This window comes from Aminobacter sp. MDW-2 (assembly GCF_014250155.1).
Lineage (GTDB): Bacteria > Pseudomonadota > Alphaproteobacteria > Rhizobiales > Rhizobiaceae > Aminobacter > Aminobacter ciceronei.
In genome coordinates this window covers 4,429,051-4,485,176 of sequence record NZ_CP060197.1, presented here as the reverse complement: position 1 = coordinate 4,485,176, position 56,126 = coordinate 4,429,051, and the positions used below count along the sequence as shown (strand labels likewise).

The 56,126-nt window shown below is 64.6% G+C and carries 52 protein-coding genes (2 of these 52 only partly in view); 32 read left to right on the top strand and 20 right to left on the bottom strand.

The window, feature by feature from the left end:
* Both H5P29_RS22065 and H5P29_RS22060 read left to right on the top strand, forming a co-directional pair.
* Positions 1 to 1,254 carry the 3' portion of a sensor histidine kinase gene (locus tag H5P29_RS22065; protein ID WP_154385485.1) on the top strand. It extends 210 nt beyond the left edge of the window, so only the last 1,254 of its 1,464 coding nucleotides appear in the window; its start codon lies off the left edge, out of view; it ends in the stop codon at positions 1,252 to 1,254.
* Entirely contained in the window at positions 1,232 to 2,566 is a 1,335-nt protein-coding gene (locus H5P29_RS22060) for a sigma-54 dependent transcriptional regulator (RefSeq protein WP_154385484.1), read from the top strand. Before H5P29_RS22065 ends, H5P29_RS22060 begins: the two co-directional genes overlap by 23 nt.
* Positions 2,567 to 2,633: 67 nt before the next feature.
* Here H5P29_RS22060 and H5P29_RS22055 read toward each other — a convergent pair whose 3' ends face one another.
* From H5P29_RS22055 to H5P29_RS22040, 4 genes are all read right to left on the bottom strand, one after another.
* The gene (locus tag H5P29_RS22055; RefSeq protein WP_154385483.1) at positions 2,634 to 2,837 is read right to left on the bottom strand and encodes a hypothetical protein; all 204 of its coding nucleotides are present in this window, start codon (positions 2,835 to 2,837) and stop codon (positions 2,634 to 2,636) included.
* A gap of 115 nt (positions 2,838 to 2,952) precedes the next feature.
* A complete protein-coding gene (locus H5P29_RS22050) occupies positions 2,953 to 3,648 on the bottom strand; it encodes an outer membrane protein (protein WP_154385482.1) in 696 nt (231 codons plus the stop codon).
* A 313-nt stretch (positions 3,649 to 3,961) separates the two neighbouring features.
* Entirely contained in the window at positions 3,962 to 4,492 is a 531-nt protein-coding gene (locus H5P29_RS22045) for a cupin domain-containing protein (RefSeq protein ID WP_154385481.1), read from the bottom strand.
* 135 nt (positions 4,493 to 4,627) lie between these two features.
* Positions 4,628 to 5,803 carry a cystathionine beta-lyase gene (locus H5P29_RS22040; protein ID WP_067963445.1) on the bottom strand — a complete coding sequence of 392 codons (1,176 nt, stop codon included), beginning with the start codon at positions 5,801 to 5,803 and terminating at the stop codon, positions 4,628 to 4,630.
* Positions 5,804 to 5,855: 52 nt separating this feature from the next.
* Between H5P29_RS22040 and H5P29_RS22035 the strand changes: the two genes are divergently transcribed.
* The 6 genes from H5P29_RS22035 (at position 5,856) to H5P29_RS22010 (ending at position 12,123) form a co-directional block, all read left to right on the top strand.
* Positions 5,856 to 6,683 (top strand): phosphatase PAP2 family protein, encoded by an 828-nt coding sequence (locus H5P29_RS22035; RefSeq protein WP_185910163.1) that lies wholly within the window; start codon positions 5,856 to 5,858, stop codon positions 6,681 to 6,683.
* Between the two features lie 260 nt (positions 6,684 to 6,943).
* Positions 6,944 to 7,972: an amino acid ABC transporter substrate-binding protein gene (locus tag H5P29_RS22030; protein ID WP_067963441.1), complete on the top strand. Its 1,029-nt coding sequence runs from the start codon at positions 6,944 to 6,946 to the stop codon at positions 7,970 to 7,972.
* Positions 7,973 to 8,035: 63 nt separating this feature from the next.
* Entirely contained in the window at positions 8,036 to 9,226 is a 1,191-nt protein-coding gene (locus tag H5P29_RS22025; protein ID WP_067963437.1) for an amino acid ABC transporter permease, read from the top strand.
* 10 nt (positions 9,227 to 9,236) lie between these two features.
* Positions 9,237 to 10,394, top strand: a complete 1,158-nt coding sequence (locus tag H5P29_RS22020; protein ID WP_067963434.1) for an amino acid ABC transporter permease — start codon at positions 9,237 to 9,239, stop codon at positions 10,392 to 10,394.
* 23 nt (positions 10,395 to 10,417) lie between these two features.
* Positions 10,418 to 11,221, top strand: a complete 804-nt coding sequence (locus tag H5P29_RS22015) for an amino acid ABC transporter ATP-binding protein (RefSeq protein WP_154385479.1) — start codon at positions 10,418 to 10,420, stop codon at positions 11,219 to 11,221.
* 188 nt (positions 11,222 to 11,409) lie between these two features.
* Positions 11,410 to 12,123: a TIGR02117 family protein gene (locus H5P29_RS22010; RefSeq protein WP_154385478.1), complete on the top strand. Its 714-nt coding sequence runs from the start codon at positions 11,410 to 11,412 to the stop codon at positions 12,121 to 12,123.
* Here the strand turns inward: H5P29_RS22010 and H5P29_RS22005 are convergent.
* Positions 12,066 to 13,301 carry an FAD-dependent monooxygenase gene (locus tag H5P29_RS22005; RefSeq protein ID WP_154385477.1) on the bottom strand — a complete coding sequence of 412 codons (1,236 nt, stop codon included), beginning with the start codon at positions 13,299 to 13,301 and terminating at the stop codon, positions 12,066 to 12,068. The genes H5P29_RS22010 and H5P29_RS22005 overlap by 58 nt on opposite strands.
* Before the next feature lie 15 nt (positions 13,302 to 13,316).
* Entirely contained in the window at positions 13,317 to 13,565 is a 249-nt protein-coding gene (locus H5P29_RS22000) for a zinc-finger domain-containing protein (protein WP_154385476.1), read from the bottom strand.
* A gap of 154 nt (positions 13,566 to 13,719) precedes the next feature.
* On the opposite strand from H5P29_RS22000, the gene H5P29_RS21995 reads away from it, so the two are divergent.
* On the top strand, positions 13,720 to 15,927 hold the full coding sequence (locus H5P29_RS21995) for an RNA degradosome polyphosphate kinase (protein WP_154385475.1): 2,208 nt from the start codon (positions 13,720 to 13,722) through the stop codon (positions 15,925 to 15,927).
* On the top strand, positions 15,927 to 17,462 hold the full coding sequence (gene ppx, locus H5P29_RS21990) for an exopolyphosphatase (RefSeq protein WP_067963417.1): 1,536 nt from the start codon (positions 15,927 to 15,929) through the stop codon (positions 17,460 to 17,462). Before H5P29_RS21995 ends, ppx begins: the two co-directional genes overlap by 1 nt.
* Positions 17,463 to 17,470: 8 nt before the next feature.
* Here the strand turns inward: ppx and H5P29_RS21985 are convergent, their stop codons facing one another.
* The 4 genes from H5P29_RS21985 to H5P29_RS21970 form a co-directional block, all read right to left on the bottom strand.
* Positions 17,471 to 17,884, bottom strand: coding sequence for a DoxX family protein (locus tag H5P29_RS21985; RefSeq protein ID WP_154385474.1), 414 nt, complete (start codon positions 17,882 to 17,884; stop codon positions 17,471 to 17,473).
* A gap of 133 nt (positions 17,885 to 18,017) precedes the next feature.
* Entirely contained in the window at positions 18,018 to 18,443 is a 426-nt protein-coding gene (locus H5P29_RS21980; RefSeq protein ID WP_154385473.1) for a DoxX family protein, read from the bottom strand.
* 202 nt (positions 18,444 to 18,645) lie between these two features.
* Positions 18,646 to 20,043 carry a class II fumarate hydratase gene (gene fumC, locus H5P29_RS21975; protein WP_067966785.1) on the bottom strand — a complete coding sequence of 466 codons (1,398 nt, stop codon included), beginning with the start codon at positions 20,041 to 20,043 and terminating at the stop codon, positions 18,646 to 18,648.
* Positions 20,044 to 20,140: 97 nt separating this feature from the next.
* Complete coding sequence (locus H5P29_RS21970) at positions 20,141 to 20,899, bottom strand: NIPSNAP family protein (RefSeq protein WP_348640618.1); 759 nt, start codon at positions 20,897 to 20,899, stop codon at positions 20,141 to 20,143.
* A gap of 101 nt (positions 20,900 to 21,000) precedes the next feature.
* Here H5P29_RS21970 and H5P29_RS21965 point away from each other — a divergent pair, with 101 nt between their 5' ends.
* On the top strand, positions 21,001 to 21,618 hold the full coding sequence (locus H5P29_RS21965; RefSeq protein ID WP_246340595.1) for a TetR/AcrR family transcriptional regulator: 618 nt from the start codon (positions 21,001 to 21,003) through the stop codon (positions 21,616 to 21,618).
* A 191-nt stretch (positions 21,619 to 21,809) separates the two neighbouring features.
* On the opposite strand, the gene H5P29_RS21960 is transcribed toward H5P29_RS21965, so the two are convergent.
* Positions 21,810 to 21,989 (bottom strand): CsbD family protein, encoded by a 180-nt coding sequence (locus H5P29_RS21960; RefSeq protein WP_154385471.1) that lies wholly within the window; start codon positions 21,987 to 21,989, stop codon positions 21,810 to 21,812.
* A gap of 333 nt (positions 21,990 to 22,322) precedes the next feature.
* Between H5P29_RS21960 and H5P29_RS21955 the strand changes: the two genes are divergently transcribed.
* Together H5P29_RS21955 and H5P29_RS21950 are read left to right on the top strand one after the other, a co-directional pair.
* Complete coding sequence (locus tag H5P29_RS21955) at positions 22,323 to 22,637, top strand: EthD family reductase (protein ID WP_067966780.1); 315 nt, start codon at positions 22,323 to 22,325, stop codon at positions 22,635 to 22,637.
* Between the two features lie 72 nt (positions 22,638 to 22,709).
* Positions 22,710 to 24,161 carry a patatin-like phospholipase family protein gene (locus tag H5P29_RS21950; protein WP_371818579.1) on the top strand — a complete coding sequence of 484 codons (1,452 nt, stop codon included), beginning with the start codon at positions 22,710 to 22,712 and terminating at the stop codon, positions 24,159 to 24,161.
* Between the two features lie 196 nt (positions 24,162 to 24,357).
* On the opposite strand, the gene H5P29_RS21945 is transcribed toward H5P29_RS21950, so the two are convergent.
* Both H5P29_RS21945 and H5P29_RS21940 read right to left on the bottom strand, forming a co-directional pair.
* Complete coding sequence (locus tag H5P29_RS21945) at positions 24,358 to 25,755, bottom strand: MATE family efflux transporter (protein ID WP_154385470.1); 1,398 nt, start codon at positions 25,753 to 25,755, stop codon at positions 24,358 to 24,360.
* Between the two features lie 223 nt (positions 25,756 to 25,978).
* Positions 25,979 to 26,335, bottom strand: coding sequence for a DUF4406 domain-containing protein (locus tag H5P29_RS21940; protein WP_154385517.1), 357 nt, complete (start codon positions 26,333 to 26,335; stop codon positions 25,979 to 25,981).
* A 122-nt stretch (positions 26,336 to 26,457) separates the two neighbouring features.
* Here H5P29_RS21940 and H5P29_RS21935 point away from each other — a divergent pair, with 122 nt between their 5' ends.
* The gene (locus tag H5P29_RS21935; RefSeq protein ID WP_185910162.1) at positions 26,458 to 27,216 is read left to right on the top strand and encodes a DeoR/GlpR family DNA-binding transcription regulator; all 759 of its coding nucleotides are present in this window, start codon (positions 26,458 to 26,460) and stop codon (positions 27,214 to 27,216) included.
* A 172-nt stretch (positions 27,217 to 27,388) separates the two neighbouring features.
* Here the strand turns inward: H5P29_RS21935 and groL are convergent, their stop codons facing one another.
* The 3 genes from groL to H5P29_RS21920 form a co-directional block, all read right to left on the bottom strand.
* Positions 27,389 to 29,041, bottom strand: a complete 1,653-nt coding sequence (gene groL / locus H5P29_RS21930; RefSeq protein WP_154385468.1) for a chaperonin GroEL — start codon at positions 29,039 to 29,041, stop codon at positions 27,389 to 27,391.
* A gap of 64 nt (positions 29,042 to 29,105) precedes the next feature.
* Entirely contained in the window at positions 29,106 to 29,402 is a 297-nt protein-coding gene (gene groES, locus H5P29_RS21925; protein WP_018427182.1) for a co-chaperone GroES, read from the bottom strand.
* Between the two features lie 158 nt (positions 29,403 to 29,560).
* On the bottom strand, positions 29,561 to 30,175 hold the full coding sequence (locus H5P29_RS21920) for a DsbA family protein (protein WP_154385467.1): 615 nt from the start codon (positions 30,173 to 30,175) through the stop codon (positions 29,561 to 29,563).
* 286 nt (positions 30,176 to 30,461) lie between these two features.
* On the opposite strand from H5P29_RS21920, the gene H5P29_RS21915 reads away from it, so the two are divergent.
* The 3 genes from H5P29_RS21915 to H5P29_RS21905 all read left to right on the top strand — a co-directional run bounded on the left by H5P29_RS21915 (position 30,462) and on the right by H5P29_RS21905 (position 33,736).
* Positions 30,462 to 30,932 (top strand): MarR family winged helix-turn-helix transcriptional regulator, encoded by a 471-nt coding sequence (locus tag H5P29_RS21915; RefSeq protein ID WP_154385466.1) that lies wholly within the window; start codon positions 30,462 to 30,464, stop codon positions 30,930 to 30,932.
* The gene (locus H5P29_RS21910) at positions 30,929 to 32,077 is read left to right on the top strand and encodes an HlyD family secretion protein (RefSeq protein ID WP_154385516.1); all 1,149 of its coding nucleotides are present in this window, start codon (positions 30,929 to 30,931) and stop codon (positions 32,075 to 32,077) included. Before H5P29_RS21915 ends, H5P29_RS21910 begins: the two co-directional genes overlap by 4 nt.
* A 117-nt stretch (positions 32,078 to 32,194) precedes the next feature.
* Complete coding sequence (locus H5P29_RS21905) at positions 32,195 to 33,736, top strand: DHA2 family efflux MFS transporter permease subunit (RefSeq protein WP_154385465.1); 1,542 nt, start codon at positions 32,195 to 32,197, stop codon at positions 33,734 to 33,736.
* Positions 33,737 to 33,843: 107 nt separating this feature from the next.
* Here the strand turns inward: H5P29_RS21905 and H5P29_RS21900 are convergent, their stop codons facing one another.
* Positions 33,844 to 35,823, bottom strand: a complete 1,980-nt coding sequence (locus tag H5P29_RS21900; protein WP_154385464.1) for a pilus assembly protein — start codon at positions 35,821 to 35,823, stop codon at positions 33,844 to 33,846.
* Positions 35,824 to 36,089: 266 nt separating this feature from the next.
* Here H5P29_RS21900 and H5P29_RS21895 point away from each other — a divergent pair, with 266 nt between their 5' ends.
* Entirely contained in the window at positions 36,090 to 36,950 is an 861-nt protein-coding gene (locus H5P29_RS21895; protein WP_154385463.1) for a TIGR01459 family HAD-type hydrolase, read from the top strand.
* Between the two features lie 8 nt (positions 36,951 to 36,958).
* Positions 36,959 to 37,942: a bifunctional riboflavin kinase/FAD synthetase gene (locus H5P29_RS21890; protein WP_154385462.1), complete on the top strand. Its 984-nt coding sequence runs from the start codon at positions 36,959 to 36,961 to the stop codon at positions 37,940 to 37,942.
* Between the two features lie 13 nt (positions 37,943 to 37,955).
* On the opposite strand, the gene H5P29_RS21885 is transcribed toward H5P29_RS21890, so the two are convergent.
* Positions 37,956 to 38,522, bottom strand: coding sequence for an HdeD family acid-resistance protein (locus H5P29_RS21885; RefSeq protein ID WP_246340597.1), 567 nt, complete (start codon positions 38,520 to 38,522; stop codon positions 37,956 to 37,958).
* A gap of 226 nt (positions 38,523 to 38,748) precedes the next feature.
* On the opposite strand from H5P29_RS21885, the gene H5P29_RS21880 reads away from it, so the two are divergent.
* From H5P29_RS21880 to H5P29_RS21870, 3 genes are all read left to right on the top strand, one after another.
* The gene (locus tag H5P29_RS21880; protein ID WP_154385461.1) at positions 38,749 to 39,552 is read left to right on the top strand and encodes a MipA/OmpV family protein; all 804 of its coding nucleotides are present in this window, start codon (positions 38,749 to 38,751) and stop codon (positions 39,550 to 39,552) included.
* 231 nt (positions 39,553 to 39,783) lie between these two features.
* A complete protein-coding gene (gene ileS, locus H5P29_RS21875) occupies positions 39,784 to 42,705 on the top strand; it encodes an isoleucine--tRNA ligase (RefSeq protein ID WP_154385460.1) in 2,922 nt (973 codons plus the stop codon).
* A 249-nt stretch (positions 42,706 to 42,954) separates the two neighbouring features.
* Positions 42,955 to 43,572 (top strand): hypothetical protein, encoded by a 618-nt coding sequence (locus H5P29_RS21870; protein ID WP_154385459.1) that lies wholly within the window; start codon positions 42,955 to 42,957, stop codon positions 43,570 to 43,572.
* Positions 43,573 to 43,804: 232 nt separating this feature from the next.
* Here H5P29_RS21870 and H5P29_RS21865 read toward each other — a convergent pair whose 3' ends face one another.
* The gene (locus H5P29_RS21865) at positions 43,805 to 44,257 is read right to left on the bottom strand and encodes a nucleoside deaminase (protein ID WP_182573670.1); all 453 of its coding nucleotides are present in this window, start codon (positions 44,255 to 44,257) and stop codon (positions 43,805 to 43,807) included.
* 76 nt (positions 44,258 to 44,333) lie between these two features.
* Here H5P29_RS21865 and H5P29_RS21860 point away from each other — a divergent pair, with 76 nt between their 5' ends.
* From H5P29_RS21860 to H5P29_RS21840, 5 genes are all read left to right on the top strand, one after another.
* On the top strand, positions 44,334 to 46,520 hold the full coding sequence (locus H5P29_RS21860) for a pseudouridine synthase (RefSeq protein WP_154385458.1): 2,187 nt from the start codon (positions 44,334 to 44,336) through the stop codon (positions 46,518 to 46,520).
* Positions 46,520 to 47,074: a 16S rRNA (guanine(966)-N(2))-methyltransferase RsmD gene (rsmD, locus tag H5P29_RS21855; protein ID WP_154385457.1), complete on the top strand. Its 555-nt coding sequence runs from the start codon at positions 46,520 to 46,522 to the stop codon at positions 47,072 to 47,074. Before H5P29_RS21860 ends, rsmD begins: the two co-directional genes overlap by 1 nt.
* A 112-nt stretch (positions 47,075 to 47,186) precedes the next feature.
* Entirely contained in the window at positions 47,187 to 48,560 is a 1,374-nt protein-coding gene (locus tag H5P29_RS21850) for a pitrilysin family protein (protein WP_154385456.1), read from the top strand.
* A 4-nt stretch (positions 48,561 to 48,564) separates the two neighbouring features.
* Positions 48,565 to 49,935: a pitrilysin family protein gene (locus tag H5P29_RS21845; RefSeq protein WP_154385455.1), complete on the top strand. Its 1,371-nt coding sequence runs from the start codon at positions 48,565 to 48,567 to the stop codon at positions 49,933 to 49,935.
* Positions 49,932 to 50,753 (top strand): patatin-like phospholipase family protein, encoded by an 822-nt coding sequence (locus tag H5P29_RS21840; protein ID WP_154385454.1) that lies wholly within the window; start codon positions 49,932 to 49,934, stop codon positions 50,751 to 50,753. Before H5P29_RS21845 ends, H5P29_RS21840 begins: the two co-directional genes overlap by 4 nt.
* Before the next feature lie 23 nt (positions 50,754 to 50,776).
* Here H5P29_RS21840 and H5P29_RS21835 read toward each other — a convergent pair whose 3' ends face one another.
* The gene (locus H5P29_RS21835) at positions 50,777 to 52,207 is read right to left on the bottom strand and encodes an MATE family efflux transporter (RefSeq protein WP_067963352.1); all 1,431 of its coding nucleotides are present in this window, start codon (positions 52,205 to 52,207) and stop codon (positions 50,777 to 50,779) included.
* Positions 52,208 to 52,352: 145 nt separating this feature from the next.
* Between H5P29_RS21835 and H5P29_RS21830 the strand changes: the two genes are divergently transcribed.
* The 5 genes from H5P29_RS21830 to waaA form a co-directional block, all read left to right on the top strand.
* Positions 52,353 to 53,696: a TldD/PmbA family protein gene (locus tag H5P29_RS21830; protein ID WP_154385453.1), complete on the top strand. Its 1,344-nt coding sequence runs from the start codon at positions 52,353 to 52,355 to the stop codon at positions 53,694 to 53,696.
* Positions 53,683 to 54,489 (top strand): 3'(2'),5'-bisphosphate nucleotidase CysQ, encoded by an 807-nt coding sequence (locus tag H5P29_RS21825; protein ID WP_154385452.1) that lies wholly within the window; start codon positions 53,683 to 53,685, stop codon positions 54,487 to 54,489. Before H5P29_RS21830 ends, H5P29_RS21825 begins: the two co-directional genes overlap by 14 nt.
* Positions 54,490 to 54,567: 78 nt before the next feature.
* A complete protein-coding gene (locus H5P29_RS21820) occupies positions 54,568 to 54,819 on the top strand; it encodes a DUF4170 domain-containing protein (protein ID WP_067963345.1) in 252 nt (83 codons plus the stop codon).
* Complete coding sequence (locus tag H5P29_RS21815) at positions 54,819 to 55,628, top strand: lysophospholipid acyltransferase family protein (RefSeq protein ID WP_154385451.1); 810 nt, start codon at positions 54,819 to 54,821, stop codon at positions 55,626 to 55,628. Before H5P29_RS21820 ends, H5P29_RS21815 begins: the two co-directional genes overlap by 1 nt.
* Positions 55,625 to 56,126, top strand: partial view of a lipid IV(A) 3-deoxy-D-manno-octulosonic acid transferase gene (gene waaA, locus H5P29_RS21810; RefSeq protein WP_154385450.1) — the start only. The gene runs 815 nt beyond the window's last position; the window shows 502 of its 1,317 coding nt (coding positions 1-502); its start codon is at positions 55,625 to 55,627; its stop codon lies off the right edge, out of view. The genes H5P29_RS21815 and waaA overlap by 4 nt, the downstream gene beginning before the upstream one ends.

Genomic DNA, 56,126 nt, shown 5'->3' with positions numbered 1-56,126 from the left:
GTGTGGGAGGTCTTCGACGCGCTCGATCGCTCGCGAAAATCCTACGAGGCACTTTCGCCAATCGAGGCGGTGGTCACCGGTGCCGACGGCAAGGTTCTGGCGGCCACGGACCCGACCCGCATTCCCTCCTTCTCGGATCTGCCGGAAGCCTATGCCTCACGCTACGGTGCGAGCACGGTGACTTTCGACCGGGACTCCGCCACCGGCTTCGCTCACCGTGATCTCGTCTATCAGGGGCAGCCGGTCGGTGCGATCCACACCGCCTTCGACGCCTCCCACATTTTCGCCGAGCGCCGTGAGATCCTGGTGACGCTGCTCGTCACCAACGGAATCCTGGCGGCGGTGTTCGCCTTCGGCGGCTTCCTGCTGGTCCGCCGCATGATCGAACCGATGCGCGTGCTGGAGGATCACATGCGTGCCGCTGCGAACGGTGTCGCCGAGCCCATTCCGTCAGCCGAGTTTCCGGCGCGCGGCGGCGAGGTGGCGAGCCTCTTCAACGGCTACAACGCCCTCGTCCATGCCGAGCGCGAGCGCGCCAATTTCGCCATGCAGCTGGCAGAAGAGGAGAAGCTGGCCAGTCTCGGGCGGCTGGCCTCGGGCATGGCGCACGAGATCAACAATCCGCTGGGCGGCCTGTTCAACGCCATCGACACGCTGAAGACCCACGGCAGGACGCCCGGTGTGCGCGACACCTCCATCAGCCTGATCGAGCGGGGATTGCACGGCATAAGGGAAGTCGTCGAAGCGGCGCTTGCTACCTATCGGCCGGAGCGATCGGCCCGGCCGCTCAGCGCCGACGACCTCGAGGACGTCAAAGTGCTCATGAAGCCGGAACTGCGCAGGCGCAGGCAGCGGCTGGACTGGCAGGTCGACTGGCCTGCGGACGCCGCGGCAACGATCCCCGGCGGCCCGGTACGGCAAGCCGTGCTCAACCTTTTGCTCAATGCCAGCGCGGCGACGCCCGAGGGCGGCAGGATCGGTCTTAAGGTCGAGCGGACTGCGGACCGGTTGAAGATATCGGTCTCCGACGAAGGCCCCGGCATGCCCAGGGAATCGATCTCCATGCTGAGCGACGACGATCCCGGCCCCGCCGTCCGCGTCGGAAGAGGGCTAGGCTTGTGGATGGCCCGCCGGATGGTCGACGCCTGTGGAGGCAAGGCCACCGTAGAGCCAGCTCAGTCGTCGGGGTCGATCGTTACGCTTATCTTGCCGATCCGGGAGGAAGCAAAGCATGAAAACAGTCGTGCCGCCTGACCGCGCGCGTGTCGGGCTCGTCGAGGACGATCCCGTCATGGGCGGTTCCATTGTCCAGCGGCTGGAACTTGAGGGCTGGGAGGTGACCTGGTGGCAGACCGGGCGCGAGGCTGTCGCAGGGCTGGGTCGTGTTGCCGGCGCGCTCGATCTCGTGATCTGCGACATAAGGCTGCCGGATATGTCCGGCGAAGCTGTCTTCGAAGAGGCAGCGCGGCAGCCCAACGCGCCGCCCTTCCTGTTCGTTACCGGCTTCGCCGAGATTGACCAGGCCGTTCGCCTCATGCGCTCAGGCGCGGCCGACTTCATGACCAAGCCCTTCGCAATGGACGACTTTCTGAAACGCATCGCCACAGGCCGGCGGAGCGCCTGCTCCGGCATGCGGCTGAAGGAATATGTGCTTGGCCAGTCGCCGACGATCCAGCACGCCGAGGATCTCATCCATCGCTATGCCGTGCACGATCTGCCGGTGCTGATCACCGGCGAAACCGGGTCCGGCAAGGAGGTCGCGGCGCGGCTCCTGCACCAGATCTCCGCGCGGGCAGAGCAGCCCTTCGTCGCGGTGAACTGCGTCGCAATCCCAGCCGACCTCCTGGAGAGCGAAATCTTCGGCCACGAGAAGGGAGCATTCACCGGCGCCCACCAGCGCCACCTCGGATACGCCGAACGCGCGAAGGGCGGCACGCTCTTCCTCGACGAGATCGGCGACATGCCGGCCGCGCTGCAAGCCAAGCTGCTCCGGCTGATCGAAAGCGAGTCTTTCACGCGCCTCGGCGGCGAGACGCCGGTTCCCTTCCGCGCCCGCATCGTCGCCGCAACGCACAGAGACCTGGCGCCGGGTCAGGCGTCGGGATTCCGCGAGGACCTCTATTTCCGGCTCGCCGTGCTCCCTGTCGAGATTCCGCCATTGAGACAACGGCCCGAAGACATCGTCTGGCTGCTTGACCGCTTTCTCGAGAATGCGGTCGCGCGCTCCCACGCCCGCATCCGCGGCTTCAGCGCACTAACGGAGGAGGCAGCACTCGTCTATTTGTGGCCGGGCAACGTGCGCGAATTGCGCAACCGCGTCGACCGTGCGGTCGCACTCTCGGCTTCGGAATGGATCATGCCGGGCGATCTATTCCCCGACAGTCCGGGAAGGCGGCCCGTACCTGGTTTCCTTCCTCTCGCCGACGTCCGCGACGCAGCCGAACGGCGGCAGATCGAACGCGCGCTGGAACAGACCGACGGACAGGTCATCAAAGCTGCCGAATTGCTCGGCATCGGTCGTTCGACGCTTTGGGAGAAGATGACACGGCTGGGGGTGCGTATTTGATCAGCGTGATCGCGCCACGTGGCGTGGTCGGCAAGATCGAAACCGAGCGTTGAACTGAGATCGCTTTTCACGGGGACTTGGCGTCTTCGACGACATCCAACACAAATGTCGTGTTGCCCCGCGTGTGTCCGCCCATGTTCAAGGCTGTGACTGCAATTTCGCCCAGGCGAATTACGTCTCCTTCACGCAGGACGCGGTCGATCGTTGTTGGCGGATAGTAGCAAGCCTCATCCTTGCCATAGTGAAAGTGGCTCTTGCCGCCATCCAGCATGGCAGGGCCATCACCCTCCCTCATGGCAAACTTGCCGGCGCAGCATTGTGGGCTAACTCCAGCCTTTACGGGAGCAGCCTTCCGGTGCCGTCAACTTGTTGTCGTCGAACGGCGATCAGAAGTGATAATTGACGCCCAGCCGCGCGGTATGGAACTTGAAGTCGGCCAGGAAACCATCGCCGTTGCCTTCGCCAAAACGGGCTCTTCCAAGATCGACGAACAAGTGCTCGGCCTTGGCTGACCATTTGTCGTTGAAAGCCCACTCAAGGCCGCCGCCTGCGGTCCAGCCGGTCTTGGTATCGCTGCCGCACCAAACGTCGCCAGGACACCCGCCATCAAGTTCACCACTGACGCGACCGATGGCGACACCGGCTGAAACAAATGGCAGGACTGGACCGACCGCATACCCCAGACGAGCGCGCAGTGTCGCTGCCCAATCGACCCGGAACGTGCAGATATCCTCAACACCGCAGCCCCAGTCGTCGCCGCCGTCGCCTTTACCCGACATGCCCGCGCCCGAAACGTCACCCTCGACGCCAACGACCAAGTTGCCGAATTGCTTGTTGTAGCCAACTGTTAGGCCGCCGATGGCTCCCGAGTAGCCGATGTCATCGGAGTGTACGCCATCGAATGCGCTCGTATCACCGGTTCCGTATCCGACCATGCCGCCCATATAGACGCCCGACCAGTCAACCGCGGAGCCGTTCTGGCCAGCATCGGCTGTTTCGTTGGTGACAAGCAAAGCCGCGCCCAAGAGCAGTACGACCAGTCGTATTCTGATGTTTTGGCGAAAGGTGGAACTGTGGTCCATCTCTGATAGCCCCGACTAAAGCTCAAGTTGAGCGAACGGGGCAGCGTTCGCGATGCATTTTTGCGACTATCACGGGCGGCAACGCAAGACAAGACGGCTGATCTTCCGCCGTGGCGTCCCATCGGAACGTTCAAAACGCCCCCGCTGCCTGGAGGCAGGTGGCTTTTCCTGCGTTTGGGAGGAATGGCGGCGAAAGGCCGGCCAGCATCGGGCAGCATCGGCGGCCCGACATTGGTCTTGCGCGCCCGCTGAGCCGTGGACGCGCCTGCGCCGGCCAGCCCGTTGCTGGCATCCGACGACAGCTGGTCCTGGGCTAGTCGCGGCTTTCGCCGGTGTCCCGCTCAGCACGCACCCGGTCCGGCAGGCCGTCATGGTCGCCGAGCGGCCGCTTCGGTGCGTCGTGCCACCAGTCCTCGCGGATCGCCTTGCGCTCGAGATTGACCGGATAGATGATCCGGTTCTCGTCCTTGTTGGTTTCGCCGACCACCAGCAGGCGCACTTCGGCGTCGGTGTTGTTGAGGAAGCTGTGCGCCAGCCCGGTGCCGGCGGGGAAGCCGACGGAATCCCCCGGCTTGAGGCGGTGCAGCACCCCGTCGAGCCAGACGTCGGGCTCGCCCTCGATGACATGGACGAATTCTTCCTCCAGGCTTTCGGCATGCGGAAACGAGGTGCGCCGGCCCGGCGGCAGGCGGACATGGTGGATGCCGAGGCGTTCGAGGCCGAAATGCTGGGCGAGCGGCGCGCCGAGCCCGCGCAGCTCCGAGGTGCCGATGAAGGTCTCGCCGTCGGGCTTTTCGACCTCGCTCCAGTGGGCGATTTCGGCAGGGCGGCCTGAGGTTGTCATCTCGATACTCCCGATGAACGTGCCACATTCAGAAGGGCGAACGTCGTGATGGCGACGCTGCCTGTTGGTTCGCGTGCGCAGGAAGAGGTATCACGGTCAGCTTTCGGGTGCAGCTGCGCCCGGCCGCCGCCGGTCTCACCCCACGGCGTTTGCCGCTGCCAGGCCGGCAGCGATGTCTTCTTTCAGGTCGGCGACGTCTTCGAGGCCGATCTGCAGCCGGATGATCGGGCCTTCATAAGGACCGTTGGCGATTTTGCGGTCGGCGAGGCTGACCTGTACGGCGAGGCTTTCATAGCCGCCCCAGGAATAGCCGAGGCCGAAGATCTCGAGCGCGTCGAGGAAGGCATGCGCTTTGTCAGTGCCGCCGCCCGCAAGCACCACCGAGAAGATGCCGCTCGAGCCGGAGAAGTCGCGCTTGAACAGCTTGTGGTCGGGGTGGCTTTCGAGGCCCGGATGCAGCACGCGGGCGACACCTTGCTTGCCTTCGAGCCAGCGCGCGATCTCGAGCGTGCTCTTCTGGTGATGGGCGAGCCGCACGCCCATGGTGCGCAGGCCGCGCAGCACCTGGTAGACATCGTCGGGGCCGGCACAGCAGCCGAGCGTGACATAGGCGTCGTGCAGCTTCGGCCAGCAGGCGGCATTGGCCGACACCGTGCCGCTCAAGACGTCCGAATGGCCGGCCGGATATTTGGTCGCCGCATGGATGGTGACGTCGACGCCGAAGTCGAGCGCCTTGAAATAGAGCGGCGTCGCCCAGGTGTTGTCCATCATGACGATGGCGCCCGCTTCATGCGCTGCCTTGGAGATCGCCGGAATATCCTGGATCTCGAAGGTGTTGGACGCAGGCGATTCGGTGAACACCACCTTGGTGTTCGGCTTGATCAGAGCCGTTATGCCTGCGCCGACATGCGGATCGTAGTAATCGACCTCGACGCCGAGGCGCTTGAGCATGGTGTCGGCGAAATGGCGGGTCGGAAAGTAGACGGAATCGGTGATCAGTATGTGGTCGCCCGACGACAGGAAGCCGAGCAGGGGGATCGTCACCGCGGCCAGCCCAGAGGGCACGGCGATGGTGCCGGCCGAGCCTTCGAGCTCGTCGATGGCGTGGCACAGCGCGTCGCTGGTCGGCGTTCCGCGGGTGCCATATGTGTATTTTTGAGCACGCCCGGCCATTGTCGCAGCGTTGGGGAACAGAACCGTCGAGGCGTGCACGACCGGCGGATTGACAAAGCCATGAAAGCCGTGTGGATCGTGCCCGGAATGCGTCAGCCGCGTGTTGACGCCTTTGATCCTGCCATTGTCACGAGTCATGAATCCGCACCCTTTCAGTGAAGACGCCAGCCATAAAGCGACGCCCCGAGCCGTGCAACCGCCGCAGGCGCCCGTTCGGCTGGGCCAGATCTGGCCCAAGGGTTTTGCCGGGCGTCTTTGGGAGACGGTGGCGTTTTCCTCGCGCCGCATCCGCCGCCGCCCCGTTGGCGCGCCGCAGCCGGTGTGGTCGCGCGGGCTGACCTTGCTGCTTTTCTGCGGCGCCGTTTGCGTCGCGCTTCTGTTCACCATCGATTCGAAGGTGATGAACTTCATGCTCAGCAACCGAAACGGCTTCACCGCCTGGCTCGCCTGGCTGAGCGATATCGGCAAGTCGGAATGGTATCTCGTGCCCGCCTTGCTGGTCTATCTCGCCACCGCCGCCGCCGACTGGCGCGGCGTCGGTCACGGCGTGAAGGCGCGGCTGGTGACGCTGTTCGGCCAGGCCGCCTTCGTCTTCGGCATGGTTGCCTTCACAGGCATTGCCGTCAACATCGTCAAGCTGTTCTTCGGCCGCGCCCGGCCGGCCTTTTATGGCGAATATGGCGCCTATCATTTCGACCCCTTCGTGGTGACGCGTTATTCCTCGAGCTTTCCCTCCGGCCACGCCACGACAATCGGCACCGTGGCGGCGATCCTGATGATCTGGTTTCCGCGTCACTGGCTGCCGATCGGCATCGTCGGTCTGGCGCTGTCGGCGCTCAGGATTCCGGCAGCGGCGCATTATCCCTCCGACATCACCGCCGGCTTCCTGTTCGGCCTGATCGTGACCATCGTCGCCGCCCGATTCTTCGCCGTGCGGCGGGTCGGCTTCAGGCTGGTGGCGGGAAAGCTGCTGCCGGCGGCTGTCGGTTTTGGCAGACGAAAACGCGCCGCCCGCTGACGTCTTCGAAGTGAAGCGGACACCGGCCGCAGCAATCATTGCCGCTGATTTCTAATACTAAAGGCGCAGCCGGCGGCAGCGGGCCTTTATTGCTTGACCTCACAAGAATTATCGCCTTCGATGCATCCGTGAACCGGACTGCAGCAATGTGCGCCGGACAGGACGCGCAATCCGGATTTGGGCCGGGTAGGGGATGCTGAGTTCACAATTCAAAAAGGCAGGCAAAAAAAGCCTGTAAAAAACAGAAGGGTTCGTGGGTCATGAAGTACATCATTTCAGGCATTCTCGGGGCAGCCACGCTCGGCATGGTGGCGACGGCCGCATCTGCCGGCACCCTTGAGGACGTCAAGGCAAAGGGCTTCCTGCAATGCGGCGTCAGCACCGGCCTGGCCGGTTTCTCGGCGCCGAACGACAAGGGCGACTGGCAGGGTCTGGACGCCGATTTCTGCCGCGCAGTGGCCGCTGCAGTGTTCGGTGACGGCACCAAGGTCAAGTTCACGCCGCTCTCCGCCAAGGAGCGTTTCACCGCGTTGCAGTCGGGTGAAATCGACCTGCTGTCGCGCAACACCACCTGGACCATCAATCGCGACACCGCACTTGGTCTCAACTTCGTCGGCGTCACCTATTTCGACGGCCAGGGCTTCATGATCAACGCCAAGAAGCTGCCGGGCGTCAATTCCGCGCTGCAGCTTTCGGGCGCCGCCGTCTGCGTGCAGACCGGTACGACGACCGAACTCAATCTCGCCGACTACTTCAAGGCGAACAAGATGGAGTACAACCCGGTCGTCTTCGAGAAGCTCGAAGAGGTCAACGCCGCTTATGACGCCGGCCGTTGCGACGTCTACACCACCGACCAGTCGGGCCTCTACGGCATCCGCCTGACGCTGGGCGCGCCGGACGATCACGTCGTGCTGCCGGAGATCATCTCCAAGGAGCCGCTCGGACCTGCCGTGCGCCAGGGCGACGACAAGTGGTATCACATCGTCAAGTGGACCTATTTCGCGCTGCTGACCGCCGAGGAACTCGGCATCACCCAGGCCAATGTCGAAGAGATGAAGGCGTCGGGTAACCCCGAGGTCAAGCGCGTGCTCGGCACCGAAGCCGACACCAAGATCGGCACCGATCTCGGCCTCGGCAACGACTGGGTCGTCAACATCGTCAAATCAGTGGGCAACTACGGCGAAGTCTTCGAACGCAATGTCGGCCAGGGCAGCCCGCTGAAGATCGCCCGCGGCATCAATGCGCTCTGGACCAAGGGCGGCCTGCAGTACGCACCGCCGATCCGCTGATCCGAAGTCTCACCCGGAGGGCGGCGCTGCCGCCTTCCGGCTCCTCTTTTGAAGGGACTTCCGATGGCTACGCAGGACATTCCCCAAGACGTAGGGGGCGGCCGCGCGTCGCTGCTCTACGACCCGAAGGTGCGCGGCATCTTCTTCCAGATCCTGGTGGTCGTTGCGCTCACCGCCTTCGTCTACTGGATCATCGGCAACACGATCGAAAACCTCAAGCGCGCCAACATCGCCTCGGGTTTCGCCTTTCTCAACGGCCGCGCCGGTTTCGACGTCAGCGACACGCTGATCCAGTTCGATTCCGATTCGACCTACAAGCGCGCCTTGCTCGTCGGCCTGATCAACACCGTGGTCGTGGCCGGCGCCGGCATTGTCACGGCGTCGATTCTCGGCTTCCTGATCGGCATCGGACGGCTGTCCAACAACTGGCTGATCCGCAAGATCTGCACGGTCTATGTCGAGCTGTTCCGCAACATCCCGCCGCTCCTGGTCATCTTCTTCTGGTATTTCGGCGTGCTTTCCGTGCTGCCCTTGCCGAAGGAGAGCATCGAGCTGCCCTTCGGCTCCTATCTCAACAGCCGTGGCTTCTATTTCCCCAAGGCGGTCTGGGGCGAAGGCGCGTGGCTGATCGGCGTGGCCCTGTTGCTCGGCATCGCCATGTCGTGGTTCGTCGCCCGGCAGGCAAGGCAGCGGCAGATGGCAACGGGCGCGACATTCCCCGTGTTCTGGACCTCGCTGGCCCTGATCGTCGGCCTGCCGCTTCTGGCGCTTGTCGCCACCGGCTTTCCCGTCAGCTTCGACTTGCCGCAGAAGTCGACCTTCAACCTGACCGGCGGCCTGCAGATCAAGCCCGAGTTCCTGTCGCTCTATCTGGCGCTGTCGTTCTACACCGCAGCCTTCATCGCCGAGATCGTGCGTGCCGGCATTCGCGGCGTCAACAAGGGCCAGACCGAAGCGTCCTCGGCGCTCGGCCTGCGCTCCGGCCAGGCGCTCAGGCTGGTGGTGGTGCCGCAGGCGATGCGCATCGTCATCCCGCCGCTGACCAGCCAGTTTCTCAACCTGACCAAGAACTCGTCGCTGGCGATCGCCATCGGCTATCCGGATCTGGTCGCCGTCGGTGGAACGGTACTCAACCAGACCGGACAGGCGATCGAGATCGTGGTCATCTGGATGGTCGTCTATCTCGGCCTCAGCCTGATCACCTCGGCCTTCATGAACTGGTTCAATGCCAAGATGGCATTGGTGGAAAGGTAAGGAGGCGGACATGTCGCAAAACGACCTTCATTACGTCCGCACCGAAATGGCGCTGCCGCAACCAGCGCCGCTTCGCGAGCGCGGGCCGGTGGCCTGGATTCGCAAGAACCTGTTCGCCAACCCGTTCGATTCGGTGCTGACCATCATCGGCATGATCATCGTGATCATGATCCTGCCGCCATTGGTCGACTGGGCGCTGGTCCAGGCGCAATGGACCGGCACCGACCGGACCTTCTGCTCGACCGTCGCCCAGGGCGGCATCCAGCCGGAAGGCTGGTCCGGCGCCTGCTGGGCCTTCGTCAACGCCAAGTTCGGCCAGTTCATGTTCGGCCGCTATCCGATCGAGGAGCGCTGGCGCGTCATTCTGGTGGCGATCATGTTCGTGGCGCTTCTGGTGCCGCTGCTGATCCCCCGGGTGCCGCGCAAGGGGCTGAACGCATTCCTGTTCCTGGTGGTGTTTCCGATCGTCGCGGCCTTCCTGCTGATCGGTGGGTTCTTCGGCCTGCCGCATGTCGAGACCCCGCTCTGGGGCGGCCTGCTGGTGACGCTGACCCTGTCTTATGTCGGCATCGTCGTGTCGCTGCCGCTCGGCATCCTCCTGGCGCTCGGACGGCGCTCGAAGATGCCTGTCGTCAAGATGCTCAGCGTCATCTTCATTGAGACTGTGCGCGGCGTGCCGCTGATCACGGTGCTGTTCATGGCCAGCGTCATGCTGCCCCTGTTCCTGCCGGCCGGCGTCAGCTTCGACAAGTTCCTGCGGGCGCTGATCGGTGTGTCGCTGTTCGCCTCGGCCTATATGGCGGAGGTGGTGCGCGGCGGCCTGCAGGCGATCCCCAAGGGCCAGTATGAAGGGGCCGATTCGCTCGGCCTCAGCTATTGGCAGAAGACCGGACTGATCATCCTGCCGCAGGCGCTGAAGCTGGTCATCCCGGGCATCGTCAACACCTTCATCGGCCTGTTCAAGGACACCAGCCTGGTCTACATCATCTCGATGTTCGACCTGCTCGGCGTCGTCAGGCAGAATTTTTCGGATCCGGCCTGGGCGTCGCCCCAGACCCCGGCGTCAGGGCTCGTCTTTGCGGCGCTGGTGTTCTGGATGTTCTGCTTTGGAATGTCGCGATATTCCATTTATATGGAGCATCGCCTCGACACCGGGCACAAGCGATAACGAACAACAAAAGGGAACGGCCCATGGCCATAGAAAACGCAGTCAGCGCCGACGACATCAAGGTCGATGGGGCAAAGATGCACATCTCTGATACCGACGTCGCCATCGACATCGTCGGCATGCACAAGTGGTATGGCGAGTTCAACGTGCTCAAGGACATCAACCTCAAGGTGATGCGCGGCGAGCGCATCGTCATCTGCGGTCCGTCCGGCTCGGGCAAGTCGACAATGATCCGCTGCATCAACCGTCTGGAAGAGCACCAGAAGGGCAAGATCATCGTCGACGGCAAGGAGCTGACCAACGATCTCAAGAAGATCGACGAGGTCCGCCGCGAAGTCGGCATGGTGTTCCAGCACTTCAACCTGTTCCCGCATCTGACCATCCTGGAGAACTGCACGCTGGCGCCGATCTGGGTGCGCAAGACGCCGAAGAAGCAGGCCGAGGAGCAGGCGATGCACTTCCTGCGTCGCGTCAAGATCCCGGAGCAGGCCAACAAATATCCGGGCCAGCTGTCGGGCGGCCAGCAGCAGCGTGTGGCGATCGCCCGCTCGCTGTGCATGAACCCGCGCATCATGCTGTTCGACGAGCCGACCTCGGCGCTCGATCCGGAAATGATCAAGGAGGTGCTGGAGACCATGGTCGGCCTCGCCGAAGAGGGCATGACCATGCTGTGCGTGACCCACGAAATGGGCTTCGCCCGCAAGGTCGCCAACCGCGTCATCTTCATGGACCAGGGCCAGATCGTCGAAGAGAACACGCCGAGCGAGTTCTTCGACCATCCGCGCCATGAGCGCACCAAGCTGTTCCTGAGCCAGATCCTGCACTAGCGCAATTCCAGGAGAAGTGTGCGGCGGTTTTTCCTAGGAATTGCGCAACAACAAGGGTCCAGAGAGTTTCCGCGATTCGAAGAAAAGCGGAAATTCTCCAGGGACCTGCCGCAAGATCAAAAAGCCCGGTCGTATTTTGGCCGGGCTTTTTTGTTGCTACTGCTGGACCGAAGCGGGGGCGGGGCCGGTTGAAAAGAATTCTACGTCTGCTCGGCGCTGTCGTGTTTGTGGCCGTGGCGGCGGTGGCCCTGGGCACGCTGGTGCCGCGGCCGCTGTTCGGGCGTGCTGACGATCAGGCCGCACCCCGCCATATCCTCGTCTTCACCAACCCGATCCACACCGACATCGCCGTGCCGATCGACGATGCCGTGCTGCAGAAATTCGGCTTCCTGCTCGACGCCGGCATCCAGGCCGACCTGCCGGCGGCGCGTTACCTGGTGTTCGGCTGGGGCAGCAAGGCCTTCTATATCGGCACGCCGACCTGGTCGGAGCTGAAGCCCGGACCGGTGTTTGCGGCGCTGACGCTCGACAATTCGGTCATGCATGTCGATCTCGCCGGCGACGTCGACCTGCCTCAGCCCGCCGTCCAGCGTTTCGAGCTCGGCGAGGCGGGTTTTGCCGCCATGCTCGACTTCATCGAGCGCAGTTTCGTGCGCGACGAAGGGGCCGTTCAGCGCATTTTCGGGGTAGCCTATGGCGAATATGACGGCTTCTTCGATGCCCATGGCAAGTTCAACGCACTCGCCGGCTGCAACACCTGGACGGCGGCGGCACTCCGGGAAGCCGGCTTGACGACAGGCTGGTGGAACCCGCTGCCGGCGACCTTGAATTTTTCGCTCGGCCTCTACAACCGGTCGTCGGATGATCCAGGCGGCGACCAGCCCGGCGGCGTCCAGCCATAAAGCCAGTCCATGTCGGCGGCGAGGCTCGCCGGCGACTTGAACCTGAGGAACAGGTTGCGGGCGAGCGCCACCGGCCCGCTCGCATGCCAGGCGAAATGGTTGAGCGCGCCGCGCCGCGCCACCCTGGCGACACGCGCCTTGCGCGCCGCTTCCCACTGTTGCAGCGCATCCGCCTTGTTCTGGGCGGCGAGCACGGCGTCGGCCAGCGTCCAGGCATCCTCGATCGCCATGGCGGCACCCTGGGCGGCAAAGGGTGTCATGGCGTGCGCCGCATCGCCGATCAGCACGATGCCGGATGCCGAGGTCCAGGGACGGGAGGCATCGACAGTGTGCAGCGGCCACACCGTCCACGGCCCGGCCTCCTGGACAAGCCGGGAGAGTGCCGGGGCCGTGCCCTGCATGGCGCGGGCCAGGGCGCCGGCATCGGTTTCACCGGACCATTGCTCGGAAATTGCCGTGCCGGGGGTGAAAGCGACAAGATTGACCGCATGGCCGGCGCGGACCGGATAGGCGACCATATGGAAGCCGGGATGCAGGAAGGTCGTGACAGTCGTCAGCGATGTCACTCCGGCGAACTGCCGGCCCGGCTCGCTGTCGACCGGGATCGTCGTGCGCCAGGCCAGTTCGCCCGAGAACCGGCTCTTTTCATGCGGGCCGACAAGGCGCCGGCTGGCCGACCAGACGCCGTCGGCGGCAACGAACAGGCCGGCCTCTTGCTGTGACGTGATGCCGTCCTGGGTGATCGAGATGCCGAGACCGTCCGCCCTGGGCTCGACCGTGTCGACTGTCGATCCGGTGGCGACCGAGATCAGCAGGCTTTCGCTGACGCGGCTGAGCAGCGCCGACTGCAGATCGGCGCGGTGGGCAACGAGGTAAGGCGCCTTCCAGCGGCGTTCGGCCGCAGCACCCAGCGGCACGCGGCCGCGCTCGACAAGGCTTGCCGCGCAGCGCAGCACCACCGCCTCGGGCCGCACGGCAGTCCTGCTGACCAGATCGAGCACGCCGAGGCGGTCGAGAATGCGGGTGGCGTTGGGAGAAAGCTGGAGACCGGCGCCGACTTCTTCGAGCACCGGCGAACGTTCATGGACGTGGACACTGACGCCGTGCCGGGCAAAGGCAAGGGCGGCGGTCAGCCCCGCGATGCCGGCGCCTGCAATGACGACCGGCGGCGACCGCATGATCGTGCCTGGGCCTCAGGCGGCGCGGTCGATGGCGTAGAGGCTGCCCGCCGGCAGGGTCTCGGTGGCCTTCAGCTTGGCGGAGTAGCGGTACAGCGTCGAGCAGTAGGGGCAGACCTTCTCGGAATCGGCGCCCATGTCGAGGAACACATGCGGGTGGTCGAACGGAGCCTTGGCGCCCACGCACATGAACTCCTTGACGCCGATCTCGATCACGGCATGTCCAGCGTCGTTCTGGAAGTGGGGGATGGAGCCACCGGCCATGGTATTTTCCCTTCTGAGGACCCTTATTGCAGAGCGTTTGTATCATAAGCGGCGGCTTTGCAAGATGCTGAAATGAAACTGTCGCAATTGCCTGTCAGAGGATAAGTTGAGCCGGATAAGCGGCGGAACGCGGCAGTGGGGAAGGGTTGTCCAAATGAATCAGTTGAAACCGGTCCATACCGATTTCGTCAACGACAAGTCGCCGACCGGCGCGATCGACGGCAATCCGGACCGCTTCGTCAACCGCGAGTTTTCCTGGCTGCAGTTCAACAGGCGGGTGCTCGAGCAGTCGCAGAACCCCAACCATCCGCTGCTCGAACGCGTCCGCTTCCTGTCGATCTCGGCCGGCAATCTCGACGAGTTCTTCATGGTCCGCGTCGCCGGTCTCGCCGGGCAGGTGCGCGAAGGCATCACCATCCGCAGCGCCGACGGCCGCACGCCGGAACAGCAGCTCGACCAGCTGCTGCATGAGGTCGAGCGGCTGCAGGAAGACCAGCAGAAAAGCCTCGCCAGCCTGCTTGAGCTGCTCAAGCTCGAAGGCATCGAGACCATCGCCTCGGCCGACCTGACCAAGGAAGAGCGCAAGTGGCTCGAAGATCATTTCATGGAGCAGGTCTTCCCGGTGCTGACGCCTTTGTCGATCGACCCGGCGCACCCGTTCCCCTTCATCCCCAATCTCGGCTTCTCAATCGCCCTGCAATTGCGCCACCGCAAGAGCGGCGAGGAAATGACGGCGCTGCTGCGCCTGCCGGTGGCGCTCAAGCGCTACATCCGCTTGCCCGACCGCAAGCGCTCGGTGCGTTTCATCCCGATCGAGGAAACGGTCAACCTGTTCATCGGCAAGCTGTTCCCCGGCTATGAGGTCAAGGGCTCGGGCACCTTCCAGATCATCCGCGACAGCGATATCGAGGTCGAGGAAGAGTCCGAGGATCTTGTCCGGCTGTTCGAGACGGCACTCAAGCGCCGCCGCCGCGGCTCGGTGATCCGCGTCGAATTCGACAGCCTGATGCCGGCCGAGCTGCGCGAGTTCGTTGCCAGCGAACTGGGTGTCGCCTCGAACCGCGTCAGCGTGCTGAGCGGGCCGCTGGCGATCAACCAGATCTCGGAGATCGTCTCGATCGCCCGCGACGACCTGAAGTTCCCGCCCTTCAATCCGCGTTTTCCCGAGCGCATCCGCGACCATCGCGGCGACTGTTTCGCGGCGATCCGCGAGAAGGATTTTGTCGTCCACCATCCTTATGAATCGTTCGACGTGGTGGTGCAGTTCCTGCGCCAGGCGGCGATCGATCCGGAAGTGGTGGCGATCAAGCAGACGCTTTACCGCACCTCCAACGACAGCCCGATCGTGCGCGCCCTTGTCGACGCCGCCGAGGCCGGCAAGTCGGTGACCGCACTCGTCGAGCTCAAGGCGCGTTTCGACGAGGAGGCCAATATCCGCTGGGCCCGCGATCTCGAGCGTGCCGGCGTGCAGGTGGTGTTCGGTTTCCTCGAACTCAAGACCCACTCCAAGATGTCGCTGGTGGTGCGCCGCGAGGACGGCCGCCTGCGCAACTACGTCCATCTCGGCACCGGCAACTACCACCCGATCACCGCGCGCATCTACACCGACCTGTCCTTCTTCACCACCGATTCGGCGATCGCGCGTGATGTGGCGCATATCTTCAACTTCATCACCGGTTATGCCGAGCCGGCCGACGAGATGTGCATCGCACTGTCGCCCTACACGCTGCGCAGCCGCATCCTCAAGCACATCGCCGACGAGGTCGAGCATGCCCGCGCCGGCCGGCCGGCGCAGATCTGGATGAAGATGAATTCGCTCGTCGATCCCGACGTCATCGACGCGCTTTATGACGCCAGCCGCAGCGGCGTCGAGATCGACCTGGTGGTGCGCGGCATCTGCTGCCTCAGGCCGCAGGTTCCCGGCCTGTCGGAGAATATCCGCGTCAAGTCGATCGTCGGCCGTTTCCTCGAGCACAGCCGCATCTATTGTTTCGGCAATGGCCACGGCCTGCCGTCGGACGAGGCGATCGTCTATATCAGCTCGGCCGACCTGATGCCGCGCAACCTCGACCGGCGCGTCGAAACCATGGTGCCGATCGCCAAACATTCGACGGTGCACGAGCAGGTGCTGGGCCAGGTCATGCTGGGAAATATCATGGACAACCAGCAAAGTTTCGAAGTATTGGCGGATGGAACCTCGCGACGGATCACGCTCGACGAGGGCGAAGAGCCGTTCAATGCGCAGGAATATTTCATGACCAATCCGAGCCTCTCCGGACGGGGTGACGCGCTGAAGTCTCACGCGCCCAAACGCATTGCCCAGTTCAAGCGTCGCAAGAAGGCGGAGGCGGCGGCCAGCTGATGGCGCAGCTTTCGCAGGGCCGGCTCAAGGACCGCCGACCGCTGTCGATCATCGATATCGGCTCGAACTCCATACGTCTCGTCGTCTATGAAGGGTTGGCACGCTCGCCGACCCTTCTGTTCAACGAAAAGATGCTCGCCGGCCTCGGCCGCGGCATCGTCTCCACCGGCAAGCTCGACCCCGAGGGCGTGACCCGCTCGATGGAGGAGTTCCGGCGCTTTCGTGCGCTGTCCGAGCAGGCCGGCGCGGAAAGGATGTATGTGCTGGCCACCGCCGCCGCACGCGAGGCGATCAACGGCCCCGACTTCATCCAGCGTGCCGAGGACGTGCTGGGCACCAAGATCCAGGTGCTGACAGGCCGCGAGGAAGCCTATTATTCGGCGCTCGGCGTCATCTCGGGTTTCCATCCCGCCGACGGCATCGCCGGCGACCTTGGCGGCGGCAGCCTCGAGCTTGTCGACGTCAGGGGCGAAGCCATCGGCGACGGCATCACCTTGCCATTGGGCGGCCTCAGGCTGCAGGACATGGCCAAGGGCTCGCCTGTAACGGCCGCCAAGATCGCGCATGCCGAACTCGCCCGCGCCAAATTGCTCAAGGGCGGGCAGGGCAGGACATTCTATGCCGTCGGCGGCACCTGGCGAAACCTCGCCCGGCTGCACATGAACACCTCGAATTATCCGCTGGAGGTGATGCATCACTACCAGATGGACCCGGTGACCCTGGTGCCGTTCCTGCGCCAGGTGGCGCGCGGCGAGGTCGAGAAGATCAAGGGCATCGAAGGCGTCTCCAAGAACCGCCGGTCGCTTTTGCCTTATGGCGCGCTGGTGCTGCAGGAGATCATCACGGCGATGAAGCCGGAGAAGATCGTGGTCTCGGCGCTCGGCGTGCGCGAGGGTTTTCTGTTCTCGTTGCTCGAAGAGCAGGAACAGCGCGCCGATCCGCTGATCTCGGCGGCCGAGGAGCTGGCCGTGCTGCGGGCGCGTTCGGTGCGCCATGCCCATGAACTGACCGAGTGGACCAAGCAGTCCTTCGCCGCCTTCGGCATCGAGGAAACCGAAGAGGAGGCGCGTTACCGTCACGCCGCCTGCCTTCTCGCCGACATCGGCTGGCGGGCGCACCCGGAATATCGCGGCCGCCAGTCGCTCAACATCATCGCGCATGCCTCGTTCATCGGCGTCGATCATCCCGGCCGTGCCTTCCTGGCGCTGGCCAATCTGTTCCGCCATGACGGTGTCTTCAACGACAGCTTCGCCCCTGAGCTCAAGGAACTGGCGACGCCGCGTTATCTCGAGCGCGCCCGCATCCTCGGCGCGATGATGCGTGTGGTTTATCTGCTCTCGGCCTCGATGCCGGGGGTGATGCCGAAGCTGCGCTGGGAAGACAGGGGCAATGGCGTGTTGGCGCTGGTGATCCCGTCGGAGTTCGGCCAGCTCTATGGCGAGCGGCCGGCGGGACGTCTGGCCCAGCTTGCCAAGGTCACCGGCCGCAAGCTGGTGCTGGCGGTCGAGGACGGCCCCAGCATCTCAGTCAAATAGCATCGCCGTCAAACAGGCTGGCGGGCGAGCAGCCGGTCGAGCGACAGCGCGCCGGCACCCGCCACTGAGAGCGCCAGCAAGCCGCCCGCGGTAGCGATGTCCTTCATCAGCGCCTGCTGGTGCATGAAGGCCATGGCGGCATTGTCGCCGCCCCGGCCGTAATGGCCGATGAAGCCGGCAGCGAGCGCGAAGGCGGCGAGCAGGACGGGCACCACGCGGGACTGGAAACCTGTAAGCACCAGCAGGCCGCCGACCAGCTCGAACAGCCCGACGCCCAATGCGACGAGCGTCGGCAAGGGAAAGCCGAGCCCGGCGAAATAGCCTGCGGTGCCCGAGATGTTGGACAGCGTGCCGATGCCCGCCGGCACGAACAGCGCGGCGATCAGAATTCTGGCGACAAGAAGAAGCAGGCTGTTCAGCATGGAGGTGTCCTCGCAGCCGCAGGATGCACCGGCTCACTTTCGATGTCATCACCGTCTCGAACCGGCGTCAGGGCCAGGGCACAAAAAAGCCCGGGACGAGCCCGGGCCATTTCTTGGGAGGAATTTCTGCAGCTTAGCGGCGGCGGCCGTCGATCGACAGGGCGCCGGCGCCGAAGGCGGCGAGCACGAACAGGCCGCCTGCAATGGCGAGGTTCTTCTGCAGGAACATCACCTGGACCTGGTCGGCGAAGTCGAGATGGGCAACGGCGGTGGCAGCCAACGTGAACAGGCCGAGCACGATCGCGGCGATGCGGGTCTGGAAGCCGACCAGGATGGCGATGCCGCCAACCACTTCGACCAGGCCGACGACGACGGTGGTGACGGTCGGCAGCGGCAGGCCGATGCTGGCGAACCAGCCAGCGGTGCCTGAAATGGCGGTCAGCTTGGCAAAGCCGGCGAGGATGAAGATGACCGACAAAAGCACGCGGCCGGCAAGGGTGAGGGCCGAGGCGTTGGTGCTGAGGCCGGACTTTGCGGTGGCAATGGAAGCGTTGGACATGGGCTTGGGGCTCCGTTGAAATTCGATGGCCAACACCTAGTCGATCTCGACTGTTCACTAAAGGTGTGGATGTGTCGACAGATCGTTCACAGTTAGAATGAATTGCTCGAAGCCGTCGGCCGAACGATCTGGGCTGCACATAAAGAAACGGCGCGGCAGGTGACTGCCGCGCCGTTTCAAGGGGATCGACCCCGGGCCGAAATCAGCCCGGACGGGTCATGTCCTCGGGGCGGACGATGCGGTCATAGTCCTCGGCGCTGACCAGCCCGGTCGCCAGCGCTTCGTCGCGCAGCGTGGTGCCGTTCTTGTGCGCGGTCTTGGCGATCTTGGCGGCGTTGTCGTAGCCGATGGTCGGCGCCAGTGCGGTGACCAGCATCAGCGAGCGGTCGAGCGCTGCCTTGATGTTGTCCTCGCGCGCCTCGATGCCGACGACGCAATTGTCGGTAAACGAGATTGCCGCGTCAGCCATCAACTGCACCGACTGCAGGAAGTTGTAGGCCATGACGGGATTGTAGACGTTGAGCTCGAAATGGCCCTGGCTGCCGGCGAAGGTCAGCGCGGCATTGTTGCCGAACACCTGGACGCAGACCTGGGTCAGCGCCTCGCACTGGGTCGGGTTGACCTTGCCGGGCATGATCGACGAGCCCGGCTCGTTTTCGGGCAGCGCCAGCTCGCCGAGGCCCGAGCGCGGGCCCGAGCCGAGGAAGCGGATGTCGTTGGCGATCTTGAACAGGGCAGCGGCCGCCGCATTGATGGCGCCGTGCGAGAAGACCATCGAATCGTGGGCGGCAAGCGCCTCGAACTTGTTCGGCGCGGTGACAAAGGCGATGCCGGTGATGGCGGCAATGCTTTCGGCAACCTTTTCGGCGAAGCCGACCGGCGCGTTGAGGCCGGTGCCGACGGCGGTGCCGCCCTGGGCCAGTTCCTGCAGGCCGGGCAGGGTCAGCTCGATGCGCTTGATCGACGAGGCGACCTGGGCGGCATAACCGCCGAATTCCTGGCCCAAGGTCAGCGGCGTCGCGTCCTGGGTGTGGGTGCGGCCGATCTTGATGATGTGGTCGAATTCGCGCGCCTTCTTGTCGAGGGCGGCATGCAGGTGCTTCAGCGCCGGCAGCAGGTCGTGGACGATGCGCTCGGCGCAGGCGATGTGCATGGCCGTCGGATAGGTGTCGTTCGACGACTGGCTCATATTGACGTGGTCGTTGGGATGAACGGGCTTCTTCGAGCCCATCTCGCCGCCCAGCATCTCGATGGCGCGGTTGGAGATCACCTCATTGGCGTTCATGTTCGACTGCGTGCCCGAGCCGGTCTGCCAGACGACAAGCGGGAAGTGGTCGTTGAGCTTGCCGTCGATGACTTCCTGGGCGGCGGCAACGACGGTGTTGCCGATCTTGGGGTCGAGGCGGCCGAGCGCCATGTTGGCTTCGGCGGCGGCGCGCTTGACGATGCCGAGCGCCCGCACCACCGACAGCGGCTGCTTTTCCCAGCCGATCTTGAAATTGCCCAGCGAGCGCTGCGCCTGCGCACCCCAATAGCGGTCGGAGGCGACCTCGATCGGTCCGAAGGTGTCTGTCTCGGTTCTGGTCTTCTGGGCTGTCACGATCAGGTCTCCGAAAAATCTCGTTGCGGGCATCGGCCTATCGCGTTGCACACACAGCTTCAAGCGGAGATTGGGGCGTGCCGAAATCCTAATCGGTTCAAAGCAGTGAGCGCGAGGTCGGCATCAGGCGAAGCCGCTCGATCGGTTGCGCGAGGTGGCCGTGAAGACGGGGCAGGACGCCCTCGACCCATGACGGCTCGGCGGCAAGAGCGGCCTGGTGACGGCCATGCGCTTCGGCGTTTTCGAACGCGGAAAAGGCGATGAAGACGTTGACGTCGTCGCGCACGGGCAGGCGCGGAAAGGTGTTTTCGGCATGTTCGGTGACGAATGTCGCAAGCAGCGGCGCCCCGAGGCGGGCAAGCAGCGGAACGACGTCGCTTTCGAACAGCGCGAGGAATTCGGCTTCGGCTGCGGGGCGGAGGTGGAACATCGTTGCAACGATCATCGCGCCCGGCTGCACCAGGCCAGCCATGCCGCGCGCCTTGCCCGAAAGATCGAAACCGCCGCCGACTGGGCGCAGCAGCAGGACGTCGTCGGAATCGATCATGGTCCTGTTGGCCGCATCCTTGTGGGCAGCCCAGACCGGTCCGCCGTAAAAGGCTTCGAGTGCGGCCTTTCGGGCAGCCATGTCGTCGAAGCCACGCAACCAGACGAAATGATCCGGTCGGTCGAGGTCGCGGAACTGGCCGATGATTTTCATGCCGCACGCTTCCTGGCTCTCGACAAGATGGCTGTCGAAGATGTCGATCAGCACGTCGCGTTGGCCCTGATGCAATGTGTATTGCCTGAGTTCGACAACAGGCGAGCAGAGTTCGGCGGCCGCCCGGGGCGGCACGGTCAGGTGTTCGGACATCATTCCCTCTCAATAACAAACCGGTTGACCTGTTTTAATAAAAGACCGGTTGCCCGGTTTTGTCAAACTGGTATTTTGCGGCATCCTCAATCCTGGAGCAGCGCATGGCGAAACCGACAGATCGAAGGACCCGCACCAACGACCCCGAAGGCATGCGCCAGAAGCTTCTGGACGTTGCCGAGGAGAAGTTTCAGGCACAGGGCTATCACGCCACGAGCCTCGGCGACCTGATGCAGGCGGCCAGTGTGACCGGCGGGGCGCTGCATCATCATTTTCCAACCAAGAAGGCGCTTGGCCTGGCTGTGATCAACGAAAGGGTGGCGGCGGCGGTGGCGGAAACCTGGATCCGGCCGGTCGAGGGCGCGCTTTCGGCGCGGCAGGGCGTGCGACAGGTTTTTGCCGGCGTCGCCGATCAACTGGAGCGCCAGGGTTTCGTGCGCGGCTGCCCGCTCAACAACCTTGCGCATGAATTGTCGCTCGCCGATCCGGAGTTTCGCGCAGCACTGGCGCGGATTTTTGCCGATTGGCAGGCGGCCATTGCCGACAAGATCAGGGCTGACCAGCACAGCGGGGTCGAAGATCGGCAGACGGATCCGGATCGCTTCGCTGCCCTGGCAGTCGCGACATATTCCGGCGCCATGTCGATGGCCAAGACCGCACAACATGCAGCTGTGCTGCGGTCCTGTGCGGCCGGTTTCGAACCGATGGGGCGAGACGGCTGACCAGGCGGCACCTCATGTCAGCCGGCGCCGTAGCCGCAGCAAAAAGGCGGCGCATGGCGCCGCCTCCATTGGAATAGCCGTGGCTGGGACAACAGTTACCGGATGCCCGTGGCTGGATCCGTGCCTTGGCCCGTGGCTGGGCACATGGCTGGGCCCATGACTGGGATTGCGCGATTGGCGTTCGCTGACGGTCAGAGCGCCTTTTTGATCTTTTCCTTGGTGTCGCCATAGGCCTTCTGCACCTTGCCGGCGATCTTTTCGGCCGTGCCCTTGGCCTGGGTCGTCTTGTTGCCGGTGGCCTTGCCGGCGGCTTCCTTGACCGAACCGGCGATCTGCTTGGCAACGCCCTTGACCTGATCCTTGTTCACCATGTCGCATCTCCTGTGGTGGGTGGCGCAGCACAACGTTCGGCATGCGTTACGGTTCCGGCGCCCGGTTGCAGGGTTCTGGTCGTGACGGGAGGTGCTGATGGGCCAGCCGCAATCGCCGCCCGCAGTTCAGCGCCTGCTTCTGTCGGTGCCGCAACATCGTCGACTGCGTGCTCGGCAAACTCAGGAACTTCCGTGCCGTGGCCACCGCTTCGAAGAGCACAGCCACCATGCTCTCGCCAAACTGGCTCAACCAAATCGGGATGCGCGTCACCAGTCGGCGAGCTAGAAAGGCCCGGCGAACGCTCGGAGAGGCGTTCAGGCAGGAGCATGACCATGATCAAGATGAGTGTCTACTATAGCGCCGATGGCGGTTCGACCTTCGATCACGACTACTACCGCACCCGTCATATGCCACTGCTCCAGGAACGGCTCGGCGATGCCTGCCTGCGCTACGAGATCGACAAGGGCCTTGCGGGTCGCGAAGCCGGAAGCGCGCCGGAGTTCGTCGCAGCATGCCACGTCTACTCGCCTGACCTGGCGACCTTCCAGGAAGCATTGGCTCCCCACCGCGCCGAGATTGCCGCTGATGTCGCCAACTATACCGACATCGCCCCCATCGTGCAGATCAGCGAAGTCGTTGAAGGCTAGGGCAAATCTGGATGCGCTTTGTGAAACGGTGAGCTAGGCTCGGCCGGATCTTGTCGGGCATCGGAGGTGGGGATGCGGTTGGCAATGCGCGCGGCCTGGGCCGTGGTGGCGGGAGTGTCGGCAGCCGGCTGCGTCGCCAGCGACGTCGGTCCGATCAACACGCTGACCGCGCATGTCGGCCAGGCCTCGCCCGAATTCATTCCCGACATGGGCGATGACGGCTCGACGGTGGTGGGCCTGAGTTTTTCCGGCGGCGGCACGCGGGCTGCGGCCTTCGCTTATGGCGTGTTGCGCGAACTCGACGACACCATCATCGACGAGCATCCGGCGACGCGCAGCCTCGTCGACGACATCCGCATGATTTCAGGCGCGTCGGGCGGGGCGGTCGCGGCGTCCTATTTCGGCTACAGGGGACGGGACGACTATCGCGATTTCCGCGAGCGCTTCCTGATCAAGGACGCCGAAGCCTATCTCAGGACCTCGACGCTCTCGCCGCTCAACCTGGCGCGGGCGCTCAATGGCGGCGTCAACGACCGCAACGGCCTGGCGAGATGGCTCGAGGACAATCTTTTCAATGGCGCGACCTATGCCAATTTCAGGCGACCGGATGCGCCGATCGTCTGGATAAACGCCTCCGACATCTACAACCGCACGCCGTTCCTGTTCACCTATGACACCTTCGCTGCCCTGTGCAGCGATCTCGACAAGGTCAGGCTGTCCGATGCGGTTGCAGCATCTGCTGCGGTTCCCGTGGTCTTTGCACCCGTCGTCCTGTCGGCAATCATGCCGAAATGCGGGTACAGCCAGCCTGCGTGGCTGAGCCGCGCGCTTGCCGATCCCGATGCCTCGGTGCGGCTCAAGGCCTATGCCGGCGCCTTGAAGGCTTACCAGCATGCCGACCGGCTCGACTATGTGAAGCTGCTCGATGGCGGGCTGACCGACAATCTCGGCATCACCGGCTTCACCATCGAGCGTTCGTCGGCCGGCACACCCTATGGTCCGCTGTCGCCGGCGGCGGCCGTCAAGCTGCGGACCTTGTTGTTCATCGTCGCCGATGCCGGTCGTGAGGACGATGTCGACTGGGGCGAGACCATCCACGGTCCGGGCCTCGGCGACCTGCTCGAGGCGGTGACCAACACGACCTTCTCGGCTGCCGTTCGCGACCAGCTCGACGCGCTCACCTTGGCCGTGAGCGAGTGGCGCGGCGAACTGATCCGCTATCGCTGCAGCTTGCCGGCTGAAACGGTCAGGCGGTATCGCGGAACACTTGCCGGCTGGAACTGCCGCGACATCAGGCTGGTGGTCGAGCACCTGTCATTCCAGGACCTCGATGCTGCCGCCCAGGCAAAGCTGAACCGCGTGCCGACGCGGCTGAAACTGCCCGTCGAACAGGTCGACCTGACGATTGCGGCAGGGCGTGAAGCGCTTCGGGTCAATGACAGCTTCCAGGAAGCCGTCGCCGACATCCGTCGGCACGCCGGCGTGCTCGACCAGCAGCAGGTCGCCTCGGGCGGCGCGAACTGAGCTCTGCCCCCGAGGTCCGCCGCAGGCACAAAAAGAACGCCTCCCGCACCTGTGACAGTGCTGGAGGCGTCCTGTTCGTCGTTCGATGTTCCGTCCGAATTGCTTCTTCAGGTACCGACGACATCACCTCAATGCGCGGGCGGCAGAAAGGTTCCACCGGTTTCGAAAAAAAATCCTAAGTTTTTTCGACGCCGTTTCAGGCCATGGCGGCTTTGGCCCGGAACAGGCCCCAGGCGAAGCCGGTCCGTGCCCTTGCGTGCAGCAGCAGCGCTGAGACCACCAGCACCATCAGCAGCTCGGCGATGGGTGAGGCCAGCCAGATGCCGCGTTCGCCGAGCAGATGAGGCAGGCCGATGGTCAGCGGGATGGCCAGCAGATAGGTGCGCGCGACGCTGAGCAGCAAAGCGCGGCGGGCATCGCCGATGGCCTGGAAATAACCCGACAGCATCATCACGGGCCCGGCCAGCATGTAGAGCGAAACGGTCATCGGCAGGATGCGGGCGACCTCGCTCTGTGTCGCCGGATCGTCGACGAAGAGCGCGCCAAGGCTGCCATGGCTGAGCAGCATCGCCGCCTCGAACAGCGCGCAATAGCCGAGCGCCAGCAAAAACCCCAGCTTCAGCCCGGCATCCGAACGTTGCCATTGCCCGGCGCCGAAATTGTTGCCGACGATCGTCTGCATCGCCATGTTCAGCCCGAGCATCGGCAGGAAGGCAAAGGTCATGATGCGGGTGATGATGCCGTAGGCGGCGACGGTTGCCGCATAGGCCTCGCTTTCCCAGAGCTGGGTCGAATAGATGACCGTCGCGGCGAGCAGCGAAATGCCGATGAAGCTCAGGCTCTGTGGTGCCCCAAGCGAGAGCAATGGCCGCCAGGCGGCGGTCCAGCGCATCGACGGGACAGCTGCGTATTGCAGCACCGTGCCGGCGCGCAGCCGGTAGACGACGATGAAGCCAAGGGCAAACGCCTGGGCCAGCACGGTGCCCAGGGCCGAGCCCGATACGCCAAGGTCGAAGCCGACGATGAGCACATAGTTCAGGCCGGCATTGCCGACCGAGGTCAAAAGGTTGGCCGCGGCGACGACGCCGAGGCGGTCTTCGCAGCGCAGCCCGTCGCCGTTGAGCGACAGCGCAAACATCACAGGCGCACCCCAGATCAGGATGGAGATGTAGCCGTAGCCCATCTCGGCGAGCGGTCGCGACCCGTTGGCAAGCCGCAAGGCCAGTTCCTTGCCGCCGAGCAGGAAGGCAGCGATCGCCAGTGCGCAGACGAGCAGGGCAAGGCCGTGCGCATCGAGGAAGGTCGCGCGCGCCTTGTCGCGCTCGCCGGCGCCGAGCAGGCGGGCGAGCTGGCTCGCCATGCCGCTCGCCACCAGCGTCGAAAGCGCAACAAGCAGCATGAAGGCCGGGAACATCAGGGTCACGGCGGCGAGCGCGTCCGGCCCGACATATTCGCCGAGGAAATAGGCATCGACGATGGCGAGCAGGCCGTTGGTGGCCATGATCAGGATGATCGGTGCCGCCGTCCTGAGGAACAGGCCGGGCAAGGGGGCATGCAGAAAGGCATTCGCGCCTCGAGCGTCGGGGGAAGTCATCTCGTCGTCTCCGATAGCGCATCAAACGGAGATCAAATGGGGCCCGCATTGCCATTGGTCTGATGCGTCGGTTTCGACTGACACAGTGAAGGCTTTACCGTGCTTGCGCTGCGGGCGGCGGGCGCTTCATGCCCTGGGCGCTGACTAGGCCCGCAGATGGCGGCTGTCAATCTCGGCGGCGGGCGCGCCCGACAGCACGGCCGTCTGGCGCTGCGCGGTTGCCTCAGGCCATGCCGGGCACGTCAGACAGCTCGAAATAGACGGCAAGGCCGCGCTCGCGGGCGAGCCGCACGTCCTCGTCGGCGCCCTTAGAAGTGCCGGGCAGCCGCAGCACAGCGTTACAATGGTGCAGCAGCCGGTCGGCGACCGGATAGGCGAATTCGTCATAGAGCGGGTCGCCGGCGCCTTTCGAGCCGACCTGCCGCCCGAGCGGCAGCGCCACCCATTCGCCGATGACCGGCAGGTGGCCGGCGCGAAACAGCGGAACGGCGACGCGTTCGAGGCGGCTCAGATTCTCCGCCATCTTGACCGGGTCGTCGCCCGTGCCGGAGCGATAGGGGCCGGCGATCAGGATGAGCAGCGGTTTTCCAGGGGTGTTCATGATATCTCCAGATATTGCACGAATCTGCACGAAATAGATATCGCCTCACGCATCATCGTGCAATATCGTGTGGCATCATTGAATTGACGGAGCCGTTCGAAGTGCTCACCAGCCAACGCAAACGTCTGATCCTCGATCGCCTCGCCCGGGACGGGCAGGTCGTCGCCAAGCAGCTCAGCCACGAACTCGCTTTGTCGGAAGACACCATCCGGCGCGACCTCCGGGAGCTTGCGGCGGAAGGCCTGCTATTGCGCGTTCATGGCGGGGCGATGCCGGTGTCGCCGACGGTGGTGCCGATCGCCGAGCGGCGCAGCCTCTCCCGGGACGCCAAGTCGGCGCTCGGCAAGGCCGGTGCCGCGATGATCCGGGACGGCATGACTGTCGTCTTCGACGGCGGCACCTCCAATCTGGAGATCATCCGCCACCTTCGGGCGCAGGCCCGATTCACCGCCATCACCCACAGCCCGACGATTGCCGTGGCGCTGGAGGACAGGCCTGATGTCGACGTCGTCATCATCGGCGGCAAACTCTTCCGTCACTCGATGGTGGCGACAGGCGCGCTGGCGGCCGAAGCGATCGCGCGCATCCGCGCCGATCTTTTCTTCCTTGGCGTCACCGGCGTTCATGCCGGCGAGGGGCTGACGACGGGCGACATGGAAGAGGCGGCGATCAAAAGGCAGCTGATGACAGCGTCGGCCGAGACGGCAGTGCTGGCGACAAGCGACAAGCTTGGCGCGGTGTCGCCGTTCCGCATCGGTGGCATCGGCGAGATTTCGACGCTGATCGTCGAGGGTGAAATTGCCGATGAGCGTGTGGCCATCTTCGCGGACACCGGCGTTTCGGTCCTGCGCGCCGGGTAGAATCCGCGGCCTCAGGCCGAAGCCTGATACGAGGGTACAAAACGAAAAAGGGCGCCCGAAGGCGCCCTTTCCGTAAGCTTCTGGAGCTGGACTTCTTAGAAGTCCATGCCGCCACTCAAGCCCGCAAGCGGGCTTGAGCAACTTTAGCTCATGGGCGTGCTTTATGGACTTCTTAGAAGTCCATGCCGCCCATGCCGCCCATGCCGCCGCCAGGCATACCGCCCGGCATGCCGCCGGCGGAGTCCTTCTTCGGGGCTTCAGCGATCATGGCTTCGGTGGTGACCAGCAGGCCGGCAACCGAAGCTGCGTCCTGCAGGGCCGTACGAACGACCTTGACCGGGTCGACGATGCCGAAAGCGATCATGTCGCCATATTCGCCGGTCTGGGCGTTGTAGCCGAAGGTAGCCGTCTTGTTCTCGAGGATCTTGCCGGCAACGATCGAAGCTTCCGCACCTGCGTTCGAGGCGATCTGGCGGGCCGGAGCCTGCAGAGCGCGACGGACGATGTTGATGCCGGCAGCCTGGTCGGAGTTCTCGCCGACAGCCTTGATGGCGAGCGACGAACGCAGCAGGGCAACGCCACCGCCGGGAACGATGCCTTCTTCGACAGCGGCGCGGGTTGCGTTCAGCGCGTCGTCGACGCGGTCCTTGCGCTCCTTGACCTCGATCTCGGTCGCACCGCCGACGCGGATGACGGCAACGCCGCCTGCCAGCTTGGCGAGACGTTCCTGCAGCTTCTCCTTGTCGTAGTCCGACGTGGTCTCTTCGATCTGCTGCTTGATCTGGGCGACGCGGCCCTGGATCTCGGCCTTCTTGCCGGCGCCGTCGACGATGGTGGTGTTCTCCTTGGAGATCGACACCTTCTTGGCGCGGCCGAGCATGTTGAGGCCGACGTTCTCGAGCTTGATGCCGAGGTCTTCCGAGATGACCTGGCCACCGGTCAGGATGGCGATGTCTTCCAGCATGGCCTTGCGGCGATCGCCGAAGCCCGGAGCCTTGACGGCAGCGATCTTCAGGCCGCCACGCAGCTTGTTGACGACGAGCGTGGCCAGAGCCTCGCCTTCGACGTCTTCCGAGATGATGAGCAGCGGCTTCGAGGTCTGCACGACGGCTTCGAGGACCGGCAGCATGGCCTGGAGGTTCGACAGCTTCTTCTCGTGGAGGAGGATGTAAGCGTCTTCGAGGTCAGCAACCATCTTGTCGGGGTTGGTGACGAAGTAGGGGCTGAGGTAGCCGCGGTCGAACTGCATGCCTTCGACGACTTCCAGCTCGGTCTCGGCGGTCTTGGCTTCTTCAACCGTGATGACGCCTTCGTTGCCGACCTTCTGCATCGCCTCGGCGATCATCGAGCCGATTTCCTTCTCGCCGTTTGCCGAGATGGTGCCGACCTGGGCGACTTCTTCCGAAGTCTTGATCTTCTTCGAAGACTTGACGAGGTGGGTGACGACTTCGCCGACAGCGAGGTCGATGCCGCGCTTCAGGTCCATCGGGTTCATGCCGGCGGCAACGGCCTTGTGGCCTTCCTGAACGATGGCCTGGGCCAGAACGGTCGCGGTCGTGGTGCCGTCGCCGGCGATGTCGTTGGTCTTCGAAGCAACTTCGCGGACCATCTGGGCGCCCATGTTCTCGAACTTGTCTTCAAGCTCGATTTCCTTGGCGACGGTGACGCCGTCCTTGGTGATGCGCGGGGCGCCGAACGACTTGTCGATGACGACGTTGCGGCCCTTCGGACCGAGCGTCACCTTCACTGCGTCGGCGAGGATGTTGACACCGCGCAGCATGCGCTCGCGGGCGTCACGGGAGAACTTTACGTCTTTAGCAGCCATTTTAAGCTCCTCGATGGGCCTTTACGGCCCGAATTTCAGATTGGATGGTGCGGATATCAGGCGATCAGCCGATGATGCCCATGATGTCGGATTCCTTCATGATCAGAAGGTCTTCGCCATTGAGCTTCACTTCGGTGCCCGACCACTTGCCGAACAGCACGCGGTCACCAGCCTTGACGTCCAGCGGGACGAGCTTGCCGGCTTCATCGCGAGCGCCAGAGCCGACGGCGACGATTTCGCCTTCCTGCGGCTTTTCCTTGGCCGTATCGGGGATGATGATCCCGCCGGCGGTCTTGGATTCGGATTCGACCCGGCGAACGACCACGCGGTCATGAAGCGGGCGGAACTTCGACTTTGCCATTTGAACTTCCTCGGTGAACTGTTGAGAACCCTCGGTCCGGCTGAACCGGACTTGGTTAGCACTCACTTCAGGCGAGTGCTAACGTGCCGCTGAGATAGTCCGCCACCCCTCGGCTGTCAAGGGAATGACAGCTTCGCGACAGCGAGTTTTTAGGGGTGTCAGCCGCGCGCCTGGGCGATGGCCTTGCGGAAGTCGTCCGAGGTCATGCCGCGCTTGTAGAGCGCCTTGCCGATCAGGAAGCCGGGTGTGCCCTGGAGCTGGAAAGCGGTGGCCTGGGCCTCGTTGCGGGCGAGCACGCCGACAAGCACGTCCTGCCTGGCCTGGAGATCGCCGCGGGCGCGCTCGACATCGACGCCGGCCTCGCCAAGCAGATTGGCGGTGCTGCGGAATGTCAGTCGTTCGCGGGCGGTCATCAATGTCTGCACGGCATCGGCATAACGGCCCTGGCTGTTTGCGGCCAGGGTGAGCAGGGCGGCATTGCGCGAGACCTCGCCGAAGATCGGCCAGTCGCGCAGCACCAGGCGAATGCCCGTGTCTTCCTTCATCACCTCGGACAATTGCAGGAAGCTCAGCTTGCAATAGGGACACTGATAGTCGGTGAACTCGACCACCGTGACGTCGCCGTCGGGATTGCCGAGCACCGGGATATCGGGGTCGAAGGCGACGTCTTCGACGCTCGGCATCGGATTGGCCCAGAGCGGCAGCGGGGTCAGCGCGCCAAGGGCAACAACGGCCTTGAGGATATGACGCCGGTTGGGCGACCGGTCGGGCATGCGATCGATCCTGTTTGTCGTGGCGTTGTCCTAGAGAGTTTCCGCTTTTCTTCGAATCGCGGAATCTCTCTAGCTATTTGTTTTTGCGCAATTCCGGACGGAAAACCGCTGCACACTTTTCCTGGAATTGTCCTAGACGATGAGCCCGCATGATTAACAGCCGCCTAATCGCCGCGCCGGCACACGATGATGTGAAGGCCGGGACGTGGATGCCCGGACGTGAATGCAAGTGTGCAATGCAAAAACGCCGCTTGAATGATAAGCATGCTTATAATATATGCGGCTCATGAAAAACGAAGGCATCGACAGGCTGGGTTTCCTGATCCACGACGCGGCAAGGCTGGTGCGGCGCAGTTTCGAGCAGCGCGGCAGCGAATTCGGGCTGTCGGCGGCGCAATGGCGCCTGCTGGTCCGGCTGGTCAAGGAAGAGGGCGTGGCCCAGGCGCGGCTTGCCGAGCTCCTTGAAATCGAGCCGATCAGCGTCTCGCGACTGCTGGACCGGATGGAGGAGGGCGGCTGGATCGAGCGCCGCCAGGGCGCCAGCGACAGACGGGTGCGGATGATCTTTCCGACCGACAAGGCGCTGGAGGCCTTTTCCAAGGTCAAGGCGGTGGCCGGCGAAGTCTACGAGAAGGCGCTGGCGGGCCTTTCCGACGAACAGCGCCTCGCCACGGTCCATGGCCTGCGCACCATTATCGACAACCTTTCCGCTGGCGAGCCCACGGATGCGAATTGTTTGAGAGAGACGAAGACATGAACGCGGTGGCGAAAGTGAACGAGAACAGCACAAAGGTCGAACTGGATGGTGCGGCCGCAACCCAGCTCCAGCCCGTGATCGCGGCACCTCAGCCTGCGCCGAAGAAGCGCGGCCGCGTTCTGTTGATGGCGGCCTTGCCGCTCGCCCTGGTGGTCGGCGGCGGCTATTTCTGGGTCACCGGCGGCCGCTACCAGGAAACCGAAAACGCCAATCTGCGCCAGGCCAAGGTCAACATCGCCTCGGAAGCGGCCGGCCGCATCGTCAAGGTCGACGTGTCGGACAACACCACGGTCAAGGCAGGCGACGTCCTGTTCGAAGTCGATCCCGAGCCCTACAAGATCGCGCTGGCGCAGTCGGACGCATCCCTTGCCGCAGCCCGGCTCAATGTCGAGCAGTTGCGCGCCGCCTACAGCCAGGCGGTGGCCCAGGAACGGGTCGCGGCCAGCGGCCTCGACTATGCCCGGGCGCAGTTCGACCGCAGCAACGGCCTGGTCACCAAGGGCGTCAACACCAAGTCGTCGCTCGACGAGGCCCGCATGGACCTCGACAAGGCTGAGGAGCAGCACAGTGCGGCGGTGCAGGGCATCGCCAGCGCCAAGGCGGCGCTTGGCGGCAATCCCGACATCGAGACCGACAAGCACCCGACGGTTCTGTCGGCGCTTGCCGCACGCGACAAGGCCGCCTTCAACCTGGCCCAGACGACGGTCCGCGCCCCCGCCGACGGCGTGGTCTCGCAGGCCGCGTCCTTCAAGGTCGGCCAGTTCGTCGGCACCGGCACCGCCTTGTTCAGCCTCGTCGAGACGGGCGACACCTGGATCGAGGCGAATTTCAAGGAAACGCAGCTGACCCACATGAAGGCGGGCCAGGAAGCCGAGATCGTGCTCGACACCTATCCGGACCGCACCTTCCGCGGCACCGTCGAGGCGATCGGCGCCGGCACCGGCGCCGAGTTCTCGCTGCTGCCGGCCCAGAACGCCACCGGCAACTGGGTCAAGGTCACGCAGCGCATTCCGGTCAGGATCAAGGTCGACGCCACTGACGCCGGTCTCGCCATGCGCACCGGCATGAGCGCCACCGTGTCGATCGACACCGGCGTGTCGCGCGGCTTCGGCAGCATTTTCGGTCACGCGGTGGCGGCGGAATAGGCGCCGTCACCTCAATGTCTAAGTGAATTTTCGAAGTGGATCCGGTCGCGTTGATGCGGCCGGAACTCCGGCTTCTGGTCGCCGCTTGACGACCATCAGGTCCCAAGGGTTGGTCGAATGAGCCAGTCAGCAGCAAAATCCCTCACCGACGTGCCGCATCGCGGCCTGATCACCGTTGCCATCATGCTGGCGACGGTAATGCAGGTGCTCGACACCACCATTGCCAATGTCGCGCTGCCCTCGATGGTCGGCGATCTCGGCGCGTCCCAGGACACCATCAACTGGGTGCTGACCTCCTACATCGTCGCCGCCGCCATCATGACGCCGCTGACCGGCTGGATGTCGGACCGTTTCGGCCGCAAGGAGCTGTTCCTCGTCTCGGTCGTCGGCTTCACCATCATGTCGATGCTCTGCGGCGTCGCCTGGAGCCTGGAGACGATGGTGCTGTTCCGCGTCCTCCAGGGCGTGTTCGGCGCGGCCATCGTGCCGTTGAGCCAGACCTTCCTGCTCGACATCAATCCCAAGGAGCGCCACGGCCAGGCCATGGCGCTGTGGGGCGCCGGCATCATGGTCGGCCCGATCATCGGCCCGACGCTCGGCGGCTGGCTGACCGAGAGCTTCAACTGGCGCTGGGTGTTCTTCATCAACCTGCCGGTCGGCATCGTCGCCTTCCTCGGCTCGGCCGCCTATCTGCCGGCCATCGGCAAGCGCCTGCGCGGCTTCGACTTCTTCGGCTTTGCCATGCTGTCGCTCGGCGTCGGCGCGCTGCAGCTGATGCTCGACCGCGGCGGTGAGGTCGACTGGTTCTCGGCCGTCGAGATCTGGATCGAGCTCGGCCTGGCGATCACAGGTTTCTGGGTCTTTGCCGTTCATATGGCGATATCGAAGAATACGTTCCTCGACCCCAGGATCTTCACCGACCGCAACTTCGTCACCGGCCTGGTGTTCATCTTCGTCATCGGCGTGATCCTGCTGGCGAGCCTGGCATTGCTGCCGCCGATGCTGGCCCGCATCTATGGCTACCCGACCATCACCACCGGCCTGGTCATGGCGCCGCGCGGCGTCGGCACGATGATCTCGATGCTTTTGGTCGGACGCCTGGTGCGCATGGTCGACAACCGCTACCTGGTCGTCGCAGGCCTGCTTCTGACCGCACTGTCGCTCTATTACATGACCGGCTTCACACCGCAGATGGATGCGTTCCTGATCGTTTCGACCGGCGTCGTGCAGGGCCTGGGCCTCGGCCTCGTCTTCGTGCCGCTGTCGACGGTGGCCTTCGCGACGCTTTCGCCGCAATACCGTACCGATGCCGCGAGCCTGTTCAGCCTGGTCCGCAACATCGGCTCGTCGATCGGCATTTCGATCGTCTCGGTGCTTCTGACGCGCAATGTCCAGATCAACCACGCCGAGCTGTCGGCCAACATCACGCCGTTCAACCCGAACCTGATGGCACTGTCGCCGGGGGCGGTATCAGGCAACCCGACGGCGCTGTCGCAGGTCGACGGCCTGGTCAACATCCAGGCGCTGATGATCTCCTACATCGACGACTTCAAGCTGATGATGATCGTCTCGCTCTGCGCCATTCCGCTGGCGCTTCTGCTGCGCAAGCCGAAGGTGCAGGCGGCGGCCAGCGCTGCGCCGGCAGCGCATATGGACTGAGCTGCGCCGGCAGCGCATATGGACTGAGCTGCGCCGGCAGCGCATATGGACCGACAAGAAAAGGCGCCGCCCGCGAGGACGGCGCCTTTTCATGTCCGTATCGGCGGCTAGCCGACGATGCGCAGGTTCGACAGTTCGTCGGCGATCTCCTTGAACACCTGCATCAGATTGGCGCCGGTGGCATTCCAGTAGAGCTTCTTGCCGATGGTCGTGCGCGAATAGGAGGCGCAGGACTTCATCGCGTCGATGGCCTTCTTCTCGGCGGTCTTGCTTTCGCTGAGGTCGAGCGACACGGTCATGACGACGACGGCGTCATTGCCCTGGCCGTCGATCTTGCGGGCATTGGGACCCTTGGCGTTGGAGCAGACCGTCTGCATCGTCTCGTCCATCGCCGCCTGGAAGTTGTCGCTGGTGTAGGTCGACTTGCTCACCGACGAACTGGTGCCCATGAAGATGCGCGAGGTGCTGGTGCCGTTGTAGCCCTTGCCGGCATAACCATAGGCGGCATAGGTCGAGCGGTTGTTGGCATAGCTCGAATCGCCGAACGAGCTGTAGGTGTTGGCGCCGTCGGTCAAGACGATGATGACCTTGTCGTTGCCCTTTTCCGATTCAGACCTGCCGCCGGTGAACGGCGCAGGGCTCGAGACGACCCGCCAGCCCCAGGCGGTGCCTTCCGGCACGTTGGTGTTGCCCGACGGCTCCATGTCGTCGATGGCCTTCTTGATATCGTCTTTTCCGCCGGTCACGCTGATGTCGGTCAGCGGGGTGATCGGATTGGTGGTGCAGGAATAGTTCGGACCATTGCCGTCAGGGGCGGCTGCCGCGTCATAAGGCTTGACGCGGAAATATTTGCGCATGTCCGCCTGTCTCGGCTTGGTGGTGGTGTTTTCCCAGTCCGCCCACCAGTCGTTGTCGTAGCTCCAGTTGTCGGTGTTCAGATCGGGAATGCCGTCATCATTCAGGTCGGTCCACAGATGCCTCGGCTCATCGGGCGCAAACATCGGGACGAACAGCGTTTCGGGATGTGTCGATGTTGCTGCCGCGTCATTGGTGTTGTAGGGCGCCGGCCGTGCTTCGACGCAGCCTTGCCAGCTCGTATATTGGGTAACCGTGTATTCGTATTCTGGTTCGTTGGTATACTCGCGACACCTGCCGCTGCTGTAGCGCTTGCAAACCCGCCTGACGGTGTTTGGTAGAGCCTCCCGGTCCGTCTGCGCGATGATGTCTTGATACAGGCTGAAGCGGGTGAGCGGTTCGCCTGCCTCTGCTCCCCAGCCGGCCCCCTTCTTGCGCCACATGCCGCCCGAATATTCGGCGAACTTCTCGCCGATCTGGGCGATGTCGGCGCTCGTCATGTTGGCTTGCGTCATCTTCGACCAGTCGAAGTTCTCGTGATGGACAGGCGAAAGCCCGTTCGTGTCCATCCACGACTGGTCGTCATTGTCGGGCGCGATGTTGACCGAGGCGGCGAAAGGCACCAGTGCGAACTGCACCGGCTTGTCGATCTGCTTCATCGCGGCGGCCTGTTCGGCCATCTTGTCGACCAGCTGCTTGGAGGCTGCCTTGAGCAGATCGATGCGCTTCTGGCCGGTACCGGAGCCGAGATAGCTCATCGACCCCGAATTATCGAGGACGAGCGCGACCTCGAGCGTGTTCTTGAGGCGTATCTCCGACTTGACGGCAAAATCCATCCGGTGCGACCCGCTGCCCTTGCCGAGCAGGGCTGCCGCGGCAGGCACGAAATAGGGATCGTATTTGAGATTGGCTTCGAGCTTCAGCGTGCCGCCGCCCGAATTGTTGCTCGGCAGCGTGACCACGAGTGTGGTGTTCGCCGGGTTCACCGGACCGAGATTGGCCTTGAAGAAGTCGCTCGCATAGGTCTTGAGCTGGTCGTCGGTGGCGCCTTCGATGAGGCGCCTGGCCGTGGCGATGCCGGCGGCGTCAAGCGCGTTGCGTGTGATCTCGCGCTGACGCGACATTTCCGAATAGTCGATCGCGAGAGCCAGAGCCCCCATGATCGGTACCATTGCTGCGACTGTGAGGATTGCATAGCTACCGCGCCGGTCGCGCAAGAATTTGCGGATCATGGATGGGGGTCCCCGAGCTCAACCCCGGCAAATTCGCACACAATCGTTAAATTTGAGGTTCCTAATCTATCGAGAAGTCGCAGCTCCGGATTAGCGTCCCGTTTACCAAGCGGACGCCGGTCCGTCGTGGCCGGGACGCCGTCGACGCCGCTGGCATAGTTGCATCAGGGGCAAAAGCTGGTGACAGGACGGACCGGTTCGGATAATTCCGGGCTACTTGGCCGTTCAGCCAAAGTCTCCCGTTGGGATCGATCGAAGGACAGGAAATGGCAGGCTTGCCGCAATCAATCGCGTCGCTCGAAGCGCTCACCGGCCGCTATCAGGCTCTGCTCTGCGACGTCTGGGGCGTCATCCACAACGGTGTCGACGCCTTCCCCGAAGCTGCGGCAGCACTCACGGCGGCACGCGACAAGGGCGTGGCTGTCGTGCTGATCACCAATGCGCCGCGTCCGCGCGCCGGTGTCATCGCCCAGCTCGCCAATCTTGGCGTGCCCGAAAGCGCCTGGGACCGTGTCGTAACCTCCGGCGACGTCACCCGCGAATTGATCCGCTCGGGGCCGCGCCGGGTCTTCCACATCGGCCCCGACCGCGATTTTCCGATCTATGACGGTCTCGATGTCGATCTTGTCGAGGAGTTCGAGGCCTCCGTCGTGGTTTGCACCGGGCTTTTCGACGACGAGACCGAAACGCCCGACGACTATGCCGAGATGCTGCGCCGCCTGCGCGCGCGCAACCTGCCGTTCATCTGCGCCAATCCCGACATCGTCGTCGAGCGCGGCCACGAGCTGATCTGGTGCGCCGGCGCGCTGGCGCGTGACTACGGCCAGCTCGGCGGCCGCACGCTGGTGTCGGGCAAGCCGCACCGGCCGATCTATGAGGCGGCGCTGGCGGCGGCGGGCGAAGTGCTCGGCCGCGAGGTCAAGCTGGCTGATGCGCTGGCGATCGGCGACGGCATGTTCACCGACGTCAAGGGTGCCGCCGACAACGGCATCGACGTGCTCTACGTCTCGGGCGGCATCCATGCCCGCGACTATGGCGAGGCGCATGCGCCCGATCCTGACATGCTCGCGGCGTTCCTCGACAAGCATGGCTATTCGCCGGTGGCGACCATTCCGAAGCTGCGGTAAGCGCCAAGATGACACAGAGCTTTCTTCGCATTTCGGGGGAAGAGCCGGTGCCGGAGCGGTTGCGCGGTAGCGTCGTTGCCATCGGCAATTTCGACGGCATCCATCGCGGCCACCAGGCGGTGCTCGAGCGCGCCCTCAAAGAGGCGCAGCGGCGCGGCGTGGCGGCACTGGTGCTGACCTTCGAACCGCATCCGCGCAAAGTGTTCCGGCCCGACGTGCCGCTGTTCGTGCTGACGCCGCCGCCGGTCAAGGCGCGGCTGATCGAGGCGCTCGGCTTTGCCGGTGTCGTCGAAACGCCGTTCACGCGCGAATTTGCCGGCCTGTCGGCCGAGGATTTCGTCACCTCCATCCTGGAGCAGCGCCTCGGCATCAGCCACGTCGTCACCGGCTTCGATTTCCATTTCGGCAAGAACCGGCAGGGCGGACCGGCTTTCCTGATGGCGGCGGGCGAGCGGCACGGCTTCGGCGTGACCCTTGTCGACGCCTTCCGCGACGAAGGCACCGAGATCATCTCGTCGAGCCGGATCCGCGAACTCCTGTCCAGGGGCGAGGCGGCGGAAGCGGCCGGATTGCTCGGCTATCGCTACACGGTCGAAGCAGAGGTCGTCGGTGGGGCGCAGCTTGGCCGCACCCTGGGCTTTCCGACCGCCAATATGCGGCTGTCTTCGGAGAGCGGTCTCAAGGAAGGCATCTATGCCGTGCGTTTCCGCCGCGCCGACGGAACGCTGTTTGACGGCGTCGCCAGCTTCGGCCGCCGCCCGACGGTGGGCGACAATCTGGCGCCGCTGCTCGAAACCTTCGTCTTCGACTTTACCGGTGATCTCTATGGCGAGATCGCTGCGGTGTCGCTGTTCGGCTACCTCAGGGGCGAGGTCAAGTTCGAAGGCCTCGACGCCCTCGTCGTCCAGATGAAACAGGACGAGGCCGAGGCGAGGGCGCTGCTCCAGGGCGTGCGCGCCCTCTCCGAACTGGACCAGGCCATCACCTTCTAGAAATGCGAAAGCGCTAGGCGTTGGCGCTTTTCAGGCCGAAGCCGAAGGCGATGTAGCCGATGCCCTGGAAGATCAGGTCGATCGCCAGGAAGGCGCCCAGCACGATCAGGCTGTTCACCGGCCAGCCGATGGCGATGACGATGCCGGCGAGCAATGTCACGACACCTGCGGCGACGATCCAGCCCCAGCTGGCGAGCAGGCCTCTGCCCTTGATGCCCATCCAGATGCGCATCAGGCCCGAGGCGACGAGGCTGGCCGCCAGGAACAGCGTCAGGATCGAGGATGCCAACAGCGGATTGTTGAAGGTGAGGAAGCCGGCGACGATGTAGAGCACGCCGCCGAGCAGCCACAGCAGCAGGCCGCCCCAGCTCTTGACGCCAAAGGCATGGACGATCTCGAAGACGCCGGCGAGGATCATCAGCCAGCCCACGAGGTAGACCGAGGTCACCGTCGCGATATACAGGTTGCCGGCCGCGATGATCCCGAGAACGGTGAGTGCTGCGCCCAAAAGCACGAACCAGCCCCATTTGGAGCGCAACGCGGCGATGTCGCCTTGCGGCATTTGATCGGAAATTGCCATCGGTCCCTTCTCCTGAAAGTTGCCTGCTTCAGTTGCGTGACCTCCGGCCACACCGCCAACGCTAGTACCGGCGGTTGTATCCGTCCAGCATTCCGGCTTCGGCATTCCGGTTTCGTCGGGGCGTGGGCCAATGTTGTGCCAGGGCTAGAAATTAAATCAAATTTTACCGAGTTGGGCCAAACCCGGGGGTGTCCTGTTGGGTGTGTTTCGTGTACGCGGGGTTGTGATGCCTAGTTTCGCTCGTATTTTGGCGGCAGCCTCCGCGCTTGCCTTGGTGACGGTTCCGGCAACGGCCGGCGAGGGCGCATTCGGCTTTCTCTCCGGCGACTGGTACCTGACGCTCGGCGCCACCGGCATGGTCGCGCCGCGTTTCGAGGGCTCCAAGAAATATCTGTTCAGCGCCCAGCCGATCATTTCGCTGGGGAAGGCCGGCAGTGAGGTGCGCTTTTCCTCGCGCAACGACAACATCTCCCTGGCGCTGATCGACGATGGCGGCGTCCGCGCCGGCCTGAACGGCAAGATCATCTTCGGCCGCGACGCCGAGCACGAGCTGCAGGGCCTGCACGACGTGCGCTGGGGCGGTGAGGTCGGTGGCTTCTTCGAATTCTACCCGACCGACTGGATGCGCGCCCGCGCCGAGGTCCGGCATGGCATTCGCGCCCATAGCGGCATCGTCGCCGACATCGCCGTCGATGCGTTCCACGACGTCACCCCCGAAATCCGGGTCTCGGGTGGCCCGCGTGTGTCCTTTGCCTCCAACGATTATTTCGACACTTATTACGGCGTCAGCGCCCAGGAAGCCGCCGCTTCCGGCATCAGCCAGTACAATCCCGGCAGCGGCATGCGCTCGGCGGGTCTCGGCGGCGCGGTCACCTGGAAGGCGACCGACAATGTCACCGCCAGCCTGTTTACCGAGTATTCGCGCCTGATGGGGCCGGCGGCCGATTCGACCATCGTCAGGGAGCGCGGCTCGCGCGACCAGCTGACGATCGGCGTGTCGACCAGCTACCGCTTCGACTTCAAGCTTTGATATCAGGCGAATTAGGCGCTTTATTCCGCGCTCCGGCTCCGCTAAAAGCGCGGCCATGAGATTTTTCGCGCCCGTCTTTGCGACGTCGATACGAATTACAGGCCCGGCCTTCCGGGTGGCCTGAGGCTGTCCGCAAGTCCGGGACTTTTTGCCTGCGCGCTACCGGCGCCTTTTCCAGATCATGACAGTTGAACGCCCGTGGCAGCTTTGCCGGGCAAGATGGCAAGACAAATGACCGACACGTTCGAAAAGCTCGACTATTCCAAGACGCTTTACCTGCCGCAGACGGAATTCCCGATGCGCGCCGGCCTGCCCGAGAAGGAGCCGGTGACGGTTGCGCGCTGGCAGAAGATGGACCTCTACAAGCGCCTGCGCGAAAGTGCCGCCGGCCGCGAGAAATACGTCCTGCATGACGGCCCGCCCTATGCCAACGGCAACATCCATATCGGCCATGCGCTGAACAAGATCCTCAAGGACGTCATCACCCGCTCGTTCCAGATGCGCGGCTACGATTCCAACTACGTGCCGGGCTGGGACTGCCACGGCCTGCCGATCGAGTGGAAGATCGAGGAAAAATACCGCGCCGCCGGCAAGAACAAGGACGAGGTCGAGATCAACGAATTCCGCAAGGAATGCCGTGAATTCGCCGCCGGCTGGATCGGCATCCAGGCCGAGGAGTTCCAGCGTCTCGGCGTCATCGGCGACTTCAAGAACCCGTACACGACGATGAATTTCCACGCCGAGGCGCGCATCGCCGGCGAGCTGTTGAAGTTCGCCATGTCGGGCCAGCTCTATCGCGGCTCGAAGCCGGTGATGTGGTCGGTCGTCGAGCGCACCGCGCTCGCCGAGGCCGAGGTCGAATACCAGGATTACGAGAGCGACACGATCTGGGTGAAGTTCCCGGTCGCTTCCGGCTCCGAAGCCCTGGCCGGCGCCCATGTCGTCATCTGGACGACGACGCCCTGGACCATCCCCGGCAACCGCGCCGTCAGCTATTCGCCGCGCATCGCCTACGGCCTCTATGAGGTCACCGCTGCCGAAAACGATTTCGGCCCGCAGCCGGGCGAAAAGCTGATCTTTGCCGCAGCCCTTGCCGACGAGGCCGCGGCCAAGGCCAAGGTGACGTTGAATCAGATCGCCAGCGTTTCCGGCGAAGAGCTTGGAAAGGCTGTGCTTTCGCATCCGCTCAAGGGCTTCGGCGGCGGCTATCTGTTCGGCGTGCCGATGATTGCCGGCGACCATGTCACCGACGATGCCGGCACCGGCTTCGTCCACACCGCACCCGGCCATGGCCGCGAGGACTTTGACGCCTGGATGGATGCGGCGAAGGATCTGCACGCGCGCGGCATCGACCCGGCGATCCCGTTTACCGTCGACGATGGCGGCTTCTTCACCAAGGACGCGCCGGGCTTCGGTCCCGGCCGCGAAGGTGGTGCGGCGCGCGTCATCGACGACAACGGCAAGAAGGGCGACGCCAACAAGGCGGTCATCGACGAGCTGATCAGGCACGCGGCGCTGTTTGCGCGCGGCCGGCTCAAGCACAGCTATCCGCACAGCTGGCGTTCGAAGAAGCCGATCATCTTCCGCAACACGCCGCAGTGGTTCGTCTATATGGACAAGGAGCTCGGCGACGGCACGACCTTGCGCAGCCGCGCGCTTCAGGCGATCGACGACACGCGTTTCGTGCCCGCCGCCGGCCAGAACCGCCTGCGCGCCATGATCGAGGACCGCCCCGACTGGGTGCTGTCGCGCCAGCGCGCCTGGGGCGTGCCGATCGCCATCTTTGCCGACGCCGACGGCAATGTGCTGAAGGACGAGGCGGTCAATGCCCGCATCGTCGCGGCCTTCGAGGACGAGGGCGCCGACGCCTGGTTCGCCGAGGGCGCGCGCGAGCGCTTCCTGGGCTCCCGCGCCAACGAGGCGTGGACCCAGGTGATGGACATCCTCGACGTCTGGTTCGACTCGGGCTCGACCCATGTCTTCACGCTGGAGGATCGCCCCGACCTGAAATGGCCGGCCGACGTCTATCTCGAAGGCTCGGACCAGCATCGCGGCTGGTTCCACTCGTCGCTGCTCGAAAGCTGCGGCACGCGCGGCCGCGCGCCTTACAATACGGTCGTCACCCATGGTTTCACCATGGACGAGGAAGGCCGCAAGATGTCGAAGTCGCTCGGCAACACCGTGGTGCCTCAGGACGTCATGAAGCAGTCGGGCGCCGACATTTTGCGCCTGTGGGTGATGACGACGGACTATTGGGAAGACCAGCGCCTCGGCAAGAACGTGCTGCAGACCAACATCGACGCCTATCGCAAGCTGCGCAACACCATCCGCTGGATGCTCGGCACGCTCGCCCATGACGACGGCGAGGAGGTGGCGCTGGCCGAGATGCCGGAGCTGGAGCGGCTGATGCTGCACCGGCTGTCGGAGCTCGATGCGCTGGTGCGCAAGGGTTATGACGATTTCGAGTTCAAGCGTATCACCCGTGCGTTGATCGACTTCATGGTCGTCGAGCTGTCGGCCTTCTACTTCGACATCCGCAAGGACGTGCTCTACTGCGATGCGCCGTCGAGCATCCGCCGCAAGGCGGCCGTCCATGTCGTGCGCGTGCTGTTCAACTGCGTCGTCAAGTGGCTGGCGCCGATGCTGCCCTTCACCACCGAAGAGGCCTGGCTCGAACGCCACCCGGGCGCCGAGTCGGTGCATCTCGAACAGTTCCCCGACGTGCCGGCTGCCTGGCGCGACGAGGCGCTGGCCGAGAAGTGGCGCAAGGTTCGCCAGGTGCGCAGCGTGGTTACCGGCGCGCTCGAGCTCGAGCGGGCCAAGAAGACCATCGGCTCGTCGCTGGAGGCGGTTCCTGTCGTCCATATGAGCGACGCGGTGCTGGAAGACGCGCTCTCGGGCATCGACCTGGCCGAGATCAGCATCACCAGCGATCTCGTCATCTCCCATGATGCGGCGCCGGCCGATGCCTTTGTCCTGCGCGAAGTTCCCGGCGTTGCCGTCGTCGTCGAGAAGGCGGAGGACCGTGGGCTGGTGAAATGCGCGCGTTCCTGGCGCTACACCGGCGATGTCGGTTCCGACGCCGCCTTTGCCGATGTCTCCGCGCGCGACGCCGCGGCCCTGCACGAACTCAAGGCGCTCGGCCGGCTCTGACACCCGACCGGCTGGCATGGGCCTGCTCTGAGATGGGCCGGCTCTGAGATGGGCCGGTTCTAACAGATGCTGAAATGCAACGACCGGTAGACATCTCCGGCCGGTCGTTGCCCTTGACGACCCATTAAGGTAAAAGCGCGAAACTCCGGCAGACAAATTGTCGCCGGAATTCCGTCGGATGAGCATACGGACCGGGACCCGGCTCAAGGCCGGCATCTAGCGAGAGGCGTTCGAGTGAAAATTACTGGCATGACGGACCGCATCAGCGCGCGCGGAGCTTTGCTTGCGTCGCTCGCCGTTTCCGGCCTGGCGCTTACGGGCTGCATGAGCGCGCCCACCTACGGCACCGACAAGTCGGCGACGACCCAGCTCGCGACCGACCTGACCAACATCATGTCGTTGAAGCCGAAGACCAACACCATCGACTACAAGCCGCGTCCGGAGCTGGTGAAGCCGAAGACCGGCCAGGTCGCCGCCCTGCCGGCGCCGCAGGACAACATCGTCACCACGGCAAGCGCCGACTGGCCCGAATCGCCCGAGGCACGCCGCGCCCGCATCCGCGACAACGCCACCAAGAATCGCGACAACCCGAATTTCGAGCCGGAAGTCGTCAACGACATGTCTGCGCTGAACGGCCCCGACATGAGCAAGTGGACGCCGGCGCAGCGCAAGGCCGAGATCGAACGCCGCCTGCGCGAGAACAAGCAGGGCAGCACCACTTCCCGCAAATATCTGAGCGAGCCGCCGCTGGCCTACCGCCAGGCAGCCGCCACCGCCGCCCAGGATGAGCTCGGCGAAGACGAGATCAAGAAGGAACGCCGCAAGAAGAAGCTCGCCAAGAAGGGCACGAGCTGGTGGCCGTTCTGATCCTGGCCACAATTGCAGACTGACCGGGCGCCCTGACTGGTTCAGGGCGTTTTCGTTTTTGCGGGGCTGCCTGCAGCAATTCCAGGAAAAGTGTGCAGCGGTTTTCCCTGGGAATTGCGCAAAACAAAAAGAGGAGCAATTCCAGGAAAAGTGTGCAGCGGTTTTCCCTGGGAATTGCGCAACAACAAAAATGCTGGAGAGATTCCGCGATTCGAAGCAAAGCGGAAACGCTCTAGTCCTCGCGCCTGTCCTTGAAGAAGCTCTTGAGCATCTCGGCGGCGCGGGTTTCACCGATGCCGGCATAGACGTCGGGTGCGTGATGGCAGGTGGGGGAGGCGTAGAACCTCACGCCGCTGACCACAGCGCCACCTTTGTCGTCGGCGGCGCCGAAATAGAGCCGGCGCAGGCGGGCAAACGATATGGCCGCGGCGCACATGGTGCAGGGTTCGAGCGTCACATAGAGGTCGAGCCCGGTCAGGCGCTCCTGGCCGAGCCGCACGCAGGCCTGGCGGATCGCCAGTATCTCGGCATGTGCCGTGGCATCGTTGAGTTCACGGGTGCGGTTGCCGGCCCGGGCGACGATTTCGTTGCCCTGGACGATGACCGCGCCGATCGGCACTTCGCCGCGCGCCGCTGCCGCTTCGGCCTCGTCGAAGGCCAATGCCATGTAATCGGGCCGTTTCACGCCTCAACCATCCTGTTACCCCTCGCTAACCCCCGAGCTTCCTGTTATCTAGCCGCCGAAAAGGGCAAAGGCCACCATGGACGACGATCGTAAGAAATTCCCCCGCAAGGGCGGGTCAAAACCGGCTGGAGCGGGCGGCCGTGACGGCGGTGCCAAGAAATTCGGCAAGCCGCGCAGCGAAGGTGGCGCAAAACCCTTTGCCAAGAAGCCGTTCGTGAAGCGCGCCGAAGGTGCCGAGGGCGGCGAACGCCCGAAGCGCGATTTCCGCCCGCGCGACGGCGAGGCGCGCGCCGAGCGGCCGTTCAACAAGGGGCCGCGCCCCGAAGGCAAGCCGTATGAAAAGCGCGAAGGCGGCCGCTCGTTCGGCGGCGACAAGCCCTTTGCCAAGAAGCCCTATCGTGCGCGCGCCGTCGAAGGTGCCGAAGGCGGCGAACGCCCCAGGCGCGATTTCGCGCCGCGTGATGGCGAAGCCCGCGCCGAGCGTCCGTTCCACAAGGGCCCGCGCCCTGAAGGCAAGCCATATGAAAAGCGCGAAGGCGGTCGTTCCTTTGGCGGCGACAAGCCGTACCGTGCGCGCCCGGCCGAGGGTGGGGAGCGTCCGCAGCGTGAATTCCGTCCGCGCGACGGCGAGGCGCGCGCTGAAGGCGGCGAGCGTCCGTTCCGCAAGGGCCCGCGCCCCGAGGGCAAGCCATATGAAAAGCGTGAAGGCGGCCGTTCGTTTGGCGGTGACAAGCCTTATCGTGCCCGTCCTGCCGAAGGCGGCGATCGTCCGCAGCGCGAGTTCCGTCCGCGCGACGGTGATGCGCGCCCGGCAGGCGGCGATCGCCCGTACCGCGCGCGCCCCGAGGGCGGCAAGCCCTTCGAGAAGCGCGGCGAAGGCTTCAAGCCGCGCCCGCGTGCTTCCGAGGATGCACCGGAGCCGGGCGAGCGCATCGCCAAGCGCCTGGCGCGTGCGGGCCTCGCCTCGCGCCGCGATGCCGAGGAGCTGATTGCTGCCGGCCGCGTCAAGGTCAACAACAAGGTGCTGGCGTCTCCGGCGGTCAACGTCATGCCTGACGACATCATCCATCTCGACGGCATGGAAATCCCGCCGATCGAGCGCACCCGCCTGTTCCTGTTCCACAAGCCGGCCGGCGTGGTCACCACCAACCGCGATCCCGAGGGCCGCAAGACCGTCTTCGACGTGCTGCCGCAAGAGCTGCCGCGCCTGATGACGATCGGCCGCCTCGACATCAACACCGAAGGCCTGTTGTTGCTGACCAATGATGGCGGCCTGTCGCGCGTGCTCGAACTGCCGGCGACCGGCTGGCTGCGCCGCTACCGCGTGCGCGTCCACGGCAAGGTCGAGCAGAAGACGCTGGACGGTCTCAGGGACGGCATCGCCGTCGAGGGCGTGTTCTACGGCTCGATCGAGGCGACGCTCGACCGCGAGCAGGGCAGCAATGCCTGGATCACCATCGGCCTGCGCGAAGGCAAGAACCGCGAGGTCAAGAACATCCTCGGCGCGCTCGGCCTCGAGGTGAACCGCCTGATCCGCATCTCCTATGGCCCGTTCCAGCTCGGCGAGCTGCCGGAGGGCCATGTCCAGGAGATCAAGGGCAAGATGCTGCGCGACCAGCTCGGCGAGCGGCTGATCGAGGAGTCGGGGGCCAATTTTGACGCCGACATCGTCAAGCCGTTCTCCAACAAGCCGACCTTCCGCCGCGAGGAACGTCGCGAGGAAGAGGCGCCGCGCGCCCCGCGTGCGCCCCGCCTCGACATCGGCGAAGGCGGCCTGATCAAGAACCGCAAGCGCGATCGCGAGCGTCATCGCGAGGACGTGCTGGGCCGCCTGTCGACCGAACGCCCTGCCGGCTTCGGCGACAAGCCGAGTTTCGGTGACAAGCCAAGGTTCGGCGACAAGCCGAGATCCGGGGACCGGCCGAAATTCGGGGACAAGCCCAAGTTCGGCGACAAGCCCAGGTTTGGCGACAAGCCGAAATTCGGCGGCAAGAAGGGTGACGAGCGCGAAAAGAAGCCGTTCGAGACGCCTGGTGCGCGCAAGACAAATGTCTGGATGGCTCCGGGCGCGCGTCCGCAGAGCGAAAAGGCCAAGGCCGATGCCGCGTCGAAGCCGCGCTTCGACAAGTCGCGTTCCGACAAGCCTCGTTCCGACAGGCCTCGTTCCGACAGGCCCCATTCTGACAGACCCCATTCTGACAGACCGGGCGGCGACGGCCCGCGCGGTGGACGGCCCGGCGGTCCGCGCCGGGATCGCGGCTGATGCGGGTAGTCGGTGGTGATTTGCGCGGCAGGCCGTTGGCCACGCCGCGCAACAACGCCATTCGTCCGACAACGGATCGCACACGCGAGGCGGTGTTCAACATGCTTGCCCATCGCTTCGGCGGCAGGCTCGACGGCGTGCGTGTGCTCGACCTCTTCGCCGGCACCGGCGCGCTCGGCATCGAGGCGCTGTCACGCGGCGCTGCCTATTGCGTGTTCATCGAGGAATCGGCCGAAGGCCGCGGACTTGTCCGCACCAATGTCGAGAGTTTCGGCCTGACCGGCCGGACCAAGATCTTCCGCCGCGACGCAACCGCTCTCGGAGACGCCGGCACGCTCGGGCCGTTCGGCCTGGTCTTCGCCGATCCGCCCTATGGCAAGGGCCTGGGCGAGAAAGCCTTGCGTTCGGCTCGCGCCGGCGCCTGGCTGGCGCCGGGCGCGCTCTGCGTCGTCGAGGAAGCGGCATCCGTTGCGTTCGAGCCGGGACCCGGCTTTGCCGTCGTCGACGAACGTTCTTATGGCGAGACGGTGATCCGCTTCATCGAGGCGCAATAGCTGCGGCGCCCGACTTCGGCCTCTTTCGGACCGGAAGATTACGAACAATTCACTTCCCGCCGCTTTGTGCCGAAGCCTATAAGGCGGGCACGTCCACATTCAGAGGCAGTTGATGATCTTGAGATTCTTGCGGGCGAAAGCCTCGCTGCCAGCCCTGTTGGCCCTGGGGCTGGCCTCGTCGGCGCCGGCTCTCGCCGAAGCGCCGCGCAGCGACTGGAAGGTCACCAGCTTCACGCTCGACAATGGTATGCAGGTCGTGGTCATCCCCGACCATCGCGCCCCGATCGCCACCCACATGGTCTGGTACAAGGTCGGCAGCGCCGACGAGATGCCCGGCAAGTCGGGCATCGCCCATTTCTTCGAACATCTGATGTTCAAGGGCACCAGCAACCACAAGGCCGGCGAGTTCGGCCAGAAGATCGCCGAGATCGGCGGCAGCGAGAACGCCTTCACCACCTATGACTACACCGCCTACCACCAGACGGTGACCCCCGCTGCCCTCGAAACGATGATGAGCTTCGAGGCCGACCGGATGCGCAACCTGGTGCTGACCGATGCGGTGATCGAGCCCGAACGCGACGTCATCCTCGAAGAGCGCCGCTCGCGCGTCGAAAACAATCCTGGCGCGCTGCTCAACGAGGAAGTCGACGCGACGCTGTATCAGAACCAGCCCTACCGCATTCCGGTCATCGGCTGGATGCATGAGATCGAAAAGCTCAACCGCGTCGACGCCACCGACTTCTACGTCAAGTATTACGCCCCCAACAACGCGATCCTGATCGTTGCCGGCGACGTCGAGCCTGATACGGTCAAGGCGCTGGCCGAAAAGACCTATGGCAAGGTGGCGCGCGGGCCGGAACTGCCGCCGCGCATCCGCCCGGTCGAGCCGGAGCAGAACACCAAGCGCACCGTCGAACTGACCGACGAGCGTGTCAGCGTGCCGAGCTTCTCCAAGGCCTGGGTGGTGCCGTCCTACCAGACGGCCGAGCCGGGCGAAGCCGAAGCGCTCGATCTTCTGTCGGAGATCCTTGGCGGCGGCAGCCGCAGCCGGCTCTACCAGGGCCTGGTGGTCAAGGACGGCATTGCCTCCTCCGCCGGCGCCTTCTTCCAGGGCACGATGGTCGACGACACCAGCTTCACCGTCTATGGCGCGCCGCGTGGCGAAGCCGGGCTGCAGCAGGTGGAAGCCGCCGTCGACGTCGAGATCCGCCGCATCATCAAGGACGGCGTGACATCGGACGAGCTCGAAAAGGCCAAGGACCGTTTCGTCCGCTCGATGATCTTTGCCCGCGACAACCAGGCCAGCATGGCCAACATCTATGGCAGCACGCTGGCGACCGGCGGCACGGTTGCCGACATCGAACAGTGGCCGGACAGGATCCGCACTGTCACCACCGACCAGATCAAGGCGGTTGCCGCCAAATATCTCAATCCCGACCATTCGGTTGCCGGCTATCTGCTGCCGGCGAAATCAGTCGAGAAGTGATGTGATGACCAGGCTCATGGCAATGCGTTTCAAGGCCCCCACTTTCTCGACGACGCGTGCATCAGCGGCGACGCTGATGCTGGCACTGGTTTTCCTGGTCCTGCCCGCCATGGTCGCGCGCGCCGAGGTCCGTATCCAGGAGGTCAAGTCCGACAAGGGCATCACCGCCTGGCTGGTCGAGGACTATTCGGTGCCGATCATCGCGATAAAATTCCTGTTCGATGGCGGCAGCACCCAGGATCCCCAGGGCAAGGAAGGCCTCGCCAACCTGATGACCGGGCTTTTCGACGAAGGCGCCGGCGATCTCGACAGCGACGCCTTCCAGATCAAGCTCGACGAGGCTGGCGCCGAAATGGGCTTCAACGAAGGCAATGACGCCGTCGGCGGCGGCATGCGCATGCTCGCCGAGCGACAGGACGATGCCTTCGAACTGCTCAAGCTTGCGGTCGAGACGCCGCGCTTCGACCAGGCGCCGCTCGACCGCATCCGCGCGCAGATCGTCAACGGCATCGTTGCCAATGCGCGCGACCCCGAGACCCAGGCGGCGCGCAAATGGGCCGAGGCGATCTACGGCACGCATCCTTACGCCAGGCCCGACATGGGCACCGAGGCGTCGCTGGCGACCATCACCGCCGATGACCTGCGCGCCTTCCACAAGGCCAATTTCGCCAGGGAAAACATCCATGTCGCCGTCGTCGGCGCCATCGACGCCGAGACGCTGAAGAAGCGGCTCGACCAGGTGTTCGGCGAATTGCCTGACAAAGCCGAATTGCGGCCGGTCGAACGCGTCGAGCCCAGGCTCGGCCAGACCATGCATATCGAATATCCCCTGCCGCAGACCTCGCTGCAGCTGGTCTATCCCGGCGTGCCGCGCGAAGCGCCCGATTTCCTTGCCGCGGCACTGATGGAGCACATCCTGGGCGGCGGCACATTCTCGTCGCGGCTGTTCGACGAGGTGCGTGAAAAGCGCGGGCTGGCCTACAGTGTCAGCTCCGCGCTGATCAACCAGGAGCATTCGTCGTCGCTGATCATCGGCACCGCGACACGGTCGGACCGGGCGGCCGAGACGCTTGGCGTCATTCGCGAGGTGATCCGCAAGATGGCGGAGGAGGGGCCTACCGCAGCTGAACTCGACGCGGCCAAGAAGTACATGCTCGGCGCCTATGCCATCAACAATCTCGATTCCTCGGGCGCGATTGCCGGCACGCTTGTCGACCTGCAGACCGACAAGCTCGGCATCGACTATATGCAGAGGCGCGTCGAGCTGATCAACGCCGTCACGCTCGACGACGTCAGGGCGGCGGCGCGCAAGCTGTTGTCGGTCGACCCCGCGATCATGATCCTCGGTCCGAAATTCGGAGAGAGCAAGGGATGAGCGCCACCTTCGCACTGGCACTTGGCGGCGGCGGCGCGCGCGGCCTCGCTCATATCCATGTCATCGAGGCGCTCGACGAGCTCGGCATCAGGCCGGTGGCGATCGCAGGGTCCTCCATAGGTGCTGTGATGGGCGCCGGCATGGCCGCCGGCCTGACCGGTAGGGAAATCCACGAGCACTCCCGCGCCGTGCTCGGCCGGCCGGCCGAGGTGGCCAGCCGCATGTGGCGGGCCCGGCCGGGCACGCTGTCGGAGATGGTCGAGACCGGCATCAGGGTCACCCAGTTCAATGTCGAGCGCATCCTCAAGTCGTTTCTGCCCGAGGGCGTGCCTGATACCTTCGAGGAGCTGAAGCTGCCCTTGAAGGTGACGGCAACCGACTATTACGGCCATTGCCTGAAGGTGTTCGAGGAGGGCGAGCTGTTTTCGGCGCTCGCCGCATCGGCGGCGATCCCGGCGGTGTTCAAGCCGGTGACGCGCGGCAACACGCTCTATATCGACGGCGGCATCTACAATCCGGTGCCGTTCGACCTGCTCGAGGGCCTGGCCGACCACGTCATCGCCATCGACGTCGTCGGCGCGCCATTCGAGAACGGCCGCAAGCCGCCCAATTCGATCGACCTGATGTTCGGCGCCAGCCAGCTGATGATGCAGTCGATCATCGCCAACAAGCTCGGCCAGAACCCGCCAGACATTTTCCTGAGGCCGCCGGTGTCGCGCTTCAAGGCGCTCGACTTCCTCAAGATCGACCAGGTCATGGCCGAGACGGCGGCGATCAAGGACGAGCTCAAGCACGCCCTCGACGAGATCCTGCGCTAGGCCCGGCGGGCGGCTTTCTCCAGCTATTGCAGCGTCGAAGCCTTGCCGGTGGAGAAGGGCGACTGTGCCGCCGGCGGCAGCGCCGGCACCGGCTCGTCCTGATGCTGCGGTTCGCGCGCGATCGCGTTGACGACGCGGAAGCAGACGAACATCGAGACGACACCGAACACCACAGCGCCCAGGCCCCAGCCGGCGATGACGCCGATGGCGCCCCAGTAATGCGCGCCGATCCAGACGAAGGGGATGACGCCGAGCGTCGAGCGGCCCCAGTTGAACACGGTCGAATAGGTCGGATAGCCCAGATTGTTGAAGGCAGCGCTCGACACGAAGATCGCGCCGTTGAACAGGAAGCTGCCGGCGGCGAAATGGCAGAAGAACACGATCAGTTCGCGGGCGATGCCGTCGGCGCCGAAGGCGCTGGCGATCGGGTTGGCGAAGATCGCCAGCAGCCCCCACACAGCCAGCACATAGACGATGGTGAACAGCAGGCTGTCGCGCATCGTCGTGGTCAGGCGCTCGAACTTGCGGGCGCCGTAGTTCTGCCCGAGGATCGGCCCGACGGCACCCGACAGCGCGAAGATGACGCCGAAGGCGACCGGCACCAGACGGCCGATGATCGCCCAGCCGGCCACTGCCTGGTCGCCGAAGGCAGCCATTTCGATGGTGACATAGGCGTTGCCGACAGGGGTCGCGACCTGGGTCAGCATGGCCGGCACGCCGATGGCGAAGAAGGGCCTGACGGCCTCGCGCAAACCGCTCAGATCCGGGAGCTTGATCAGCCGATGCACAACATGGGCGCCGTGCAGGCCGATGGCCAGCATGACGAAACGTGTCAGCACCGTCGAGATGGCGGCGCCGTCGAGGCCGAGGTCGAAGCCGAAGATCAGGATCGGGTCGAGAATGGCCGCGGCGATGCCGCTGCCGAGCGTCACATACATTGCCCGTCGCGCATCGCCGACGCCGCGCAATATGCCTGTCGTGCACATGCCGAGCGCCATGACAGGGAAGGACGGCAGCACGATCTGCAGGAACCGGGTCGACAGGTCGAGCGTCGCACCGGTGGCGCCGAGCAAAGCGAGCAGGGGCCGCAGGAACGGCAAGGCAGCGAGCGTCATCACAAGCGTGGCGACGCCCATGAACACCATCGAGGCGCCGCCCATGGAGCGGGCCTCCTCGCGCTGGCCGCGGCCGAGGCAGCGCGCCACCAGCGCGCCGCAGGCGATGGTGAAGCCGATCGAGATCGACAGCGTGAAGAACAAAAGCGTCGAGGCAAAGCCGATGGCCGCCGCCAGCTCCTCGATGCCGAGCAGGGAAATGTAGAACAGGTTGAGCGCGTCGACGATGAAGATGGCGATCAGCCCGACCGAGCCGGTGCCGGTCATGACCACGACATGGCGCATGGTCGAACCGGTGGTGAATTTTGCCGGTGCCGCCGCCGGAGCCTGTGTGGACATGCGATTTCCCTGGAAATTTCGGCGGCGAAGCACCGCATCACGGTGGTTTGACCATGCACCCGCCCATTGCACAAGCGGGTTGGGGACAATAGATGGGGTGGTACGGGCCGCGTCCAACGGGCGGCAAGCAATCGGAACATGCCAAATGAACGATACCAACGACGCCGCGAAACTGGCCGACCGGGTGGCGAGCCTCGTCGAGGCGGCAAAGAAGGCCGGCGCTGACGCCGCCGACGCGGTTGCGGTACGCGGCCGCTCGACAAGCGTTTCGGTGCGCCTCGGCAAGGTCGAGGCGACAGAGGCCTCGGAGAGCGAGGACATGTCGCTCAGAGTGTTCGTCGGCCAGCGTGTCGCCAGCGTTTCGGCGACCGCCGCCTCCGACCCCAGGGTTCTGGCCGAGCGCGCCGTGGCGATGGCCAGGGTATCGCCGGAGGATCCCTATCAGGGCCTGGCCGATGCCGCCTTGCTGGCGCAAACGCCGCGCGACCTCGACCTGTTCGACGACACCATCGTCTCGGCCGAACGCCTGAAGGAAGACGCGCTCGCCGCCGAAGAGGCAGCGCTCGCCGTCAAGGGCGTGACCAATTCGTCCGGCGCCGTTGCTGCCGCCGGTCTTGGCGGGCTGGTGCTCGCCACCTCGCACGGCTTCGTCGGCCATTATGTCGGCTCACGCTTCTCGCGCTCGGCCAGCGTCATCGCCGGCGAGGGCACGGCGATGGAGCGCGACTATGATTTCTCGTCACGCATCCACTTTGCCGATCTCGATGCATCGGCCGATATCGGCCGCAGCGCCGGCGAACGCGCGGTCAAGCGGCTCAACGCCCGCAAGGCGGCAACCGGACCCGTCGACGTCGTCTTCGATCCGCGCGTCGCGCGCGGCATTGCCGGCCACCTCGCCGGCGCCATCAACGGCGCCTCGGTGGCCCGCAAGACCAGCTTCCTGCGCGACATGATGGGCAAGCCGGTGGCTTCCGCCGCCATCACCGCCATCGACGAGCCGTTGAAGCGGCGCGGCCAGGCGTCGCGTCCGTTCGACGGCGAGGGCATCGAAGGTGCGACGCTCAAGATGGTCGACAAGGGCGTGCTCAACCACTGGTTCCTGTCGACATCGGCGGCGCGCGAACTCGGCCTCGTCACCAATGGCCGTGGCGCGCGCAGCGGCTCGTCGGTCACGCCGTCCTCGACCAATTTCAGCATCGAGCCGGGCGAGCGCTCGCCCGAGGACATCATCCGCTCGCTCAAGCGCGGCTTCTATGTCACCGAGGTGTTCGGCCAGGGCGTCGACATGGTGACGGGCGAATACAGCCGCGGCGCTTCCGGCTTCTGGATCGAGAATGGCGAGATCACCTGGGCGGTGTCGGAGGTGACGATCGCCTCCAACCTCAAGGACATGTTCCTGCGCATGGTGCCGGCAAGCGACCTCGACCGCAATTTCGGCACTGCCGCGCCGACGCTTCTGATCGAAGGCATGACCCTTGCAGGCGACTGACAACATCGACAATTCCGACCTGAAGGCCGAACTCGACCTGCTGCGTGCTGCTGCCACCGAGGCCGGGCGGATCGCCATGGGCTTTTTCCGGCAGAGCCCGGAAGTCTGGTTCAAGGGCGGCAATTCGCCGGTCAGCGAGGCCGATTACGCCGCCGACCACTATTTGCGCGAAACCCTGACCGCGGCACGGCCCGGCTATGGCTGGCTGTCGGAGGAAACCGCCGACAATCCCGACCGGCTCGGCGCGCGCCGCACCTTCGTCGTCGACCCGATCGACGGCACGCGCGGCTTCGTCGAGGGGCGCACGGCATGGTGCGTCAGCGTTGCCGTCGTCGAGGCCGGCCGCTCGCTCGCCGGCGTGCTCGAATGCCCGGCGCGGCAAGAGACCTTTTGGGCGGTCAAGGGCGGTGGCGCCTTTCTCAACGGCCAGCCCCTGAAGGTGCGCGAGGCGGGCGAACGCATGCGTATTGCCGGTCCCAAGCCGATGATCGACAAGATGCCTGTGCACTGGCAGGGCAGGCTCGATCGCGAGACCTACATTCCCTCGCTGGCCTATCGCGTGGCGATGATCGCCAACGGGGTGCTCGATGCGACTTTCGTCAAGCCCAATGCCCATGATTGGGACATCGCCGCTGCCGAGCTGATCCTGACCGAGGCGGGCGGCAAGCTGCTCGACCGGCATGGCGACAGGCTCGCCTTTGCCGGCAGTGACATCGTTCACGGCGCGCTGATGGCCGGCAGCGGCACGCTGCTCGATGTCATGGCCGGGGTGCTTGCCAGCCACGACGGTTGATGATTTTACCGACTGTTCCAAAACGGCGCGCTTTGGTCTAGATCAGGCGAGCCCTGAGATGATGAATCAAGGAAACAGATGTCCGAAGAAAACGGAAAAAAGCAGCTCCTGCATCTGGTGTTCGGCGGCGAGTTGACCAAGCTCGGCGGAACCGAGTTCCGCGACCTCGATGCGCTCGACATGGTTGGCATCTATCCCGACTACAAGTCGGCCGAGCTGGCCTGGAAGGCAAAGGCGCAGGCAAGCGTCGACAACGCCCACATGCGCTACTTCGTCGTCCACCTGCATCGGCTGCTGGAGCCCGACACGAAGGCTGCCGGTCAGAACTGATGGAGCAACCCCGCATGGCGTCGCCGGCCGTGAGGCCCGCGGCGAAGAAGAAGCGCGTCAAGCAGCCGGCGTCGAAGACGTTCTGGCGCCGCATCCGCGAGCCGCTTGCCAAGTCGCGCTTCGCCAAGGGGGCGGTGGCGAGCCTGTTTGCCGGGGCGATGCGCTTCATCAAGCTGACCAACCCGATGGTCAAGGGCTCCTATGCGCTGGCCGGCGGCAGCCATGCCGACAGCGAGCCGCTGATCGTCGGCCTGTGGCACGGCCAGCATCTATTGGCGCCGGCGCTCTATCCGAGCCAACGCGGCCTGGTGGCGATGGTGTCGCGCAGCGCCGATGCCGAGCTCAATGCGCTTGTCATCAACAAGTTCGGCATCGAGGCCGTGCGCGGCTCGGGCGGCCGCGAAACCAGGCGCAAGCACGAAAAAGGTGGCGCCGTGGCGCTGATCGCCCTGAAAAAGGCGCTCGATGCCGGCAAGAACGTGTGCATGATCGCTGACATTCCGCATGGCACGCCGCGCGACGCCGGCATGGGCATCATCCTCCTGGCCCGGCTGTCCGGGCGCCCGATCGCACCCGCAGCGATTGCCACCAGCCGTCGCAAGGTGCTGGAAGGCAGCTGGGACAAGACCACGATCAATTTGCCGTTCGGCCGCTGCGCCATCTTCGTCGCGCCGCTGATCGAGGTTCCGACCGACGCCGACGATGCCGAGATGGAGCGCAAGCGCCAGGAACTGACCGCCGCGATCGACCATGCCACCGAGCAGGCCTACCGCCTGGTCGATGGTGGCAAAGGGAGCGGTGGCAAATGAGCGAACGCTGGGCTCGCGCCTTCCTCAGAGCCTATCGTTACGCAGGTGCCGCTGCCTATCCGATGGTCGGCGGCTATGTCGCCTGGCGCGCCTCCAAGGGCAAGGAAGACCGCAACCGCCGGCGCGAGCGCTACGGCGTGCCGAGCCGGGAGCGGCCTGACGGGCCGCTGGTCTGGTTCCATGCCGCAAGCGTCGGCGAGACGATCGCGGTCGTGCCGCTGATCGAATCCATCCTGGGCTATGGCATCAACATCGTGCTGACCACCGGCACGGTCACCTCGGCGCAGGTCGCCGAGGAACGGCTGGGCGGCCGCATCATCCATCAATATGTGCCGCTCGACCTCAAGCCGGCGGTCAGCCGCTTCCTCGACCACTGGCAGCCGGATCTGGCAATCATTGCCGAATCCGAAATCTGGCCGATGACCATCCTCGAACTCGGCGCCCGCCGCGTGCCGCAGATCCTGGTCAATGGCCGCCTGTCCGACCGCTCCTTCAAGT

Bases quoted from the DNA above. Each gene is read 5' to 3' on its own strand.
- H5P29_RS22060 (WP_154385484.1), top strand. From the start codon at position 1,232: ATGAAAACAGTCGTGCCGCCTGACCGCGCGCGTGTCGGGCTCGTCGAG.
- H5P29_RS22055 (WP_154385483.1), bottom strand. From the start codon at position 2,837: ATGCTGGATGGCGGCAAGAGCCACTTTCACTATGGCAAGGATGAGGCT.
- H5P29_RS22050 (WP_154385482.1), bottom strand. From the start codon at position 3,648: ATGGACCACAGTTCCACCTTTCGCCAAAACATCAGAATACGACTGGTC.
- H5P29_RS22045 (WP_154385481.1), bottom strand. From the start codon at position 4,492: ATGACAACCTCAGGCCGCCCTGCCGAAATCGCCCACTGGAGCGAGGTC.
- H5P29_RS22040 (WP_067963445.1), bottom strand. From the start codon at position 5,803: ATGACTCGTGACAATGGCAGGATCAAAGGCGTCAACACGCGGCTGACG.
- H5P29_RS22030 (WP_067963441.1), top strand. From the start codon at position 6,944: ATGAAGTACATCATTTCAGGCATTCTCGGGGCAGCCACGCTCGGCATG.
- H5P29_RS22025 (WP_067963437.1), top strand. From the start codon at position 8,036: ATGGCTACGCAGGACATTCCCCAAGACGTAGGGGGCGGCCGCGCGTCG.
- H5P29_RS22020 (WP_067963434.1), top strand. From the start codon at position 9,237: ATGTCGCAAAACGACCTTCATTACGTCCGCACCGAAATGGCGCTGCCG.
- H5P29_RS22015 (WP_154385479.1), top strand. From the start codon at position 10,418: ATGGCCATAGAAAACGCAGTCAGCGCCGACGACATCAAGGTCGATGGG.
- H5P29_RS22005 (WP_154385477.1), bottom strand. From the start codon at position 13,301: ATGCGGTCGCCGCCGGTCGTCATTGCAGGCGCCGGCATCGCGGGGCTG.
- H5P29_RS22000 (WP_154385476.1), bottom strand. From the start codon at position 13,565: ATGGCCGGTGGCTCCATCCCCCACTTCCAGAACGACGCTGGACATGCC.
- H5P29_RS21995 (WP_154385475.1), top strand. From the start codon at position 13,720: ATGAATCAGTTGAAACCGGTCCATACCGATTTCGTCAACGACAAGTCG.
- ppx (WP_067963417.1), top strand. From the start codon at position 15,927: ATGGCGCAGCTTTCGCAGGGCCGGCTCAAGGACCGCCGACCGCTGTCG.
- H5P29_RS21985 (WP_154385474.1), bottom strand. From the start codon at position 17,884: ATGCTGAACAGCCTGCTTCTTCTTGTCGCCAGAATTCTGATCGCCGCG.
- H5P29_RS21980 (WP_154385473.1), bottom strand. From the start codon at position 18,443: ATGTCCAACGCTTCCATTGCCACCGCAAAGTCCGGCCTCAGCACCAAC.
- H5P29_RS21970 (WP_348640618.1), bottom strand. From the start codon at position 20,899: ATGATGTCCGAACACCTGACCGTGCCGCCCCGGGCGGCCGCCGAACTC.
- H5P29_RS21965 (WP_246340595.1), top strand. From the start codon at position 21,001: ATGGCGAAACCGACAGATCGAAGGACCCGCACCAACGACCCCGAAGGC.
- H5P29_RS21960 (WP_154385471.1), bottom strand. From the start codon at position 21,989: ATGGTGAACAAGGATCAGGTCAAGGGCGTTGCCAAGCAGATCGCCGGT.
- H5P29_RS21955 (WP_067966780.1), top strand. From the start codon at position 22,323: ATGATCAAGATGAGTGTCTACTATAGCGCCGATGGCGGTTCGACCTTC.
- H5P29_RS21950 (WP_371818579.1), top strand. From the start codon at position 22,710: ATGCGGTTGGCAATGCGCGCGGCCTGGGCCGTGGTGGCGGGAGTGTCG.
- H5P29_RS21945 (WP_154385470.1), bottom strand. From the start codon at position 25,755: ATGACTTCCCCCGACGCTCGAGGCGCGAATGCCTTTCTGCATGCCCCC.
- groL (WP_154385468.1), bottom strand. From the start codon at position 29,041: ATGGCTGCTAAAGACGTAAAGTTCTCCCGTGACGCCCGCGAGCGCATG.
- groES (WP_018427182.1), bottom strand. From the start codon at position 29,402: ATGGCAAAGTCGAAGTTCCGCCCGCTTCATGACCGCGTGGTCGTTCGC.
- H5P29_RS21920 (WP_154385467.1), bottom strand. From the start codon at position 30,175: ATGCCCGACCGGTCGCCCAACCGGCGTCATATCCTCAAGGCCGTTGTT.
- H5P29_RS21915 (WP_154385466.1), top strand. From the start codon at position 30,462: ATGAAAAACGAAGGCATCGACAGGCTGGGTTTCCTGATCCACGACGCG.
- H5P29_RS21910 (WP_154385516.1), top strand. From the start codon at position 30,929: ATGAACGCGGTGGCGAAAGTGAACGAGAACAGCACAAAGGTCGAACTG.
- H5P29_RS21905 (WP_154385465.1), top strand. From the start codon at position 32,195: ATGAGCCAGTCAGCAGCAAAATCCCTCACCGACGTGCCGCATCGCGGC.
- H5P29_RS21900 (WP_154385464.1), bottom strand. From the start codon at position 35,823: ATGATCCGCAAATTCTTGCGCGACCGGCGCGGTAGCTATGCAATCCTC.
- H5P29_RS21895 (WP_154385463.1), top strand. From the start codon at position 36,090: ATGGCAGGCTTGCCGCAATCAATCGCGTCGCTCGAAGCGCTCACCGGC.
- H5P29_RS21890 (WP_154385462.1), top strand. From the start codon at position 36,959: ATGACACAGAGCTTTCTTCGCATTTCGGGGGAAGAGCCGGTGCCGGAG.
- H5P29_RS21885 (WP_246340597.1), bottom strand. From the start codon at position 38,522: ATGGCAATTTCCGATCAAATGCCGCAAGGCGACATCGCCGCGTTGCGC.
- H5P29_RS21880 (WP_154385461.1), top strand. From the start codon at position 38,749: ATGCCTAGTTTCGCTCGTATTTTGGCGGCAGCCTCCGCGCTTGCCTTG.
- ileS (WP_154385460.1), top strand. From the start codon at position 39,784: ATGACCGACACGTTCGAAAAGCTCGACTATTCCAAGACGCTTTACCTG.
- H5P29_RS21870 (WP_154385459.1), top strand. From the start codon at position 42,955: ATGACGGACCGCATCAGCGCGCGCGGAGCTTTGCTTGCGTCGCTCGCC.
- H5P29_RS21860 (WP_154385458.1), top strand. From the start codon at position 44,334: ATGGACGACGATCGTAAGAAATTCCCCCGCAAGGGCGGGTCAAAACCG.
- rsmD (WP_154385457.1), top strand. From the start codon at position 46,520: ATGCGGGTAGTCGGTGGTGATTTGCGCGGCAGGCCGTTGGCCACGCCG.
- H5P29_RS21850 (WP_154385456.1), top strand. From the start codon at position 47,187: ATGATCTTGAGATTCTTGCGGGCGAAAGCCTCGCTGCCAGCCCTGTTG.
- H5P29_RS21845 (WP_154385455.1), top strand. From the start codon at position 48,565: ATGACCAGGCTCATGGCAATGCGTTTCAAGGCCCCCACTTTCTCGACG.
- H5P29_RS21840 (WP_154385454.1), top strand. From the start codon at position 49,932: ATGAGCGCCACCTTCGCACTGGCACTTGGCGGCGGCGGCGCGCGCGGC.
- H5P29_RS21835 (WP_067963352.1), bottom strand. From the start codon at position 52,207: ATGTCCACACAGGCTCCGGCGGCGGCACCGGCAAAATTCACCACCGGT.
- H5P29_RS21830 (WP_154385453.1), top strand. From the start codon at position 52,353: ATGAACGATACCAACGACGCCGCGAAACTGGCCGACCGGGTGGCGAGC.
- H5P29_RS21820 (WP_067963345.1), top strand. From the start codon at position 54,568: ATGTCCGAAGAAAACGGAAAAAAGCAGCTCCTGCATCTGGTGTTCGGC.
- H5P29_RS21815 (WP_154385451.1), top strand. From the start codon at position 54,819: ATGGAGCAACCCCGCATGGCGTCGCCGGCCGTGAGGCCCGCGGCGAAG.